This window comes from Nocardia pseudovaccinii NBRC 100343, from assembly GCF_001613225.1.
Classification (GTDB): Bacteria; Actinomycetota; Actinomycetes; order Mycobacteriales; family Mycobacteriaceae; genus Nocardia; species Nocardia pseudovaccinii.
This window is the reverse complement of sequence record NZ_BDBY01000065.1, coordinates 1-55708: the sequence shown is the minus strand read 5'-3', so window position 1 is coordinate 55708 and position 55708 is coordinate 1. Positions and strand designations below refer to the sequence as shown.

48 protein-coding genes and 1 pseudogene are annotated in these 55708 nt (G+C 65.2%); 24 read left to right on the top strand and 25 right to left on the bottom strand.

The features are described 5' to 3' along the window. Both NP3_RS07520 and NP3_RS07515 read left to right on the top strand, forming a co-directional pair. On the top strand, nt 1-394 hold a 394-nt coding region (locus tag NP3_RS07520; RefSeq protein WP_169814457.1), incomplete at its 5' end, for an ATP-binding protein. Next, the gene (locus tag NP3_RS07515) at nt 394-1299 is read left to right on the top strand and encodes a TAXI family TRAP transporter solute-binding subunit (protein WP_063039130.1); all 906 of its coding nucleotides are present in this window, start codon (nt 394-396) and stop codon (nt 1297-1299) included. The genes NP3_RS07520 and NP3_RS07515, both read left to right, overlap by 1 nt. Before the next feature lie 3 nt (nt 1300-1302). On the opposite strand, the gene NP3_RS07510 is transcribed toward NP3_RS07515, so the two are convergent. After that, entirely contained in the window at nt 1303-1656 is a 354-nt protein-coding gene (locus NP3_RS07510; RefSeq protein WP_174566180.1) for a metal-sensitive transcriptional regulator, read from the bottom strand. A gap of 373 nt (nt 1657-2029) precedes the next feature. Between NP3_RS07510 and NP3_RS07505 the strand changes: the two genes are divergently transcribed. After that, nucleotides 2030-2839, top strand: a complete 810-nt coding sequence (locus NP3_RS07505; protein WP_063039128.1) for an S-methyl-5'-thioadenosine phosphorylase — start codon at nt 2030-2032, stop codon at nt 2837-2839. Between the two features lie 52 nt (nt 2840-2891). Continuing rightward, nucleotides 2892-3860 (top strand): annotated as a pseudogene (locus NP3_RS07500) (NAD-dependent epimerase/dehydratase family protein); the annotation flags it as partial. 534 nt (nt 3861-4394) lie between these two features. Here the strand turns inward: NP3_RS07500 and NP3_RS07495 are convergent. Continuing rightward, nucleotides 4395-5231 carry an NAD(P)H-binding protein gene (locus NP3_RS07495; RefSeq protein WP_063039126.1) on the bottom strand — a complete coding sequence of 279 codons (837 nt, stop codon included), beginning with the start codon at nt 5229-5231 and terminating at the stop codon, nt 4395-4397. A 142-nt stretch (nt 5232-5373) separates the two neighbouring features. On the opposite strand from NP3_RS07495, the gene NP3_RS07490 reads away from it, so the two are divergent. Beyond that, nucleotides 5374-5934 (top strand): NADPH-dependent FMN reductase, encoded by a 561-nt coding sequence (locus NP3_RS07490; protein WP_063039124.1) that lies wholly within the window; start codon nt 5374-5376, stop codon nt 5932-5934. A 284-nt stretch (nt 5935-6218) separates the two neighbouring features. On the opposite strand, the gene eccE is transcribed toward NP3_RS07490, so the two are convergent. Then, the gene (eccE, locus tag NP3_RS07485; RefSeq protein ID WP_063039122.1) at nt 6219-7868 is read right to left on the bottom strand and encodes a type VII secretion protein EccE; all 1650 of its coding nucleotides are present in this window, start codon (nt 7866-7868) and stop codon (nt 6219-6221) included. Nucleotides 7869-7980: 112 nt separating this feature from the next. Between eccE and eccB the strand changes: the two genes are divergently transcribed. After that, complete coding sequence (gene eccB / locus NP3_RS07480) at nt 7981-9468, top strand: type VII secretion protein EccB (RefSeq protein ID WP_063039120.1); 1488 nt, start codon at nt 7981-7983, stop codon at nt 9466-9468. Nucleotide 9469: 1 nt separating this feature from the next. Here eccB and NP3_RS07475 read toward each other — a convergent pair whose 3' ends face one another. Genes NP3_RS07475 through eccD form a run of 3 tightly spaced genes read right to left on the bottom strand, consistent with a single transcriptional unit; the run spans nt 9470 to nt 13158 of the window. After that, the gene (locus NP3_RS07475; RefSeq protein WP_063039118.1) at nt 9470-10228 is read right to left on the bottom strand and encodes a potassium channel family protein; all 759 of its coding nucleotides are present in this window, start codon (nt 10226-10228) and stop codon (nt 9470-9472) included. 60 nt (nt 10229-10288) lie between these two features. Further along, nucleotides 10289-11695: a type VII secretion-associated serine protease mycosin gene (mycP, locus tag NP3_RS07470; RefSeq protein ID WP_245720849.1), complete on the bottom strand. Its 1407-nt coding sequence runs from the start codon at nt 11693-11695 to the stop codon at nt 10289-10291. Then, entirely contained in the window at nt 11692-13158 is a 1467-nt protein-coding gene (gene eccD / locus NP3_RS07465; RefSeq protein WP_063039117.1) for a type VII secretion integral membrane protein EccD, read from the bottom strand. The genes mycP and eccD overlap by 4 nt, the downstream gene beginning before the upstream one ends. Before the next feature lie 174 nt (nt 13159-13332). Between eccD and eccCa the strand changes: the two genes are divergently transcribed. After that, entirely contained in the window at nt 13333-17376 is a 4044-nt protein-coding gene (eccCa, locus tag NP3_RS07460) for a type VII secretion protein EccCa (protein WP_063039116.1), read from the top strand. Beyond that, complete coding sequence (locus NP3_RS07455; protein WP_063039115.1) at nt 17376-18824, top strand: type VII secretion-associated protein; 1449 nt, start codon at nt 17376-17378, stop codon at nt 18822-18824. The genes eccCa and NP3_RS07455 overlap by 1 nt, the downstream gene beginning before the upstream one ends. A gap of 94 nt (nt 18825-18918) precedes the next feature. Here the strand turns inward: NP3_RS07455 and NP3_RS07450 are convergent, their stop codons facing one another. From NP3_RS07450 to NP3_RS07400, 11 genes are all read right to left on the bottom strand, one after another. Further along, entirely contained in the window at nt 18919-19209 is a 291-nt protein-coding gene (locus NP3_RS07450) for a WXG100 family type VII secretion target (protein WP_063039113.1), read from the bottom strand. A 31-nt stretch (nt 19210-19240) separates the two neighbouring features. Further along, the gene (locus NP3_RS07445) at nt 19241-19576 is read right to left on the bottom strand and encodes a WXG100 family type VII secretion target (protein ID WP_063039111.1); all 336 of its coding nucleotides are present in this window, start codon (nt 19574-19576) and stop codon (nt 19241-19243) included. Between the two features lie 357 nt (nt 19577-19933). After that, nucleotides 19934-21538: a serine/threonine-protein kinase gene (locus NP3_RS07440; protein ID WP_063039110.1), complete on the bottom strand. Its 1605-nt coding sequence runs from the start codon at nt 21536-21538 to the stop codon at nt 19934-19936. Between the two features lie 126 nt (nt 21539-21664). After that, nucleotides 21665-22882: a DUF7373 family lipoprotein gene (locus NP3_RS07435; protein ID WP_063039108.1), complete on the bottom strand. Its 1218-nt coding sequence runs from the start codon at nt 22880-22882 to the stop codon at nt 21665-21667. Next, nucleotides 22879-24087: a DUF7373 family lipoprotein gene (locus NP3_RS07430; protein WP_063824710.1), complete on the bottom strand. Its 1209-nt coding sequence runs from the start codon at nt 24085-24087 to the stop codon at nt 22879-22881. The genes NP3_RS07435 and NP3_RS07430 overlap by 4 nt, the downstream gene beginning before the upstream one ends. A gap of 10 nt (nt 24088-24097) precedes the next feature. Then, the gene (locus NP3_RS07425) at nt 24098-25324 is read right to left on the bottom strand and encodes a DUF7373 family lipoprotein (RefSeq protein ID WP_063039104.1); all 1227 of its coding nucleotides are present in this window, start codon (nt 25322-25324) and stop codon (nt 24098-24100) included. A 48-nt stretch (nt 25325-25372) separates the two neighbouring features. After that, nucleotides 25373-26566 (bottom strand): DUF7373 family lipoprotein, encoded by a 1194-nt coding sequence (locus tag NP3_RS07420; protein ID WP_157124175.1) that lies wholly within the window; start codon nt 26564-26566, stop codon nt 25373-25375. Then, nucleotides 26563-27771 carry a DUF7373 family lipoprotein gene (locus NP3_RS07415; RefSeq protein WP_063039100.1) on the bottom strand — a complete coding sequence of 403 codons (1209 nt, stop codon included), beginning with the start codon at nt 27769-27771 and terminating at the stop codon, nt 26563-26565. The genes NP3_RS07420 and NP3_RS07415 overlap by 4 nt, the downstream gene beginning before the upstream one ends. A 109-nt stretch (nt 27772-27880) precedes the next feature. Next, nucleotides 27881-29068 (bottom strand): DUF7373 family lipoprotein, encoded by a 1188-nt coding sequence (locus NP3_RS07410; protein WP_063039099.1) that lies wholly within the window; start codon nt 29066-29068, stop codon nt 27881-27883. A 7-nt stretch (nt 29069-29075) separates the two neighbouring features. Then, nucleotides 29076-30236, bottom strand: coding sequence for a DUF7373 family lipoprotein (locus NP3_RS07405; RefSeq protein WP_157124173.1), 1161 nt, complete (start codon nt 30234-30236; stop codon nt 29076-29078). Nucleotides 30237-30465: 229 nt separating this feature from the next. Next, nucleotides 30466-31671, bottom strand: a complete 1206-nt coding sequence (locus NP3_RS07400) for a DUF7373 family lipoprotein (protein ID WP_063039095.1) — start codon at nt 31669-31671, stop codon at nt 30466-30468. Between the two features lie 143 nt (nt 31672-31814). Here NP3_RS07400 and NP3_RS07395 point away from each other — a divergent pair, with 143 nt between their 5' ends. Further along, nucleotides 31815-33110: an FHA domain-containing protein gene (locus tag NP3_RS07395; RefSeq protein ID WP_157124172.1), complete on the top strand. Its 1296-nt coding sequence runs from the start codon at nt 31815-31817 to the stop codon at nt 33108-33110. Between the two features lie 5 nt (nt 33111-33115). Here NP3_RS07395 and NP3_RS07390 read toward each other — a convergent pair whose 3' ends face one another. After that, complete coding sequence (locus NP3_RS07390) at nt 33116-34507, bottom strand: neutral zinc metallopeptidase (RefSeq protein ID WP_084508297.1); 1392 nt, start codon at nt 34505-34507, stop codon at nt 33116-33118. 162 nt (nt 34508-34669) lie between these two features. Between NP3_RS07390 and NP3_RS07385 the strand changes: the two genes are divergently transcribed. From NP3_RS07385 to NP3_RS07360, 6 genes are all read left to right on the top strand, one after another. After that, a complete protein-coding gene (locus NP3_RS07385; RefSeq protein ID WP_063039089.1) occupies nt 34670-37225 on the top strand; it encodes an FHA domain-containing protein in 2556 nt (851 codons plus the stop codon). Between the two features lie 64 nt (nt 37226-37289). Beyond that, the gene (locus NP3_RS50300) at nt 37290-39062 is read left to right on the top strand and encodes a hypothetical protein (RefSeq protein ID WP_063039087.1); all 1773 of its coding nucleotides are present in this window, start codon (nt 37290-37292) and stop codon (nt 39060-39062) included. Nucleotides 39063-39206: 144 nt separating this feature from the next. Next, nucleotides 39207-39650, top strand: a complete 444-nt coding sequence (gene rplM, locus NP3_RS07375) for a 50S ribosomal protein L13 (RefSeq protein ID WP_040686710.1) — start codon at nt 39207-39209, stop codon at nt 39648-39650. Continuing rightward, on the top strand, nt 39647-40147 hold the full coding sequence (rpsI, locus tag NP3_RS07370) for a 30S ribosomal protein S9 (protein WP_063039085.1): 501 nt from the start codon (nt 39647-39649) through the stop codon (nt 40145-40147). Before rplM ends, rpsI begins: the two co-directional genes overlap by 4 nt. Before the next feature lie 142 nt (nt 40148-40289). Then, nucleotides 40290-41666, top strand: a complete 1377-nt coding sequence (gene glmM / locus NP3_RS07365; protein WP_063039083.1) for a phosphoglucosamine mutase — start codon at nt 40290-40292, stop codon at nt 41664-41666. A 171-nt stretch (nt 41667-41837) separates the two neighbouring features. Then, a complete protein-coding gene (locus tag NP3_RS07360; RefSeq protein WP_063039081.1) occupies nt 41838-42491 on the top strand; it encodes a type IV toxin-antitoxin system AbiEi family antitoxin in 654 nt (217 codons plus the stop codon). A gap of 71 nt (nt 42492-42562) precedes the next feature. Here the strand turns inward: NP3_RS07360 and NP3_RS07355 are convergent, their stop codons facing one another. Further along, nucleotides 42563-44221, bottom strand: coding sequence for an ABC-F family ATP-binding cassette domain-containing protein (locus NP3_RS07355; protein ID WP_063039131.1), 1659 nt, complete (start codon nt 44219-44221; stop codon nt 42563-42565). 176 nt (nt 44222-44397) lie between these two features. Between NP3_RS07355 and NP3_RS07350 the strand changes: the two genes are divergently transcribed. The 5 genes from NP3_RS07350 to NP3_RS07330 all read left to right on the top strand — a co-directional run bounded on the left by NP3_RS07350 (nt 44398) and on the right by NP3_RS07330 (nt 47595). Further along, on the top strand, nt 44398-44595 hold the full coding sequence (locus tag NP3_RS07350; RefSeq protein ID WP_040686696.1) for a PspC domain-containing protein: 198 nt from the start codon (nt 44398-44400) through the stop codon (nt 44593-44595). 115 nt (nt 44596-44710) lie between these two features. Next, entirely contained in the window at nt 44711-45019 is a 309-nt protein-coding gene (locus NP3_RS07345) for a DUF6802 family protein (protein WP_063039079.1), read from the top strand. Nucleotides 45020-45266: 247 nt separating this feature from the next. After that, complete coding sequence (locus NP3_RS07340) at nt 45267-45578, top strand: hypothetical protein (RefSeq protein WP_063039077.1); 312 nt, start codon at nt 45267-45269, stop codon at nt 45576-45578. A gap of 38 nt (nt 45579-45616) precedes the next feature. Beyond that, entirely contained in the window at nt 45617-47179 is a 1563-nt protein-coding gene (locus NP3_RS07335; protein ID WP_063039075.1) for a hypothetical protein, read from the top strand. Between the two features lie 29 nt (nt 47180-47208). Then, a complete protein-coding gene (locus tag NP3_RS07330) occupies nt 47209-47595 on the top strand; it encodes a hypothetical protein (protein WP_063039073.1) in 387 nt (128 codons plus the stop codon). Nucleotides 47596-47608: 13 nt separating this feature from the next. Here the strand turns inward: NP3_RS07330 and NP3_RS07325 are convergent, their stop codons facing one another. From NP3_RS07325 to NP3_RS07315, 3 genes are all read right to left on the bottom strand, one after another. Further along, complete coding sequence (locus NP3_RS07325) at nt 47609-48379, bottom strand: ESX secretion-associated protein EspG (protein ID WP_063039071.1); 771 nt, start codon at nt 48377-48379, stop codon at nt 47609-47611. Between the two features lie 137 nt (nt 48380-48516). Continuing rightward, nucleotides 48517-49680, bottom strand: a complete 1164-nt coding sequence (locus tag NP3_RS07320; protein ID WP_063039069.1) for a WXG100 family type VII secretion target — start codon at nt 49678-49680, stop codon at nt 48517-48519. A 14-nt stretch (nt 49681-49694) separates the two neighbouring features. Next, nucleotides 49695-50015 (bottom strand): hypothetical protein, encoded by a 321-nt coding sequence (locus NP3_RS07315; RefSeq protein WP_063039066.1) that lies wholly within the window; start codon nt 50013-50015, stop codon nt 49695-49697. Nucleotides 50016-50288: 273 nt separating this feature from the next. Here NP3_RS07315 and NP3_RS07310 point away from each other — a divergent pair, with 273 nt between their 5' ends. After that, the gene (locus NP3_RS07310; protein ID WP_063039065.1) at nt 50289-50738 is read left to right on the top strand and encodes a DUF6640 family protein; all 450 of its coding nucleotides are present in this window, start codon (nt 50289-50291) and stop codon (nt 50736-50738) included. 26 nt (nt 50739-50764) lie between these two features. After that, entirely contained in the window at nt 50765-51325 is a 561-nt protein-coding gene (locus NP3_RS07305) for a TetR/AcrR family transcriptional regulator (protein ID WP_063039063.1), read from the top strand. Here NP3_RS07305 and NP3_RS07300 read toward each other — a convergent pair whose 3' ends face one another. Further along, nucleotides 51326-52183 (bottom strand): dienelactone hydrolase family protein, encoded by an 858-nt coding sequence (locus NP3_RS07300; RefSeq protein WP_063039061.1) that lies wholly within the window; start codon nt 52181-52183, stop codon nt 51326-51328. Between the two features lie 36 nt (nt 52184-52219). On the opposite strand from NP3_RS07300, the gene glmS reads away from it, so the two are divergent. Further along, complete coding sequence (glmS, locus tag NP3_RS07295; protein WP_063039059.1) at nt 52220-54100, top strand: glutamine--fructose-6-phosphate transaminase (isomerizing); 1881 nt, start codon at nt 52220-52222, stop codon at nt 54098-54100. Between the two features lie 174 nt (nt 54101-54274). Here glmS and NP3_RS07290 read toward each other — a convergent pair whose 3' ends face one another. Both NP3_RS07290 and NP3_RS07285 read right to left on the bottom strand, forming a co-directional pair. Next, nucleotides 54275-54613, bottom strand: a complete 339-nt coding sequence (locus NP3_RS07290; RefSeq protein WP_063039057.1) for an MFS transporter — start codon at nt 54611-54613, stop codon at nt 54275-54277. 2 nt (nt 54614-54615) lie between these two features. Further along, nucleotides 54616-55038, bottom strand: a complete 423-nt coding sequence (locus NP3_RS07285) for a cupredoxin domain-containing protein (protein WP_063039055.1) — start codon at nt 55036-55038, stop codon at nt 54616-54618. 120 nt (nt 55039-55158) lie between these two features. Here NP3_RS07285 and NP3_RS50295 point away from each other — a divergent pair. After that, a partial coding sequence (locus NP3_RS50295) for an NAD(P)H-hydrate epimerase (RefSeq protein ID WP_245720848.1) occupies nt 55159-55708 on the top strand: 550 nt, incomplete at its 3' end.

Sequence of the window (55708 nt, the reverse complement as noted above, 5' to 3'; positions counted from 1 at the left end):
GAGCGCCGGGCAGGAATTGCGAGCGGAACCGCAGGTCGCCGAGGCCGAAGCCGCGGTTTCCGCCGATGTACTCGCCCAGATTCTCGATGTGCCGCTGAGCAATTCGTGCAGCTATGCCGGGCCGGGCACGCAGACCGTCATCGTGGTCGACGTCGAGCCGGGCTGGGTGACGGTGACCGTCCGTGACAATGGCACCGGCGTCGAACCGGCCGAGATCGACAAGCTGACCACCCGGTTCTTCCGCGGCTCCGGTGCGTCGTCCGGCGGCTCCGGCCTCGGGCTCCCGATTGCGACGGCACTGGCCCAAGCGCGCGGCGGGACGTTGTCCGTGCTCCCTGTGCAGCCGCGCGGTCTCGCGATCCAGATCCGGTTGCCGCAGGCGGTGCGGTCGTGATGCGGCGGCGGAAGTTCCTGGCGCTCACCGTCTTCGGTGTCGGGGCCGGTGTTGTCGGATGTGGTCGGAGTCCGGAACTCGTGCGGCTGGCCTCGGGCGAGGTCGGCGGCTTCTATCACGCGTTCGCGGAACTGCTCGCGGCGGTTGCCCGGGAGGAGGGCACGGTACGGATCGAACCGGTGACGACGACCGGCTCGCAGGAAAATCTGGGGATGTTGGCGAACGGGCAGGTCGATGCCGCACTGGCGCTGGCGGATTCGGTGCAGAGTGAGCGGGCTCCGTTGGTGGCGCTCGGTCGGGTGTACGAGAACTATCTGCAGTTGGCCGTGCGGTCGGAAGGGCCGATTCAGCAGGTCACCGATCTGCGCGGGACCCGGGTCAACCTGGGGGCCGCCGGATCCGGTGCGGCGGTGACCGGGGAGCGGCTGCTGTGGGCCGCGGGCGTGAATCCCGTTTCGGATGTGGATATCTCGCATCGACCGCTGCGAGATGCGGTCGCGGGTGTGGAATCCGGTGAGCTGGACGCGCTGCTATGGGCGGGCGGCGTACCGACCGACGCACTCGATGTGCCGCAGCGGTTGCGGCTGGTGGAACTCGGTGAGTTGGCCGCGCCGATGCGGGAGCGCTTCGGACACCTCTACGATCTGGTCGAAATTCCCGCCGACGCCTACGACAGCGGTCGTTCGGTCCGCACGGTCGGCGTCGCGAATCTGCTGCTCGCCGCCCCGACCATGTCCGATGCCGCGGCGGGGGCGATCGTCGATCTGCTGGTTTCCCGAGCGGATCGGTTGGTGCCCGCCGAGGCCGCGGGGACCCAGTTCCTGGATACCCGCTCGCTCATCGGAACCGATGCCGTCCCATTGCATCCGGGTGCGGCCGCGGTGTACCGACGGCGACACGGTTGAGCGTCAGGAACGCACCAGGCGAGCGATGGCGTCGGTGGCCTCTTTGATCTTGGCGTCGGCCTCGGGGCCACCGGCGACCGCGGCGTCCACCACGCAGTGGCTGATGTGGTCCTCCAGCAGACCCATCGCAACGGCCTGCAGTGCCTTCGTCATCGCGGAGACCTGGGTGAGGATATCGATGCAGTATTTCTCTTCCTCGACCATGCGCTGCAGGCCGCGGGCTTGGCCCTCGATCCGGCGCAGGCGCTTGAGGTAGTCGTCCTTGGCGGTGATGTACCCATGGCCGGAATGGTCGTGGGTGCCACCCGCCGAGTCACTGCCTGGCGCGGTGTCATTGTGCGACGGGGTGGATGTCACCGACTGTCTCCTCGCTGCTCACCGGCTTGACCGGCCTGATTAATACCCCCCTAGGGTACAGTGCTGCGAGGACGTTGTCAGGTTACCGCGCTCTGCACCGCGTCTGCCACCGATGTGTGGCCCCTGATGGTCGCCGTCCGCGCACCGCCCGATCACCGCGGCGCCAGGAATTGGATCATCAGCGTCACGCCGACCTGCAGGTAGGGCTGGGGAAAGGAAGAAGCTGGCCTGCACACCGGCGACCGCGATCACGTCGAATGCGCCGACGGTGCGGGGGTGGCGCAGGCTGCCGCGCAATTGCTCGGATCGCTGGGCGTTGGCCGGATGTGGACCCGTCTGGCCGGGAACCGGGGACGAGCGAGAGAATCGGTGCATGAGTTGGGATGTTCGGCCCGCGCTCGCCGTGATCGGCGGTAGTGGCTTCTACGATTTCTTCGATAACGAGGCGACCACCGTCGAGGTCGAGACGCCCTACGGCAAGCCGAGCGCGCCGATCGCGGTCGGCGAGGTGGAGGGTCGTCCGGTGGCCTTCCTGCCCCGGCACGGCAAACAGCACGAATTCGCGCCGCATACGCTGCCTTACCAGGCCAATATGTGGGCGTTGCGTTCGATCGGGGTGCGGCGGATCTTCGCGCCGTGCGCGGTCGGCAGCCTGCGCGCGGATTGGGGGCCGGGGACCGTCGCGGTGCCGGATCAGCTGGTCGACCGGACCTCCGGCCGTCCGCAGACCTACTTCGACGGTGGTGGCGTGCACGTCTCCTTCGCCGACCCGTACTGCGACGAACTGCGCTCCGCGGCAACGAAATCCGCGACGGACGCGCTGCCGATGAAATCCTCGGGCACCATGGTCGTGGTGCAGGGCCCGCGCTTCTCCACCCGGGCCGAGAGCCGCTGGTTCGCCGCGCAGGGCTGGGAACTGGTGAATATGACCGGACATCCCGAGGCGGTGCTCGCCCGGGAACTCGAAATGTGCTATGCCGCAGTCGCTTTGGTGACCGACCTGGATGCGGGGCTGGAGGAGGGCGACGGTGTGCACGCGGTGGACGTCTTCGCCGAATTCAAGAAGAATCTCGGGCCGTTCAAGGAGTTGATCCGGCGCTCGGTTTCGGCGGTCACCGGAATCGACACCTGCGAACGTTGCCGTGTCCATGCCGGAGTGTCGCTGCCGTTCGAACTACCGTGAGTTCGAGCAGCTAGTCAGGTTGGTTCGGAACCGAACGCGGGGTGCGAATGCAATGAGAGTGCTGGTCACCGGGGCAGCCGGGTTCGTCGGGGCACGGTTGCGGCGGGCATTGGCCGCAGCCGGACACGAGGTGGTCGGGGTCGATCTACTCGGGCCGGATGGGGAAGTGCCGGATGGGGTTTCGCGGGTGGACGTGCGCGATGCCGATGCGCTCGAGCCTTTGCTGCGCGGTATCGATACCGTTTGTCACCTCGCCGCCGTCACCTCCGGGCCGGAGTCGGCGGTGTTCGCCGCGCACAATGATCTCGGGACGGCGGTCCTGCTCGATGTGATGGGTCGGGCGAAGGTGCGTCATCTGGTGCTCGCGTCATCCATCGTGGTGTACGGCGAGGGCCGCTATCGCGGGATGAACAGCGGGCCGATCTATCCCGGATTGCGGCGGCGGGCCGATCTCGATCGCGGCATGTTCGACCACCTGGCGCCGCGTACCGGGGAGTTGCTCATCTGGGAGCCGGTCACCGAGGATGCGCCGTTGCGTCCGCGCGGCTTCTACGGTGCCAGCAAGTTGGCGCAGGAAAACTACGCGCTCGCTTGGGGTTTGGCCAACGGTGCCGCCGTCACGGCATTGCGCTACCACAACGGATACGGCGAAGGCGCGCGATCCGGCTTCATCGGAAACTTCCTCGCCGCACTCGATCAGGGCCGCCCGCCATTGGTCGACGAGGACGGCGGACAGGTCAGGGATGTGGTGCACGTCGACGACATCGTGGCCGCCACCGTGGCCGCCGTCGACCGTCGCCCACCCGGCTTCGTTCCCCTCAACATCGCCTCCGGCCACCCCATCACCATGTGGGAAGTCGCGTCGATCATGGCCAAAGCCCGCGGCGGCCCGGCCCCAGTGGTAACCGGCCGTTACCTCCTCGCAGACGCCCGCCACCTCGCCGCCGACCCCGAACGAGCCAGGCGCACACTTGGTTTCACCGCCAGAATCCCACCCATACACGGTCTCGCCGAACTCGCCGCCCCCGCGGTCGAGACCACCACACCCCAACGGGAACCCGCTCCACTTCACGTGCGAGCCGCGCCGCCGCCGACCGCACCCCAGCATCAGGTGCACCCGGAGACACGGCCCGCCGCGCCGATCGCGCGGCCCGGCTCCCGCCCGGATGCTCCGGTGCCGAACGTGAATGCGCCCCGGCCGGAGCCGATGATCCATGCCGGACCAAATACGCGGACGCCTGCCCCCCAACCGGAGTCGGCGAAACCGGAGGCCGGGGCGGGCTCGCCGATCTGAAGACGGTCGCGCCCCGTCAGAGCGTTTCCCGGTGCATGGCGGCAACAGCCCGGATGCGGATAGGCGCAGCAGTCGGGCAGCCGCGTGCTCGCGGCGAAGCATGACCTTCGGCTGGGCGCGCCGCGTTCGAGTGAGCGCGCCACGTCTACTCGCGGAATGCGCTTTCTCGAGCGCGCGGCGTTCGTCCCTGCTGCCGCGAGGTCACCCAGTTGGTACGCGTCGTTCGGGCTGGCCTGTCTTCAGTGGGTCTGTCGTCACAGATCACGCCTCAGCGAAGGCGTCGGCGTGTGCGTAGGCCCACTGGTCGAAGGTGCGCGGTTCTCGGCCGGTCACTTCCTGCACGGTGGGGTAGACCTGGGATTCGTCGAGGGTGCCGTCGACGAAGAAGCTCCAGAATGCGCCGACGTAGTGCTGCGGCATGGAGGCCTCGAGTTCGGCCCGTGTCTCCGCATTCGTCAAGCCCTGGCAGACAAGTGGCCGGTTGAGCACGTCGGCCAGCACCGCGATCTGATCGGCTGGCACGAGCGCTCGCGGTCCGGTCAGCTCGAGGACTCGCCCGGCCAGTCCGCCGCCGGTCAGGGCGACCGCCGCGACGGCCGCGATATCGGCGGGATCGATTGCGGCGACCGGTACATCGGGGAACTGGGCGCGGATGACATCACCCTGTTCGAGTTGCGGCAACCAGCGCAGCGCATTCGACATGAACGAGCGCGGGCGCAGAAAGGTCCACGCGAGGCCGGATTCGCGCACGTCCCGCTCGGCCTGCGTCATATACGCGGAGACCGCGTTGTTCATATCCTCGAGCGCCGCCGAACCGCCGGAAAGCAGCACGATGTGCTGGACGCCCGCCTTCTTCGCGCGGGCGAGCAGGTCGGGGGTGTCGGCGTAGCCCGGCAGCAGGAACATTCCGGTGGCCCCGTCCAGGGCTTCGGTCAGGCTTTCCGGCTGGTTCAGATCGCCCGCCACGGCCTCGACACCGGCGGGCAGCTGTGCCCGCGCGGGATCGCGGACCAATGCGCGCACGGCAGCACCGGAATTACTCAGTGCCGCAACCAGTTCCGTGCCGATATTGCCGGTCGCGCCGGTCACCAGGATCATGTCGTCTCCTCCAGAGTCGCACCGGGTTGCCCCGTCAATCATGCGGAATCACCGAGCCGCGCGTCGAGGCGATCCCGAGAATAAATCGAGATCGCCGCACAGCTTCGACCGTACCGTCGGCACACCGAGTTAGGCTCGCGCGGTGGATACTCCGCTACGGCTAGAGGTCATCGTGGCCAGCACGCGCCCGGAGCGATTCGCTCCGGTGGTCGCCGACTGGTTCCTGCGCACGGTGCGGGCGACCCCCGAATTCGACACCGGCGTCATCGATCTCATAACCACTCCGCTGCCGACCGACCTGACCTGCACGGCCGAGGTCGAGGCCTATCGCCGACGCCTGGCCGACGCCGACGCCTTCGTCGCCATCACCTCCGAGTACAACCACGGCTACCCGGCGTCCCTGAAAACCGCCTTCGACAATGCGAAACACGAATGGCGCGCCAAACCCATCGGCTTCGTCTCCTACGGCGGCCTCTCCGGCGGCCTGCGCGCGGTCGAACAACTCCGCCAGGTAGTCGCGGAAATCCACATGGTCTCCATCCGCGAAACCGTCAGCTTCCACCAGGCCAAAAGGCGATTCGACGAATCAGGCGACACCCAGGACGGCGCCGCAATAGACGCCGCCGACCGCCTGATCCGCCAATTGGCCTGGTGGGCAAGAACTCTCCGCACCGCCCGCACCACAAACCCCTACCCAGGCTGACCACCCAGGAGCGGAACCCATCGAGGGCAGTCGAATGGTGGTTCGACGCGCCGACTATTATCACCATTTCACTACCCACGCCAAAAAGCTTGGAACGCAACCACAGCCAGATGATTGCGCTGCCTACGGGGCTGCTGTAAGTCGGGTACGGCACACGACGTACCCAGCACTGCCCGGCAAACCTACTGGCCGGAAGCCGATGCTGAGGTCACCGGAACGCTGGGCTGTGGGTGCCCGCCCACAGGACCTACCGCAGCTTCAATGCCGCGCACCGAAACGAGCGGCTACTGCGGACTTCCCGCCATGGCCCGCCGCCCGCGCGGATGCCCGATATACGTCGCCTCACGCGGAATCGACACCAACGTCAGATCGACCTGAGCGGTCCCGGTCCGCAGCACCACATGGTTTCCGATGGCCCCCGGCTGATGGATCGACAGGTCCGGCCGAGTCGCGGGCCACCCCATCGGATCTCCGGTCACATAGATCGTCGTTACACCGGCGTGCGGCGCTGGTGCCAGCACACCGTCGACCACCGTCGCGGTGAACCCGGCATCGGATTGATGCGTCTCCACCGCGATCTGCAGCCGCTCCGGATTCCCGATGGTCGTCACCAGGTTCTCCCAGGCATGCGTTCGATCGGTACGGATCAGGATGCGTTCACCGACCGCCAACGCGCGGAACACCAGCTGCTGAGCCAGATACAACTCACCGGCCACATACACCGTGGAAATACCGGTACCGACAATGCGGACCGCGACCCCCTGCCCCTCGTCATCGGAGCCGATCAGCTGACCGCAACCCGACGACGGCAGATGCAGCGCACCGATCACATCGATCGGGTACTCCGTCACCGGAACCGCGTCGTCGAGATCCGGAATGGCCAGTGGGAGATGCGCGAGCAGACCATCGCGCTGCCGCCCGTTCATCGAGATCAGACCCTTGAGCTTCGTCCGCTCCGGCAGTTCCCGCGTGGTCAGCCGCCAAGCCGCACCGATGCTCACCGATTCCGCCGAGCTACCCGGACGCAGCCGCACCGCGACGGTCGTACCGCGCGACGGCGCGACCCACAGCTGCGAGAGCAGATCCGAACCGAGCCGCTTCGGGTCGACCGCACTACCGATGTTCACACTGTTGCCGATCTCGGCATTCCGCCAGCGATGCGTCAGCGTGCGCGGATCGAAGCCCTGCGTGACCTGCAGAACCGCCTTGCGGATCTCGGGTGCGGTAAGGATGCGGGCACTGCAGTCCGCGTCTTCCAGGGTGCGCATAATGCGTTGCGTCGCAATGGTTACCGCGCGTGACGCGCCCTCGCTGCCGCCACCGCGCCGGGCCGCGGCCTCCGGGCACGCGATCGCGTCGAAGCTGATGGCGAGCCACACGTTCCGGTGTGCGGTCGCGGGCAGCGGTCCCAGTAGCGATTCGTAGATCTTGCCCGCGGGCGTACCGGAGCGACTGCGGTGACCGTGGCTGATGATGTCGATACCGCTGAGCAGAATATCGTGCTGGTTCAGGCATTTCGCCAATTCCGGCAGCGGCAGCAGATGCGAGGCGTGCACGGTGGTACGAGCGATCCGGGTCAGCCCGCCCTTGGGGGCCAGCACCTCGACGACGGTGACAACCCGGCTGCCGTCCCAGTACAGCCCGAGCGAGCGACCGTCCGAGCCGCGGTAGTCGACGGTATCGCCGAGCTCGTAATCACCGTGGGTGAGGTAGCGCCACCAGGTGGCGATCCAATCCAGGATGGTGCGTTTGGCAATCGGGATCAGCGGCAGCAGTCCGGCGACTACCGCGACGCCCAACGCGGGCCACGCGCCGAGCCCGGCCAACAGGGCGAGCAGTCCGGCGACGAGCCCGATCACCTGTGCGATCAACAGATTCCGCAGTGAGATGCGCCCGAGCAGCGGGCGTGGTCCCGCGCCGGCTTGTTCGGCCATCGTCGTCCCCCAAGTACCCGGTATCGGCCGTATCGCAGCGGCCGAGCTGAACAATAGTCCTCGGGAACTGTACTGTGTTCCGCGAACGCGAGCATTGTTCGGGGAGGGAAACATGCCTTCAAAACCCACTACACGGTGGCAGGTGAGCGGTTACCGCTTCCTGGTCCGCCGGATGGAACACGCGCTGGTGCGCCGGGATGTGCGCATGCTGCACGATCCGATGCGCTCCCAGTCCCGCGCCTACGCGGCCGGATTGATCATGGCGATCGTGGTGCTGGCCGGTTGCGGCGTGCTCGCACTGCTGCGTCCGCAGGACAAGATCGGCAGCAACAAGATCCTGATCGGCAAGGAATCCGGCGCCGTCTACGTGGTGATCAACGATGTGGTGCATCCGACGCTGAATCTCGCATCGGCCCGGTTGGCCGCGGGATCGCCGGAAAAGGCCGTCATCGTCAAGGAATCCGAGATCGGCAAGAAGGCGCGGGGCCAGCTGATCGGCATTCCGGGCGCACCCTCCTCGCTGCGCTTCGACAAGGACGGCAAGGGCCGGATCTGGACTGTCTGCGACCAGATGAAGGTGGACGGCAGCAGGGATCTCACGACCTCGGTGCTCGCTGGAAGTCTCTCGCTCGGTGAGAAGGCTTCGGTCATGGGTAGGGATCGGGCGTTGCTGGTGCAGGGCAAGGACTCGGCGTATCTGGTCTACGAGGGCAAGCGCGCCCGCGTCGACCTCAAGGACCGCGCGGTCACCGACGCATTGAAGATCACCGGCGCGACCGCACGGCCGATCGGTGAGGGCCTGCTCAATACGATTCCCGAAGTGCTGCCGATCATTCCGCCCAAGATCGATAATCCGGGCGGCCCGGTGAGCTACTCGGTCGGCAACCACCGCATCGGCGAAGTGGTGCATGTGCCCGCACAGCCCAATACGGAATACGTTGTGCTGCAAGATGGTCTGCAGCAGATCTCGTCGGTGACCGCCGAGATCATCCGCGGCCGATACCGCTCGACGTCGGGCAATGACGTCGTCGATCAAACCGACAAGACCTATGCGCCGGTGTCGAATGCACTGCTGGTCGAAGCGTATCCGCAGGTCGTACCGTCCATCGTCGACTACAAGGACCAGCCGGTCAGCTGCCTGTCCTGGAAACCGCTGGCCGCTGCCGCGGACAACAAGGACGGCGGCAATCGCGCCGAACTGACCGTGCTCACCGGTGTGGCTCTGCCGATTCCGGATAAAGCCAAAGTCGTGCCGTTGGCTCAAGCGGACGGTACCGGCCCCAACGCCGACTCGGTCTACATCCCGCCGGGCACCGGCGCCTTCGTCCAGACCACCGGTATCGAACCCGACAGCCGCCGCAAGGACAGCAAGTTCTACATCGCCGACACCGGCGTCCGCTACGGCATCAAGGACTCCGACGCGGAAAAGGCGCTCGGCATGGATTCGGATTCGGGCACCAAGGCCGAACCGGCACCGTGGCCGATCGTCGGCCTGCTCGCAGCCGGTCCAAGCCTGTCCCGCGCGGACGCCATGGTCGCCCACGACGGCGTCTCCGCAGACCCGTCACCCTCGAAATCACCTGTCGCCTCGGCGAATTGAGCTAGTTCTCGGCCATCGTGGCCGCGCGCAACTCGGCGACTTCGCTTCGTAGCGCACGGATTTCGTCGACCAGCATCGCGATCTCCACTTCGGTGCGGTCGGCGGTCACCTCGACGGACTTCAGCTGGTCCATCACCCAGCTGGTCGTGGTGCCGATGGCGAAGCTGATCAGGCCGATGCCGAGCGTCATCAGGATCAGTGCGATCATGCGGCCCTGTACGGTCACCGGATACACATCGCCGTAGCCGACCGTGGTCACCGACACCATGGACCACCACAAGGCATCGCCGAAGTTGTGGATCTTGCTGTCGGGCGCGCCGTATTCGGCATCGAAGAAGGCCAGACTGCACAGCACCAGCGTGAGTGCCGAACTCGTGCCGACGAATATGGCGAGGCGAGCGCGCGTCACCCGATTGCGGTTGAGCTGATCGAGCACCAACAATGCCGCGCGCAGTAACCGCACCGGACGAAACGGCGGCAGCAGCACGATCAACAGCTCCAGCGGATGCGTGCGCACGAATCGCCAGCGATTGGTGGACAGCCAGGTCCGGATGCCGAAGTCCGCGACGAATGCCGCCCAGATCATGATGTCGACCCGTTCGAGCCAGGCATCGAGTCGCGGTGACGCTCCGGTATCCAGCACATGCCAGGCGTAGACACCGATGAAGAGCACGGCGAGCACCAGCATCGGGATGCCGCTCGCGCGTTCCCAGGCTTGTCTACGGCTCGGTTGCCCGCCGTCGTGTTGTGCTACGTGCATGGGAACTACCTGTATCGATCGGGTGCGACACCCTATGTACCGCCGTTTGCCACGAAGACGCTACATATCGTCCGACTTGACGCCGAACCGGCGGCGGATCGGGAAGGAGGCGAGGTAGCCGAGCACCAAGGCGGTTCCGATTATCCCGGTGCCGATCAGCGCGACATCGCGGGCCCGATTGTCCGGCGGCGGAGCCGGTTTCGGCACCGCGAGCTGGGCGCTCTTGGCCGGGCTCGGCCGCTTGGGCGGCAGCGGCGTGCTGCTCACCTCATCGGTCAGCGCCGCGACCGGATCGACCGCGCCGTAGCCGATATACGGACTCCACCCCTCGGCGGGCGCGTGCGCGGTGGCCTGCATCCGCTTGACCACATCCAACGCACTCATATCTGGAAAGCGGGCCCGTACCAGCGCGACCACACCGGATACCAGTGGCGTCGCGAAGCTCGTACCGCTCATCGCCTGCTGCTGCCCTTGCTGATTCACGGTGCCGGTCGCGGTCCCGGTACCGCGCGGGTCGAGCGAAACCATATTCTCGCCCGGCGCGGCCACACTCACCCATGGCCCGGGCACCGTGAACTTCGACGGCGCGCCGTTCGAATCGATCGAGCCCACCGAGAGCACATAGTCGTCCCAGCGCGCCGGGCTCACATTGACCTTGACATTGCTCCACGGATCGGCGGACGGATTCAGCGGATCGATGATCTGCTGTTCGGTCTTGCACGAGCCGTCCTGGTTTCCGGCCGCCACGACCACGACCACGTTCTTCTCCAGCGTCGCGTATCGCACTGCCGCGCCGATGGATCCGTCGACGTCATTGGACGAGCCGCACCACACCTCGGAGATATTGATGACGCTCACGTTCGCATCGGCCGCGCGCCGGATCGCCGAGGCCATGGTGGCCAGATTGCCGTAGCCCTCGGGCAGGTCGTCGGGATTGCGCTCCCTGGACCGGCCTTCCTTTTGATACATCTTGCTGGTCTGACGGATGGTCATGATGCGTGCTTCCGGCGCGACACCGGAGAATCCTTGGCCGTCGATCTTCGAGGCGGCGATCAGGCCCGCGACAAAAGTGCCGTGCCCATCGCAGTCCTCGGTGCCGTCGCCCGAGTTCGCCACGAAGTCGCCACCGGCAATCAGTCCCGGCAACCGGGGATGCCGCGCGACGCCGGTATCGATGACCGCGACGGTCTGGCCCTCACCCTTGGAGAACCGCCACGCGCTGTCCAGATCGAGGGAGCGCTGCGCGGTGGGAATCGTCGCGCCCTCACCGCCGGACACCGTATTCGAGCAATCGGAATTCGCTGGCCGCTCGGTCTTTTCGGGTGGTGCGGCCGGATCGCCAGCGGGCAGCAGACCCGGATTCACCGCGGGCGGGTGATCCGCGGTAGCCGCACCGGCCCCCAGCCCGAGCGACGCGCTCAGGCCCAACGCCACGGCTGCCGCCGCGACGCGCAGCTGCCTGTTCACAGCCCGCGAACGAGCGAGTAGAGCGAGGCCACCCAGAACACCAGCGGCAGCACGGCGGCCACGAACGCGTACTCGAGCAATTCGACGCCACGGCGCATCGGCGGTGTCGCGGACTGGTTCGGAATGATGATGCCGAGAATCAGCGCGGCGACCAGCACCACCATCGCCGCACCGAAGACGGCCAGCGGCTGTTCCATGCCGACGGCGACGCCGACCATCATGATCAGCACGATCGACGCGCCGCCCGCGATCAGCACCACGGCCTGTTCGGCACCCGCGTAGGTCCGGCTGCGGAACATCAGCACCACGGCGGTCACCAGCGCCAGCGCGATACCCGGCCAATACGGATCCTGCGCGCCGGGGTCGGTGCCCGCCAACGCACCCGCCACAGAAAGCAGTGTGGTCGCCGAGACGAGTCCGGCCAGGTACATCCGGGCCCGTTCCGACTTCACCCGCAGCGCGTCCATGGTCGGCAGCGCGCGGTGATCGTCCGGATCGTCCTCGGTCGGGTCGATCGGGGTGCCGGGGGAGGGCACCGGCGGCAGCGGAAGGCTGGCCAGCAGCATCGAAACCCGCGGCGCGAGCGAAAGACCCGCGAGTCCGACCGCGGCGACGACGGCGCCGATGGCCTTCTCCGGCTGGTCGGTGAGCACGCCGACCAGCGCGGCGGGGACCGCGTACACCGCGAGCGTTGCCGCGCCGATGAACAGCGCGAGCCCGACGCCGGTGACGCGCCACGCGAGAACCGCTGTCGCGCCGACCAATACCGAACCGAGCAGCAGATGCGCCCAGCCGTAATCGTCGGGCACGTAAAGCATTCCGGCGGTGAACGCGGCGGGCAGCGCACAGCCGCCGAGCACCAGCGCGGTCGAGATGTCGCCGTACATCCTGCTGAGCACCATGCCCGCGACCACCAGCAGAATCGCCACGGTCAACCCGAGCGAACCGCTGATCCAGCCCGGCAGTGCGTCTTTGGACAGCAGAAGACCGAGGCAGCCGACGATCATGGTCAGCGCTGCGAGCACCGAACCGGTGATCCGCGCGACCTTCGGGGTCCAGCTGCGGTAGTGATCGGCGTCGGCGATCGCGACGTTGTACATGATGTCGTCGAACAGCGGCGTCGGCGCGGTATGCGAGGCACTCTCCAACATGAGCAACTCGCCGTCGCGCACACCGTGCTCACCAAGGCTCAGCGAATTGGAGAAGGGCGGATGGCCGATCCTGGCCAGCACCCATTCGGCGGGCTCGAAGCGCTCCCCCTCATTGTCGAAATCGTTGGTGCGGCTGTGTTGAGCGACCATATCGACGACACTCGGGATCACCAGCGCGACCGGCACATCGACCGGAATCGCCATGTCCACCTGGGTGTGCTTCGCGAGAATCGTGACCCGGGCAAGGTCGGGCGCACGGACGATGCCGCGCGAGGATTCTTCGTCGATGTGGTCAAGTCGCGCGTGCGTCAAGCTTCCCCCAACTCGGTCTCTACCTCGTATTTCCGCGTCCCGTGAGCGAGGGGGCCAAGCTTGCGAACCCACCGTTCGGGCAGCAGAATGCTGGTCGAACTGTACGACATGTCAGCTGTGGCCTCTACACTGAGGCCGAAAAAGCGCAGCTTGCGAAGAGGGGGATCTCGTCCGATGAGTACCGTCCGGTTCCAGCGGCGCGCGCGTCGCGAGATGCCGCGCTCGCCAGGTGGCGAGGTCACGCTGCAGCCGCCGCCTGAAATCCCAAGGGTGACACCGGGCAGCCTGGTATCGAAGCTGATGCCGGTCGTGATGGTCGTCGGCATGGTCGGCATGATGGCGCTGATGTTCACCCAGGGCGGCAGCAGCATCACGTCGAACCCGATGAGCATGATGTTCCCGATGATGATGGTCGTCTCCATGGTCGGCATGTTCGCCGGTCAGGGCGGCGGCAAGGGGCAGAAGGCGGCCGAGGCGAACGAGGACCGCAAGGACTATCTGCGCTACCTCGATCAGGTCCGCAAGGACGTCGACCAAACCGCCACGCAGCAGCGCGCTTCCGTCGAATGGAGCCATCCGGAGCCGGCTCTGATCTGGATGCTGGCCGGAACTTCCCGCATGTGGGAACGCCGCGCCGGGGACAAAGACTTCTGCCACGCCCGCATCGGCACCGGCGGACAGCGCCTGGCCACCCGTCTGGTCGCGCCGGAGACCGGTCCGGTCGAGGAATTGGAGCCGATCGCGGCGGTTTCGCTGCGTCGCTTCGTGCGCGCGCACTCCACCGTTCCGGATCTGCCGACCGCGATCGCGGTCAAGGGCTTCGCGACCATCGCACTGGACGGCGACCGCGCCGAGGCGCGCGATATGACCCGAGCAATGCTGTTGCAGCTGTGCATGTTCCAGGCGCCGGACCAGGTGCTCATCGCCGTCGTCTGCGGCCCGGACACCGCCCGCGAATGGGAGTGGACCAAGTGGCTACCGCACACCCAGCATCCGGACGCGCAGGACGGCATCGGCACCCAGCGCATGTTCTACGGTTCGATCCGGGAGGCCACCGCGGGCCTGCATCCGTTGCTGGCCAACCGCGTTCGCTACTCCCGTAACCAGCCGGCCAACGCCAACCTGGTGCATATCGTCATTGTCGTCGACGGCGGTCTGCTCGAGGCCGAAGAAGACCAACTTCGCGAATCCGGTTACGAGGGCGTGACCATCATCGACTTGTGCGGCTACGCGCCGCGTTTGGCGGTTTCGCGCGGCATCAAGATGGTCGTCGAGAACGGTGAATGCGTCGGTCGCGGCGCTACTGGCAACCAGGAGCGTTTCGCGCTGATCGACCGGATCAGCCCGCAGCAGGCCCAGCAGGTCGCGCGCCGACTCGCGCCGTACCGCGCCGCGACCCAGCGCAGCAGCGATGTCGAACACGATGACGCCGAAGTGATCTCGACCTGGACCCAGCTGATGAAGCTCGGCGATATCGGCACATTCAATCCCGAGCACGCCTGGCGTCCCCGATACGGCCGCGAGCGGCTGCGCGTGCCCTTCGGTGTCGGCGCGGACGGTGCGCCCATCGAACTCGATATCAAGGAAGCCGCCGAAAGCGGTATGGGCCCGCACGGATTGTGCATCGGCGCAACCGGTTCCGGTAAGTCGGAATTCCTGCGCACCCTGGTGCTCAGCTTGCTGGCGACCCATTCGCCGGACCAGCTGAACCTGGTGCTCGTCGACTTCAAGGGTGGTGCGACCTTCCTCGGCTTGGACGGCGTACCGCACGTCGCGGCCGTCATCACCAACCTCGAAGAGGAAGCCGACCTCGTCGACCGTATGCGCGACGCCCTGGCCGGTGAGATGAACCGCCGCCAGGAAGTACTGCGCCAGGCGGGCAACTTCGCCAACGTCTCCGAATACGAGAAGGCGCGCGCCGCGGGCGCCGATCTGGACCCGCTGCCCGCACTGTTCGTGGTGCTCGACGAGTTCTCCGAATTGCTCACCCAGCACCCGGATTTCGCCGAACTGTTCGTGATGATCGGCCGCCTCGGCCGCTCGCTGCACGTGCACCTGCTGCTGGCCTCGCAGCGCCTCGAAGAAGGCAAGCTGAAGGGGCTGGAGAGCCACCTCTCCTACCGCATCGGTCTGAAGACCTTCTCCGCCAACGAATCCCGACAGGTCCTCGGCGTCCCCGACGCCTACAACCTGCCCGGCGTCCCCGGCGGTGGTTACCTCAAGTCCGACTCCGGTGAGATCCAGCGCTTCCAGGCCTCCTACGTCTCCGGCCCCTACGTCGGCGGCGGCTCCCAGCGGGAGGTCACCCAGGCCGGTGTCGCGGGCGGCGAAATCGACATCAAGGCACGCCCTTTCACCGCCACCCACGTCGACTTCCGCACCATCGACCGGGTCCCGCTGCCGTCCGAGCCGTCGCACGATCCCGAACCGCAGTCCGACGACGGCGAACAAATCTCCAATCTCAATATGCTGGCCTCCCGCATCACCGGCCACGGCCGCCCGGCCCACGAGATCTGGCTCCCGCCCTTGGAAGAGGCCCCCACCCTCGACCAACTCATCCCACGCAGTGTGCTCACCGGCGAATACTCCGCCGTCGCCACCCTGCGCGCGCCCATGGGCATCGTCGACCGCCCCTACGACCAGCGCCGCGACCCCTTCGTCGTGGACCTGTCGGGTTCGCGAGGCAATGTCGCGGTCGTCGGTGGCCCGCAGTCGGGCAAGTCGACGGCTCTGCGCACCATGATCATGGCTCTGTCCCTTACCCACACCGCCGAACAGGTGCAGTTCTACTGCCTCGACTTCGGTGGCGGCACCCTGGCCAGCCTCGAAGCCCTGCCGCACGTGGGCTCGGTGGCCAGCCGTCTCGACGAGGACAAGGTCCGCCGCACCATCGCCGAGATGACCACCATCGTCCGCCAGCGCGAGGCTCGGTTCCGTCAACTCGGCATCGAGTCGATGACCGAATTCCGTCGCCTGCGCGCCATGGATCCGGCCAGCAGTCCCGGTGCAGCCGGTGCGCACGAGGACCCCTTCGGCGATGTCTTCCTGGTCATCGACGGCTTCGGCTCCATCCGCCAGGACTTCGACCCCCTCGAGCAGCCCATCATGAATCTCGCGGTGCAGGGCCTGTCCTACGGCGTCCACGTGGTCATCGCCCTCGCGCGCTGGGCCGAGGCACGCCCCGCTCTGAAAGACCAGATCGGCACCCGCATCGAGCTCCGCCTCGGTGACCCCATGGACTCCGATCTCGGCCGCAAGTTCGCTTCGCTTGTGCCGCAGGGCCGTCCGGGACGCGGTATGACGCCCGAGTGCCTGCACATGCTGACCGGTCTGCCGCGCATCGATGGAAGCGCGGATCAGGACAACCTCGGCCAGGCCGTCGCCGATGCGGTGGCGACCATCGCCCGGCTGACCCCGGGCCGCCCCGCGCCCGCGGCCAGGATGCTGCCGGAACTGCTGCCGCGCGAGCAGTTGCTGCAGCTCGCGGGCAACTGGCCGTCGCAGGTCGACCCGGACGTCAAGTGCATGCGAATTCCGCTCGGTATCAACGAGTCCGAGCTGGCCCCGGTCTATCTCGACTTCAACGAGAGCCCGCACTTCATCGTCCTCGGTGATACCGAGAGCGGTAAGACGACATTGCTCCGGACGATCATCGAGAGCATCGCGGCGTCGAATACCCCGGATCAGGCGCGTTTCATCCTCGGCGACTACCGACGGTCGATGCTGGGACTCGTGCCAGACGGATACCTCGCCGGATACGGTTCCACCGCACCGCAGTTCACCCAGAACATGGCCGATCTCGCCGCCTATGTCGCGCAGCGGACGCCGGGACCCGACGTCACGCCACAGCAGTTGCGCGACCGCTCGTGGTGGCGTGGTCCGGAGCTGTACGTCATCGTCGACGACTACGACCTGGTCGCCTCCTCCAGCGGCAATCCGGTGTCGGCACTGGTCGACCACCTGCCGCATGCGCGTGATCTCGGTTTCCATGTGATCATCGCGCGGCGCTCCGGCGGTGCCAGCCGGGCCATGTACGAGGCGACGGTGGCGCGCATGAAGGATCTCGGTTCGGCCGCTCTGGTCATGAGCTGTAATAAGGACGAGGGCGTGCTGTTCGGCACCACCCGCCCCGGTATCAAACCGCCTGGGCGTGGCACATACGTCACGCGCAATACCGAGGGCTTGATTCAGCTGGCCTGGATGCCACCGGCCGAGTGATGTCGAACGTCGATCTGGTGGTGACCGACACCCGAATATGGGCGCGCGGTCCGGCCACACATTGGGATGTGCCGCCGTCGGTGGTGCTCGGCAGCAACGGCGATCTCGTTGTCGGCGAGCCACTTACGCCGCCGACACAGGTCAGCTCAGCCGTCCAGTACATCGCGGCGGATCGGATCGCCTTGCTGCCGCGCGTGCCGAGTCTCGCCGAGGCGATGGGCTCGGTAGTCGGCACCGTAATGCGCAACCTAGGTGTCCCGGTTCCGTGTGCGCAGCTCACCGTCGTATGTCCGACCGAATGGGGTGGTCGTCGGCGAGCGGTATTCGCCGAGGCCGCCCGCCGCTTCGCCGCGGATGTGGTGTTCGAGGACATGGCGATTCGCGCGGTGATCGCCGATGTCGGCACCGCCCGCAGCCGTCGCACGGTCGTCTTGGAATGCGGCCCGCTCTCGACCACCGCGACCGCGGTGGTGCGCAGCCATCAGGGTATTCGAATCGAATCGTGTGAACACGAACCGAATCTCGCGGTCGCCGATGTCGATCCGGAGTCGAGTGGCTTCTACGATCTGTGCGAGCTCATCGATCGCGTGCTCGCGGGTCAGCCAGCCGATTTTGTTCAGGCCGTCGGAGTTTCCGATTCGGCGAAGCTGGACCTGATTCGTTCGGCGGTGCAACAGGTCTGCACACAGGCGATCGAAGTGCGTCCGATCGCGGGCGCGGATCTGATGCGCGGACCACAGCAGGAACCGGAATATCAGCCCGAAGTCGCGCCGTTGCCGACCACCGAGTGGATGCAGCCGCTGCGTCAGCGGGCCGCGGCCATGCAGCCACCCGGCCGAAATACCAAGGCCTATGCGATCGCTGGTATTGCCGGAGTGCTGGTGGTCGCCGCGGTGGCCGCCGGTGCCATATTCGCATTCGGCGGCTCGGACGATACTCCTGCGGCTTCGGCGGCGAGCACATCAGCGGCCGCAGGCACGACCGCACAGTCGCCGGTCACCCAATCGCCGACGACCTCGAAGCCGTCATCGGAAACCGTTGGACGCGTACGCTTTCAGATCCCGTCCGGGTGGCGCCTGACGCAGGCCATCGATCCAGCCAAATCGCGAGTCGACCTCGTCCCGTCGGACGGAACCCGTGCCCGCATCACCCTGATCCAGACCCCGGTCGCCCCGGGTACCGGATACGAGCAGGTCGCCGCCAATCTCGAAACTCAGATGAAGCAGCAGCCCAACGGCAAGCTGAGCGATCTGAAGCGCGACGTGGTCTTCGGCGGTAAGTCCGGGCTCGCCTACACCGAACAGCCAGGCGACGGCTCAACGGTGAGCTGGCACGTCCTGGTCGAGCACGGACTTCAGGTCAGCACCGGATGCCAGTACCTCGGTGGCACCGACTCGATCAAACAACCCTGCGAGCAGTTCGCGGCCTCGCTACAGGTCAATCCCTGAATGGTGTTGTCCCAGTATGGTTTCGCTGCACTCAGCGCATAAATAAATTCGAGCCCCCGGCAATCGCCGGGGGCTCGAATTGTCCGAGTTCGACTCAGAAGATGTTCGACAGGGCGACGTCGGTGCCCTGCAGCTCCGAGTTGCCCTTGTCGATGAGCTGGCCGGCACCCTGCAGGGTGGTGTTCAGCTGGATGGTCATCTGGTTCCAGTTGGCCTGGAACTGGCCGAATGCCTCGTTCGCGGAACCCGAGCCGTACGTGGTGATGTACTCCTCGACTTTCTTGTGGAAGGACTCGAGCTCGGTCTGAATGTCCCCGGCACGCTTGACGATCTGCCGAGCGCCTTCTGCGACGCCGTCGAAATTGGCGGAGATGGTCTGGCTCATGGAAGTCTCCTTGGGAGTAAGTCGGGAATGATTAGACGGCAGGGAGATCCAGGCTGGAAACCTGAGCATTCACCTTGCTGGAGAACTCGTCGTCCTGATCCTGGAACGAGGTGCCCATCTTGACGAGCTTCTCAGCGGTCTCCGCCAGCTTGTCGTTCATCTTGTCGGCCTGGTAGTAGTAGCGCTCCATGAACGCGTTGAACGCGTCACGGGCCGCGCCCTGCCAGTTGGCACCGTTCGTCACGTTGTCTTCGTCGGTCTTCAGCTGCCTGATGGCGGCCATCAGGCTGTCGTGCTGCTCCTGGAACTCCTTGGCCTTTTGGCGGATGAGTTCGGGACTCGCTTCGAGCTTGCCGGTGTTAGCCACTGTGGCTCCTCCTGGTTCTACTGATGGTCAAACATTGCAGGTGCCAGCTGACCTGTTCATATGGTTGGACGCTTCATAGGCTCGATCGGTTCCATTCAGTTTTCGGAAAACCTGTTGGGCTCCTGTGCGTCCCGTCGCCTGCGCGTTATCGACTGGTACACCGTGATTGGAGGCTGCATGGACTCCCCCTGAACGTCTCATATCGCGGTGCCGCAACATCGGTCGCTGCCAGCGTTCCCCTCCTTCCCCCTTCGCTCGCTTTTCCACCTGAACTGGCTAGTGGGCTGGCTGCGAACACCCTACCGAACGGCCCGGCGTCACGTCTACCGCGCGGCCGACGAACACCGAGGCAGCGTGCTACTTCGTAACGACTTTGGCGATGGTCGGGACCATCTTGTCGGCCAACAGATTCGTCGACTGGTCGGTCCATACCTGGAAGGCCTGTACGGTCGCCGGGTCGTCCACCACCACCACTTTGGCCGAACTGGTCAGGATCGCGCCCGGCAGGCCACGCAGCCCACCGTTGCCCGCCTCGCTGTCGGATCGCAGCACGATGACGATATCGGTGTCGATATCTGTCGAGTAGCTGCTGGCCGACAGCTGTCGCGGTGATTTCTCATCTCCGACGGCCTTGTACTTGCTGCTGTACCGGAAACCGATGTCCTGCAGGAATTTCGACTGTGCGCTCGGATTCAGCGCTACCGAAAGCGTGGCATTGCCGTAATTGAAGGCCGTCACGGTCTTCCCGTCGAATTGCGGATAGTCGTTACGGACCTGGGCCAATTTGTCTCGGCTGCCCGCGTCGTTTGTCCCGCCGTCGCGAGTGAAGAAGAAGGTGCCCGCCGCGACGGCCGCGGCGACCACCAAGCCGATGATGGCGGGCACAAGGAAACGGCGTGCGCCGGACCGGTTGTTTCCGTTGCCATTTCGCTGGGTCGCGATGAGGCTCTGATCGGTGTTTTCACGTCCGAGCGGCCTGTACCCGGTGTTCGTGGCGTAGGTCGGGATGCCCGAATCGGTGCCGTATCCCGGGATCGGCGTATTGGGATTCGTGCCGTACCCGGGGATCGGTGTGCGGACGTCTGTCGAGTACCCGGCTTCGGGTGCACGGAACTGATTGCCGTACAGCGCGGCCTCGGCCGCTTGGGTGAACTCGCGGCACGTCGCATAGCGCTGTGCCGGATCTTTGGCCATCACCTTCTCGATCACCGCGTCCAGCGCGGGCGGCAGGCCGGGCCGGACCGCGCTCAGCTTCGGTGGCGGCTCGTGCAGATGGCCCATCATGACCACGGCCGGCATGGTCGACGGGTAGGGGTTCTGGCCCGTCAAGAGCTTGAAGAAGGAGCAGCCGAGGCTGTAGATGTCGGCGCGGTGGTCGAGGCTGGTTCCGACCAACTGTTCGGGCGGGGCATAGGCCACAGTGGCCATGAAATTGCCTGTGGCCGTGAGGTCTTGGCCGTCCTCGGCGGATTTGGCGACACCGAAATCGGTGAGCAGCACCCGCTCCTCATCGCCCTCCTCGGCCGCGGAGAGCAGGAAGTTGGCCGGTTTCACATCGCGATGCAGCAGTCCGCGCCGGTGCGCGTAATCGAGCCCCTTACCCACCTCGGAGACGATGCGCAGCGCCCGCTGCGGCGTCATCACCGTCGGCCCCTTCCTGGCCTCGTCCGAGGCATCGACGCCATCGACGTATTGCATGGCGATCCACAACTGCCCGGCTTCTTCACCGCGGTTGTAGACGGCGACGATATTCGGATGATCGAGTCCGGCAGCGAGATTCGCCTCGCGCTCGAAGCGGGCCCGGAACTCGTCATCGGTGGACAGATCGGCGCTGAGGACCTTCAGCGCATCGCGGCGCGGCAGAATGGGATTCTGCGCCAGGTAGACGGTGCCCATGCCGCCGCTGCCGAGAACCTGCAGTACCCGGTAGCCGCCTACGATTGCGCCGGGCCGCAACGCCATTCGGTCCTCCTCAACGATGTCGAACGCCCGGACTGCGAGCCTTCGGGAAAATCTAGCAAGTCGACGGTGGGTATTCGACTCGCATCTCGTCATGTACACACTGGTGGGCACGTTATGCCCGGCCGCTCAACGCGCGCTTGACAATAGCTTGTATTGGGCCGCCGCCCTTTGATACATGTCCTGGACGTTGCTGCCGTGGATTTGGGCGACATACCGGTCGATGGGGACCAAGCACATCGGTGGGTAGGACCATGAGGCGGTGCCCGCCTTGGTATCGAAACAGTGGGCGGTCGGCAGATTGGGCGGGCTGTCGATCTTGTCGTACTTCGCGGCGACCTGGGTCTCTATCGCTGCCAGCAACCTGGTCGCGCCGGCCGCATCGCGGGTGCGATAGATGTGGGCGCCGCCCACGGCGACATAGTCGACCCCCGCGTCGTCGAATGCGGCCTTCGCCAGATTCGGATAGTTCTCCGGATGCAGGGCGGCCTGCTTCGGATAGACAGCGGACGGATTGGACCCGTCGACCGGCATATTGTCCTTTTCGAGTGGGAGTGTCCGACTGAGCAAACCATCGACATCGAGCGGCAGCGCCGCGATCTGGTCTGCTGGGGTCGGCGCATAGTTTTTCAGCATCTCGATCTGCTTGTCGAACGCTCGCCTGGTGATATCGGCGAGCGGAACAGGGTCGAAGGGAGTGCTGATCGGATCGTCGATCCGCACGTGCAGGACCAGGTCGCCCTTGGTGAGCCAGGTGTACATCGCGGGCGTGCCGAGTTCGGTCTTGGCACGGTAAGTGGTCCGTGCGGCCGGATAGCCGGGTATCTGGAGAGCTTCCCCGACCGAGCGATCCGCCAGGGTTCGAGCGGCCGCGGCGGCTTGGTCGGCGTTCGAAAACCGAAGCGTGTATATCGCCACCGAGCGACCGATATCGAACTCCTCGCGCCGCTGTCCGTATGTGTACCAGCCGACCACCAGCCCGGGCGCGACCGAGTTGAAATCTTCGCCGTTCACACCAGATCCACTGAACGACGGCGAAAACTTCGACGAAAACCAGCGGTTGAAGTACTGATGCGGTTCGAAGATGAATCGATTGTCGACATCCATGACGAGCGGCATGGCATTGCCGATCCGGATCGCCTCCCGGAGTACGGCCGCTTCGTAGTTTCTGGTCTGCTCGATATCTGCGGGTGTGGTCGGGTAGTTTCCGGTATCCAACTTGCTGATATCGATAGCGGGTGTGTTCGGTCCGGCAGTGTCGGAGTCACTGCCGCATGCGCTCGTCGCGAGCAGCAGTGCGAATGCCGTGGCAAAGGCTCGGTGGCGTAGGCGCATTGATTCGCTCACTCACTTTTCGCAAGGATCGAGTACTGCGCCGCGGCGCGTTCCTGTAGTCGCAGATCTACCCGCGTGGTCGAGGGCGTCGATGATTCGACAACCGCGACATAGCGTCCGTACACGATCGCGCAGAAGCTGTTGAACAGCCGATTCGAATCCGTGGCGTTGAGCCGGAGGCAGCGCACGTCAGGTAGACCGGGTGGTGGATCGACGATCTCGTCGTCCTTGCCGGGCTTGGTCAATGCGGTCTGCAATCTGAAAGCGCCCGCGAGATCGCGAGTTCGATAGACGGTACCCGCTCGTCTTCCGACGAGATCTACACCGCTGTCCTCCATGGCCTTTCGGACCTCGATCGGGTTCCGTTGGAAATGCAGTATTCCCGATGGCTGATAGGGGCCGAAGTCGGCGATGCCGAAGAAGGGATCGCTGAAATCCTTTGCGCGCGGCGCGGCCCGGCGCATGATGCCGTCGGGGTCGATCGGAAGATCGAGCACATCATCGAGCGGAATGGGTTGCTGCCTGTCCAATTGAGCGATCTGCAGATCGATGGCCTTCTTGACGCGGTCGGCGAGGCCGTCCCTATTCGGCTGCGGCAGTGCGGCATTGGTCAGGATGAGATAGGGGCCGTGCGACTGAAACGCGGTGACCGTCAGATCATCGGGCGACGAGGCCCGCGCATCCGGGTAGCCGGTGATCTGGATGTCGTGGCGCTCGCGCTGTTCCCTGGTGATCCGATCGAATTCGGCTGCGGCGCCTGTGCTGTCGGCGGCGGTGGGAAAGCGCAGGATGGCCATGATCAGTCGTTTCATGCTGCGCAGACTGCCATTGGTCCTGGATACATAGGCGCCCGCGATGAGGTCGTACTTATCGGTGACGGGTTTATAGAACTCGGGCAGGGCTCCGTCCGCGGTCATGCTGTAGGGATCCGCCATCAGCTTGGTGTATCCGATGTCGGTGAGATCGCTGTCCACGTCGAACGGGTGCACGAGGTAGTTCAACATGCGGCGCGCTTCGATCAACCGCACGTCCTTCTTGCCGTCGCTGAGATGCAGTTGGTAGTCGGACGGTTCGGTGGCCAGCGCTCCGGTCTTCAGATTGCGTAGCTCGACCGGTGTCAGACCCGGTTGCGGACTTCCGGTGATCGAGGTCGAACAGCCCGTCGCCACGGTGAGTGCCAAGGCCAATGCGGCGCCTGCCCACAGTCTCTTGCTCACGCGATCACCCTCACACGCTGGTCAACAAGGCGTATTGCGCCGACACCTTCTGATGGAGATCCTGCAACTGCTTTCCGAATGCCTGCACGGTGTACCGGTCGACTTGGAAGACACAGATATTCATGGAGACGGTTTGCTTATCGCCGGATCCGACCAGATCCGCATAACATTCGGTGTTCTCGCCGAGTCCGGAAGGCGCTTCGACCATCTTCTTGTTCGCCGCCAGGTTCTTGGAAGGCTGCCATTCCTGCCAGAGCGCCTCCGCGCCCTTGGCGGTCTTGCTGCGAAAGACCGCCGCATCGCCGAAGGAGACCAGATCGACCTCGCCCTTCTCCAGTGTCCCCATCGTGGTCGGCTTGGAATTCAACAGAGTCAGCATGCCGCGGCCCTCGTATAAGCCGTCCGGTTCGCCGCGCAACGGTTGCTCCGGGTTGCTCGGGATCGTCCGCCCCAGGAGTCCGGGCGGATCGAGCGGTATGTGCGAGAGCTCGTTGGCCGGTGTCGGGTGGAACTTGTCGAGCAGCGGAACTTGCATATCCAGCATCCGCTCGACCTGTGATGTCAATGCGGGGAGGTCGGGTGCGGAGGTGTCGTCCACAACCTTGATGAAGATGACGTACCGGTCGTGCACGGTCCAGGAGCCGATGGACGAGATATCCGGTCGCCAGTGCGCGGTTGTGTTGGCGTGCTTGGTAATCGGAACCGGTTGATTGTCGCGGTTATAGGTGAAGTCGTCGTGCTCGAGCATCGGGCCGACCGTCGTCGCGGTCTGCGCATCCGGGAACATCAATACCGCGACGTTCAGGGTCCGCCGTTTGTCCTCCGGCGCGCCACCGGTGGACCAGGCATTGACCCAACCCGCGGTCAGATCTTTGGCCACCTCGTCGAAAGTGTCGTTGATAACCAGGTTGCCCAGGGTTTTTCGGTTGAGCACGATGTGCGAGCGAATGCTCCATACGTCTTCGATGTACGAGGGATCGGCTTCATAGGGCAAGGCGACGTAATCGGCGAGGCGCTGTGCCTCGCGCGCGCGAGCCTGCTTGTCGCTCTTGGCATTACCGATTGTGCGCGGTTTGGTCTGGTAGTTGCCGACATCGAGCTTCGACACATCGGTTTGAACCCGCGTCGCGGTACCGGGCACCTCGGTGCCGCAACCGACAGCGCCCAGCGCCAGGACGCCGACCGCGAGCAGAGTCCAGGTCGCCCGAACCGGCGCCGATTTCACTGCGAGCTTCAACGCCCTCCCCTTCGTTCGCGTGGTTCCCGCGGGATCCTACTAGCTTGATCAGTATGTGAGCAGCTTGTACTGCGCGGCAGTCCGCTGGTACAGCTCCTGCGTATTGTGGCCGGTCACCCGTGCGACATAACGGTCATAGGCGAAGAAGCACACCGGGGGATATCGAATCGAAAACGATTTCGGATCCTTATCGTCGAAGCATTGCGCCACAGGCAAATTGGGCGGGCTGTCGATCTTGTTGTAGCCCGCGGCGTCCCCGTCGATAAAGGCCGCGATCAAGCGGGTTGTTCCTTCGGTGTCCTTCGTCCGATAGACCTGTGCGCCCGAATACGAGACGAAATCCACACCGGCATTAGCGAATGCGGCCTTTGCGACAGCCGGTAGCGGCTCGGAATGTAGTGCTGCCTGCCCCGCCAGCACCATCGATTGATCGTAGCTCTTATCGCGCTTCTCTTTATCCTCCAGCGGTAAAGTGCGGCTCAGTAGGCCGTCCACGTCGATGGGGAGCGACCCGAGTTGGTCGACCGGGGTCGGCACGTAGCTCTTCAGCATTTCGATCTGCTTGCTGAAATATTTCTGGGTGAACTCGATGAGTGATGTGGGCTCGGCCGGTTCACTGACCGGGTCTTCGGCATGTACATAGAGCAGCGTTGTTTCGTCGGCCAGCCACGCGTCGAGATATTTCTTACTCACGGACCACTTCGCTCGGGCCTGTGGAAAGCCGGTTATCTGGACCGGATCGCCGGATAGATTCGCAGCCTGCCGGTCGGCCAAGCGGCGCGCCGCGGCCTCGGCTTCGGAGGAGGTGGGGAACCGGAACAGTTCCATCTGCACCTGCTTGCCGAGCGATGGTTGACCACGACGCTCGGCGCTGGTCTCCCAGCCGGCGATGAAACCCTTTGATAGATCGGCCCATTCCGCATCGCTCAGCGAATACGAAGCCGGTGGGGATTCCGGAGTAATCCGTCGATCGACGTTCGTGCGGCGCTGGAAGGACAACCGGCCGTCTACGTCGAGAGGCAACGGGGTGGCACTGCCGATTCGGACCGACTCCAGCGCTGCTCCGGATCGGCTCGTTCGGATAGCCTCGATGTCCCGAGGTGTCGTCGGATAATTTCCGGAGTCCAGCTTGGAGATATCGATGGCGGGGGCCGTAGCCTCACCACCGCAACCGGTAGTGGCAGCGATGGTGGCGGTGAGGATCACTAACAGGCCGTGCCGCAGTCGCATGGTCGGTCTCACTTCTCGCTCTTCACCAGCACCGAGTACTGCGCGGCCGCTCGTTCATCGAGGGCGACATCGACTCGCGCGTTGGACGTCTTACTCGACTGAACAACGGCGACATACCGCCCGTAGACGACTGCGCACAGAGTGTTGAACAATCGGTAAACGTCGGAATTGTCGAGCTTCAGGCAGCGGGCGTCGGGCAGTCCCGGGGGTGGATCGAGCACTTCATCGTCTTTCCCGGGCTTGACAAGCACCGACTGCAGGCGAAACGCCGCCGAAAGATCGCGTGCTCGGTAGACGATCGAGCTACGTCGCGCGACCAGATCGACGCCGTTCTCATCGAGTGCCTTCGCGACTTCGGCCGGATTGCGCTCGAAATGCAGCTCGCCTGCCGGTTGATAGGAGCCGAAGTCCCAGTCGAGGATGAACGGATCGCTGAAGTCCGCCGCCCGAGGCAGGGTGCGTCGCATCAGACTGTCCGGGTCGAGTGGGAGATCGAGTACATCGTCCAGTGGCGTTGGCTGTGTTCGGTCGAGACGCGCTGTCTGTTTGTTTATGGTTCTACCGATGATGTCGGCAAGCCCGGTCTGATTCGGTTCCGGGATACCGGCATTCACCATGATGACGTACGGGCCGTGCGCGACGAATGCGACGCCGGTGATGTCATCAGAGGAGGACGCTCTGGCATCCGGCTGACCCTCGATCGCGATCGGGTGCCGCCCGGGATCGAGGTTCGTGATCCGGTCGAAGTCTTCGGCTGCTTTTCGGCTGGCAGCATCGGTGGGGAACCGTAGTACGGAGATGATCAGCTTCTTACGACTGCGAAGGCTCGTGTTGATCCGCGACACATAGACGCCGAGCAATAGGTTGTTGTCGGCTGCCGCGGCCCGATACTTTTCCGGGAAAGCCTCCGGCTGAACCATGGTATCGACGTCGTAGAATATTTTGACACCGCCGAGAACCGTGATGTCGCTGTCGATCTCGTAGGAGTGGACAAGATAGTTGAACAGTCTTTGCGCCTCGACGGTGCGCAGGTCGGCGACCGAGGAGATATCAGGGTCATACGCGGTTGGCTCTGCGCGGTAGGGCCCGGTCTTCAGACTCGAGATATCCACCGGCGTCAGCCCCGGTCCAGGATGCCCCGGCACGTTCGCCGCACAACTCGCGCTCGCCATGGTCGTCACGGCCAGTAACGCGATGAACGCGCCCTTCAACCTCATACTTCCCCCGTCCGGATGTCTCCCCGTTCACGTGCTCCTCGCCGGATCCTACTGCACCCTCTTCGCCAGTGCCGGAACCGTTTCCGGATCCGGCCGGTACCACCGGTCATCAGTGCGCGAGCAGCTTGTATTGCGCCGCAGTCCGCTGGTATAGCTCTTGGGGGTTGTGGCCGCTTACGCGCGCGACGTATCGGTCGTAAGCGAAGAAGCACACCGGCGGATAGCGAGTGATAGTCGACCTCGCGTTATCGGTGTCAAAACACCGTGCGGCAGGCATATTCGGCGGGCTGTCGATCTTCCGGTAGCCATCCGAGTCCCGCTCCGCAAAAGCTGCCAGCAGGCGAGTGGCGCTGTCGGTATCACGGGCGCGAAATAGCCTTGCGCCGGAAAAAGATACAAAATCTACGCCGGAATCATCGAAAGCGGCCTTGGTGAGGCCGGGGAGATTCTCGAAATGTAGCGCGGCGTGGACTGGTAGGACCATCGAGTTGTCGTAGTCCTTGTCGATCCGCTCCTTCTCTTCCAGCGGCAAGGTCCGGCTCAGGAGGCCGTCCACGTCGAGGGGGAGTGATCCGAGCTGGTCGATCGGGGTGGGCGAGTAGCTTGCCAGCATCTCGATCTGCTTTTCGAAATATTTCTGCGCGAAGTCGATGAGCGGGGCCCGTTCCGGTGGTTCGCTGAGCGGGTCCTCGATGTGCACATATAGCACCATCGCATCGTGGGTGAGCCATCCATCGAGATATTTCTTGCTGGCCGACCATTTCGCCCGTGCCTGCGGGAATTTGGGTAGTTGCACCGAATCGCCGGGTAAATTATCGGATTGTCGGTCGGCCAGACGGCGAAGTGCGGTTTCGGCCTGTGCGGTGTCCGGAAACCGGAGCAGGGAGAGGTTGACCTGCCGCCCGAGGGATGGTTTCTTGCGGCGCTCGCCGCTGCTATCCCATCCGGCGACCATCCCTCGAGTCGATTCGACTAATTCTTGGTCGCTCAATGAGAATACAGTCGGCGTGGCATTCGGAGTGATTCGACGATCAGTATTGGTGAGCCGCTGGAAGGAGTATCTTCCGTCCACGTCGAGAGGTAGTGGAGTCGAATTGCCGATGCGGATCGCCTCCAGCGCGGGCCCGGTTCGCAATACTCGGATCGCTTCGATGTCGCGGGGAACTACCGGGTAATTACCGGAATCCAGTTTCGAGATATCGATGGTCGGAGTCGTCGTGTGGTCACTACCGCCGCATCCGGCGGTAGCCGCAACCGCGAGGGCGAGCAGGAACAGCAGAATGTTTGGGAGTCGCATGACCTCGCTACTCACTCTTCGCCAAGACTGAATACTGTGCGGCCGCACGCTGATACAGGGATTGGTCCACCCGAGCGGATGAGAGCATCTTCGACATGACTACGCCGACATATCTTCCGTACACGACAGCGCACAAGCCGTCGAAGAGACGGTACGGATCGGTCTTGTCGAGCTTCACACACCGGGCGTCGGGCAGACCGGGTGGAGGATCCAGCACCTCGTCGTTCTTTCCGACCTTGGTCAGCGTGGACTGCAGACGGAAGGCACCCGACAAATCTCTGGTTCGATAAACGACCCCGCCGCGTCGTGCGACGAGATCTACACCGCTTGCGTCGAACGCCTTCGCGACCTCGGCCGGGTTGCGTTCGAAGTGCAGTTCGCCGGTAGGTTGATAAGGGCCGAAATCCCAGTCGTAGATGTAGGAGTCGCTGTAGTCGGGCGCCTTGGGCAGCGCGCGCCGCATGATGCTGTCCGGATCGAGTGGAAGGTCGAGGATATCGTCGAGCGGGGTGGGCTGAGTCTGGTCCAACCGGGCTGTCTGCTTGTCCAGGGTCTTCTGGATGACTTCGGTCAGTGCGGCCCGATTCGGTTCCGGGATGCCGACATTCGCCATGATGACGTAAGGGCCGTGAGCCAGAAAAGAAATACCGGTGACGTCATCCGGTGACGACGCCTTGGCATCCGGATGACCAGTGATCGGAACCTGGTGTCGGCCAGGATCGGAGTTCGTGGCCGAGTCGAAATCGTCGGCTGCCTTCTCCGCGGCGGTGCCGGTCGGAAACCGCAGCACCGAGATGATGAGTTTCTTTCGGCTCCGGAGATTCTCGTTGATCCGCGAGACGTAGACCCCCAGCAGCAGGTTGTTATCGACTGCGGCGGATCGGTACTTCTCCGGGAAAGTATTCGACTCGGCTAGCTGATTGCCATCGAAGAACACCTTGATGTCGCCGAGGATGTTGATGTCGCTGTCGACCTCGTAGGAGGGAGTCAGATAGTTGAGCAGCCGCTGCCCTTCGACGTTGCGCACGTCGGCCGCGCTGGTGATGTCGGGTTCGTAGGCGGTGGGTTCGGCTTGGTAGGGGCCAGTATTCAGGGTCCTTGGATCCACCGGCGTCAGCCCGGGTCCGGGATGCCCGGTCACACTCCCAGCACAGCTCGCGCTCGTCATGGCGCCCACCATGAGTAGTGCGACGAACCCGCCACGCATACTCACGTTCCCCCCTGTCCCGTCGCCCTATTCGGCTTCCCTTCTGCCGGATCCTACTCGACGCAGTACCGTCGGCATCGGGACGAAAACGAGCAGTCGATTCGGGATCCCATGGCCGGGAGATCATTTGGGCCGTGGGCAGCGCGCAGTTGGTCGAGCAGGGCAGGTCGAAGGCGCGGTCAGTGAGGTGTCAGAGGCTATTGGCCAAAAGCGCGTACTGCGCGGTCACCTTCTGCCGCACATCCGGTTCCTTATCGCTGGTGACCACACCGACATACCGCTTGTACGGGACGTAGCAGCGGTACTTGTACTGCCGCTCGGGATCGCCTTTGCTGTTGAGCTGCAAGCACTTCGCACCCGGGACGTCCTTGGGTGCGTCGATCGGGTCGAAGGTGTTGCGCACCTCGTCGATCAGTCCGTCGATGAACTTCTGGGCTGCCGGATAGTCGCGGACGCGGGTGACCGAGCCGTTGTCGACGATGGCGAACCGCTCGACCCCGACCTCGTCCACCAGCTTCTGGGTCTTGGCCTCGTCCTCGGCCGACTGCACGAAGTAACTCGGCCCGTAGACCGCGAAGTTATCGGCATTCGGGGTGTGCCCACGACGATCCGCGACCACTACGCGCCCGAGCATGCCCTCCGGGTCGACCTTCAGGCTGCTGAATTTCTCCTGCGGCGTGGCCTGGAATTTATCCAACGCGGGGACCTGGGCGTCGAGTGTCTTCTCGACCCAACTCTGCAGGTCCGAACTGTCCGCGCGGGGCCGCCCGACGAACAGCGAGATGACGAACTCCTTGTGCGCCATGAAGGTTCCGACATTGGCAACGCCGGGACGCCAGTGGATATAGGCATCCGGGTATTTGCTCGACGTCAGTTTGCGGTTGTCGGGTGAGATGTTGATGTCGGCGTCTTCGAGTTCCCTGGCGGCGATCTTCGCGGTGGCCTCGTCCGGGAACCGGAATACGACGTTGGTGATCGCGGTGGTGTCGGCCGACGGCCGGGTCTGACCGGGCGGATCGGGCTTGTCTGAACCGCTGGTCGCGTACCCGGTGAGGTACTTGCGGTTCACCAGCACCGGCTTGGACGCGGACGCGACGTGTTCGACGGCATCGTCGATGCTGCTGAGCACCTTGCCTTCGCGCCCGTAGGTGAGCGACGGGTCGATCTTCGAACTGGCGACCACGGCCTCCGACATTCGCATGCCCTCGACCAGCGCCCCGTTCGAGCCCGCATCCTGGTCGTATTTGTGCCGATCGACCGGATAGGTGCCGACCTCCAGTTTGCGCACGTCTTGCTCGGCCGCCAGCGGCGTACCCTGCACGCCGCTGCAACCGGCCAGCACGCCGGTCACCGCGATACAAGCCACGGCGAGCGCGATGCGCGAAGTCCTAACCATGACAGGGCCCCTCGTTCCTCCCGATGTCCATCTGAAGTTACCGGATGGACGCCGGGGAGGGGGACCCCTTAGGGCTTGGATTGCAATACCCTTGTCGATGTGGCGACGACCCCGCAATGCGCACCTCCGGAAGGCCGATACTGTTGAAGGATCGGCAGGTTGAGGTCGTTGTCGGAGGTCACGCCGTCGCCCGGGTCGCGGGTGCGGTGGTGGTCGTCGCACATCGTGGGCATGCGCGCCCGACTCCGGACGCACCCGCCGTTATCGCACTGGAATCGCTGGCCGAACTCGTGCGCGACGCCGCCGAACAGCACCCGGAGGGGCCGGGCGCACTGGTCGCGCGGGCGGCAACCCGCTGGCTGATGACGCATGCCGAGCGGATCAGTCCCGGTGCGCCAATCGATTTCGGGATCCTGTCCGCGGCCGAGACCGGCGGGGTGGCGATCTTCCTGCACGGTGCGGTCACCGCGGTGCTCGCCGGTGACGGAACGGTCGAGCGCTATCGGGGCAGTGATGCTGCCTTCACGGTGGACCGGGTCGCATCGGTGCCCGCGCGTGCGGTCGCGCTCTTCGTCGATGACCCCAAGGGCCGTATTCCGGATGTGCCCGCAGAGCGGGGGATCGGCTGGTTGGTCGAGGGGATCGCACAGGCGGGCGGCGCGATCGTCTGGTCGGACGCGGTGCGCGGCCGGTCCGAACCGGCGCGATCGGAGCACGCGCCTCCACCGCCGACCGCGCGCATCGACTCGGGACCGACCCAGCGTCCCGAGCCCGAACCGCAGCTCGAGGCCGAACATCTGACCGAGACCCGCGCCTCTACCGCGATGCTCGATTCGGTTCAGGGGCAGGAACCGGTCGACCCGCATCACGCGCCGACCCAAATGGGTGGCACCAATCCGGCCCCGCGCCCGGATCCGGATCTGCAGCGCAGGCTGGAGGCCACCGCGAAGGCCACCGCGCTCACCGTCAAGGTGCTGGGATTCAAGTGCGCGCGTGCGCATCCCAGCGATCCGCGCTCGGCGTTCTGCACGGTCTGCGGGATGCCGGTGGATCAGACGCAGCAGCTGATCGAGGTGGTCCGCCCGCCGCTGGGCATGCTGGTCCTGGACGACGGCATGACCTACATGCTGGCCGCGGACGCGGTCCTCGGCCGCGATCCGGAACATTCCGAACAGGCCCGCCGGGGCATGGTGCCGTTGAAGGTCGAGGATTCCTCGGGCGGCATGTCCCGCGCGCACGCCGAGGTGCTGCTGGTGAATTGGGATGTGTCCCTGGTGGATCGCGGTTCCACCAATGGCACCCGCACCCGCCTGCCCGGTTACCGCGACTGGATCCGCCTACCACCCCACCAGCCGATGGGCCTGATACCCGGCACCGAAATCATGATCGGCAACCGAGTTCTGCGATTCGAACCAGCCGCACCCCCGCCGTTCGGCTGACCTACTCAGGAATATCGCGACATGCACGTGTGTTCGCCGTTGAGCACCCCGGCGCGGAACGCGTCGACCCTGGAGAACCCACTCGGTATGGTCTTGCCCTCGATATCGCTGGCCGCTAGCCCGTCGGCCAGTAGTCCGGAGACCGCCTCGTCTAGATCGCCTGCGGCCAAGACGATATCGCCTTGGGCCTGGGTCCGTCCCGGTTGCGCGAGCTTGCCGGTGACCACGCCCGACAGGCAGGCCGCACGCAATCCGGTCTTGGCGCCGACGAGTTGCTCGCCGTTGCTCTGCTGCACGGCCAGGGTGTAGCGCGAAATGAAGACGATGTAGCCGTTGTAGTCGCCGGTCACCTTGAGCGGCAACGGATCATTGTCATCGGCATCGGAGGTGCCGCGCTGCGCAAGCGCGGGCACATCGGTCGCGATGGTGTTCTTGGCCGGACAATACGAAACCGGGGGTGTGGCAACGCCGTTCTTGCAGTCGATCTTCGCGCCGGAGTAGTCGTAGGTCGGCGCCTGCTTCAGCGGCAGGATCGCGGCGAGTGCCTTGCTGAGCTCGATCAGACTGTCCTTGTCGATCGGATTCTCACCATGGCCGGGATCGTCCTTGAAGCTCTGCGGCAAATTGCCGCGGCGGCGCTCGATCTCATGCATATCAATGGCTTTGCACGCCTTCGGGCCATCGGTGAAGCCGATCTGCACCGCCGTGACCCGCTCGAATGCCGACCCGTGCACGCTCTCGGGATCATCCGGATTGGAGTCCCGAATGGCGACGGTCGCGGCCAGCACCGAGTTCAGGCCGTCGGAGGTATTGATGGTGAAGTGCTTGGATTTGCCTTCTGCCACATGGCGAATGAACGCACCAGAGAAGCAGTCCGCCTGCTGCTCCTTGACGATCACCGGGTCCTTCGCCTGCACGATTTTCGCCAGTGTCTGGATGGCGTGTCCGTATTCATGGGCGAGCACCATGATCACGGCCATCTTGCCGAAGGTGTCCTCGATCGTCGGCAACAGCACCGAGCGGTCCCAGCCGATCGAGTTGTCCAGTCGGCAGTAGGCCGCGTTCACCAGGTGATAGGTGGATTCCCTGCAGAATTCGAGCGCCTGGGTGCGCGGCGCCTTCGCGCTCCAGGAGATCAGCTTGTCGACCGGCTTGAATTCGCCGTCGAAGTCCTTGCTGTATTCCGCACGCCAGTATGTCTGGATATCATCGATCGCGTTGAGCGCCAGGGCATCCACCTCGCCGCTGTCGCCGTTCACCGCGGTGAGCGAGCTGTCGGGGACGCCGTCGCGCGGTCCGCTCGGACCGTTCGTGGTGGGCAGTCCGGCGACCTTGAACGGATCGTCGTAGACCGAAACCGCTCGACCGTGCACCGCGCGAGTGCAGCCCGCCAACATTGCGATTACGCACAGTGCTGCGGCAATGACTGCGGTCGTTCGGAGTTTCGGCAAGGCTCCCCCTAGTCGGCCGGTCGCACGTTCATAACGGTCTCCGGATCGGGGCATAAAGGCGCATCGGGGGCACCGCCGAAGTCCGGGTGATGGAATAGTATCCGCTGCATGTCTTTACCGGGGGCGCAGACCATCACCGTGCGCCATGATGGAACCGAACGGGTCTTCGATTCGAATCAACAGGTCACGATGGGCCGCGCACCGGAAGTGACGTTGTTCGTGGACAGCCCGCTGGTCTCGCGGGTGCATGCGACGCTCGCCTGGCAGGGGAACAGCTGGGTACTCACCGACAATGGCAGCACCAACGGCGTTTTCGTGGATGCGCGGCGGTTGAGTCAGCCGGTGCCGATCAATCGGCCGACGCAGGTTCGGCTCGGTGATGCGATCAGTGGGCCGCTATTGCATCTGCTGCCCGCGACGCCGTCGGCCCGGCCGCACCGGCCGCCTGCGGCGCAACCACCGTCACAACCGCAGTCGTCTGTGCCACCGGGTTATCAGCATCCGCGACGGACACCGCAGGCGCCGCCGCCGTCCCAGCAGCGTCCGCAACAGCAACGGCCGGAGCAACCCCCTTCGCAGCCGCAGCCCCAGCAGCAACCGCCCGCCCAACCACAGCAGCCGAACGTCAATATGACCTTCAAGGCCGACACCTCGATGCTGCCGCCGGTCCGCACCCGCCCGTCCACCGCGCCGATTGCCAGGGCCGACCGCCTGCCGCCCGGCGGGCTGAATATCGGTCGTACCTCGGACAATCAGATCGTCGTCAACGATCCGCTGGCCTCGCGCAAGCACGCCCGACTGGTCGCGGACTCCGAGGGTCTGACCATCGAGGACCTCGGCTCGGCCAACGGCACCTTCGTCAACGGCCGTCGCGAACAGCGCACGGTGCTGCGCGAGCGCGACATCATCACCATCGGCAATATCGACTTCGTCGTCCAGCAGGGCACATTGGTGCATCGGCAGAAGCCGGTCGCCGAACAGGGCCTGCACGTGCACGGCGTCGGATTCACCGTCGAGGGCAACAAGCAGCTGCTCGTCGATGTGAATATGCAGGCGGGTCGGGGCACGCTCACCGCGCTCATCGGACCTTCCGGTGCGGGCAAATCGACGCTGTCGAAATTGATCGCGGGCAGCACACAGCCCTCCGGCGGTGTGGTCACCTTCGAAGGTCGCAATCTGCATGCCGAATACGAGGCGCTGCGTTCCCGCATCGGCATGGTGCCGCAGGACGATGTGCTGCACCGTCAGCTGACCGTGCGTCAAGCTCTCGGCTATGCCGCCGAACTTCGACTGCCGCCGGACAACTCGAAGGCCGACCGCCAGCAGGTGATCGACGGTGTGCTGAAAGAACTTTCGCTCACCGAACATGCCGAGACCAGGGTGGACCGGCTCTCCGGCGGTCAGCGCAAGCGCGCGTCGGTGGCGCTGGAACTGCTCACCGGTCCGTCGCTGCTGATCCTGGACGAACCGACCTCGGGTCTGGATCCGGCGCTGGACCGTCAGGTGATGACGATGCTGCGCGAGCTGGCCGATGCCGGGCGCACCGTCATCGTGGTCACCCACTCGGTGGCCTGCCTGGACATGTGTGATCAGGTGCTGTTGCTCGCACCCGGTGGCAAGACGGCCTTCTGCGGTCATCCGGCCAGCGTCGGCGCGGCCATGGGGACCAGTGACTGGGCGGAAATCTTCGGACGGGTCGCCGCGAATCCGGATCAGGCATTCGCCGCGTACCGGTCCAGGCTGGCCTTCGCGCCACCGCCGCCACCGCCCGCGCCGCCACGGCAGGGCTCGGCGGGCAGCCCGCCGCAATCCGGGCGCGCCAAGCAGTTCTCCACCTTGGCGCGACGGCAGGTGCGATTGATCTTCGCCGACCGCGGTTACCTGGCCTTCCTCGTGATCCTGCCCTTTATCCTCGGTGCGCTGTCGCTGGTGGTGCCGGGCAGCAACGGTTTCCAGAGCGGTCCGTTGGAGCAAGTGCAGAGCGGCAACGAGGTGCTCTTCGTCCCGTCCGGAGGCAGTGAGACGCAGCAACTGCTTGTCGTGTTGATCCTGGGCGCCTGCTTCATGGGGTCCACGCTGACCGTGCGTGATCTGGTCGGTGAGCGCACCATCTTCTATCGCGAGCGCGCGGTCGGGCTGCTGCCCTCGGCGTATCTGCTCGCCAAGATCGCGGTGTTCAGCATTACCGCGTTCCTGCAGGCGGCGGTGCTGGTCGGCATCACGCTGGTCGGCAAGAAGCCGCCGCTGGAGGGTTCGGTGATCCCGAACGGGCCTGCCGAGCTCTATCTCGATATCGCGTTGACCGCGGTGTGCTGCGTGGTTTTCGGCCTGCTGCTGTCCAGTCTTGCGAAGTCCAACGAGCAGGTCATGCCGATGCTCGTGGTGATGATCATGGTCCAGCTGGTCATGGCGGGCGGCCTGATTCCGGTGACCGACCGGGTGGTGCTCGAGCAGGTCTCGTGGCTGTTCCCGTCACGGTGGGGTTATGCGGCCGGGGCGTCGACGGTGGATATTCGGACACTGTTCGCCAACGCGCAACCCGACGCGCTCTGGAAGCACGAGCCGAATATCTGGTATCTCGATATCGGCCTGCTCGTCGCGATAACCGCGGTATTGGCGATCATCACCTGGCGTCGGCTGCGGTTGCGGAAGTCGAACGCGTGAGGCGCCGCTCAGGCGGGCTCTCACCGGATGTGGTGAGCATGTCGCTCGCGCAGCAGGCACACTTATGCCTGTGACGGTGCGAGTTGGGGCAGTACATCTCGGATGGGATGTGGTGTCCGTTGCCGCGGGCGGCGGTGGGACACCGATCCGGCCCGTGCAGGTAGAAGGTACATACACGCCGCCGGCATATCTGCTGGCGGATTCGTCGGGTCGGCTGCATACCGCCGGAGTGGAGCGGCAGCGGCCGGATCTGGGGATGGCGATCGCCGACGTGCGCGACATCCTCGGCCATCCGCAGATCGTGGTGGCCGGTGCGACCTGGCCCGCCGAGCTGGTCTTTCGTGCCCGCATGTACAACCCGCTCGCGGCCATCGGCAAATATCTGCGCGGCAAACCGGACCTGGTCGCGCTGCCGTTCCCGGACGGCTGGCCCGACGCGAAGGTCGATGTGTACGTCGACCTGGTCGAGCGGCTGGACGTCACGGTCGAACCGCTGCCGGAAAGTGTTGCGCTGTCCGGATATGTGCGTGCGCTCGGTCTGGTGCGGTCCCCGGACGATCGCAATCCACACGGCATCGGCGCGACCGGGGTGTACTCCGACGGGCGGACGATGCTGGTCGTCGCGGTGCACGGCGACGATGAGCAGCCGACCGAATCGGTCGACGTGCCGGTCACCGCGGAGGCCATGCGCGATGCGCGTTCGGCCGACAATGTGGTGATCGAGGTGATGGCCGCGGCCCGCTCGATCGGCGCGGACACCTCGACGGTGCTGCTGTCCGGCAATGTCTGCTTCAACGACGCGCTGCGCTTGGCGTTCCAGAACCATCTCGGGCACCGGTTGCACGTGGCCGATCACCCGATGCACGCGCTGGTGCTCGGGGCCTCGCATCTGCTGGTGACAGATAACGAGAACGGTGAGCCGGAGTCGGCGGGACGGCATGCCGAGCCCGCGCCGCCGCCGCGGGTGCGGCAGGTGGAGCCGACGCAGTATCAGGCCGAATCGGCACAGCAGCAGGCGCTTTCGGTGCAGCGGCAGGTGGAGGCCGCGCAAGCACAGGCGTTGTCGGCGCAGCGGCAGGCCGAGACGTCGCAGCCGTCTCGTTCGGAGCAGGTGGGGCAGGGGCGTCCCGAGCAAGGGCCGGTTCGGCCGGAGCAGGGGCACGGACAGCGCGAGGCCGCGCAGTCGCAGCCGCCGGTGGTTCAGTACGGGCCCGGATATCCGACCGTGCAACCGTCGACCGAGCCTACGGGGGAGGAGCCGACCACCCGGGTCAGCCGGGAGTCCTTGCCGCCGAACCTCGCCGAGCTGGGTAGCCGATTCACCCGCCCGCCCGGGCAGTATCCGGACGAACAGCGGCCCAGCGTCATCGGTCGGCCTCCCGGGCCCCAGGGACCGCCGCCGCCGGGTCCGCGCGGTCCCTACCAGCCGTCGCAGGACCAACCGCCGCAGTCGGAGTGGCATCCGCACGAATCCGACGATGACGCGGACAAACCGCGCAAGGGTAAGCGCTGGGGCAAGTTGTTCGGCGCGCCTGCGGTGGCCGGTGCCGCCGTGCTGGCCGCGATGGCCATGCCCTCCGGCGGTGACCGGGTCGAACTGGCCGCTTCGGTCGCCGGGACACCGGTCTCCTGCCCATTGACCCCATACGTCACCAATGAGCAGCGTGAAGGCATTGCCGCGGCTCGCGGATACGACCCGGGCCTGGTGTCGGAACAGGACGATTCCGGATTCGACGCCGCGGGTGCGGAGTGCGCGCAGCCGAGCATCGACGTCCCCCGGTACGTGGTCCCGGGCCCGCCCGGCGCCATCGACCACGGCCCGCCGATCGAGATCTGACCGGTTTCATACCGCTGGGACATGGCTGGTATCGTTGCCCGTTGGCGTGTGGAAGTACGTCGAGCCCTGGGTCTCCACCGGCCGCCGGGAACCGCTCGACCGCACGCCGTGGCTGGCAACACCGACTACAGACAGGGAACCACTGTGCCTACGTACAGCCCCAAGGCGGGTGACGTGACCCGTAAGTGGTACGTCATCGACGCCACTGACGTAGTGCTCGGCCGTCTCGCCGTCCAGGCAGCGAATCTGCTGCGCGGCAAGACCAAGCCGACCTACGCGCCGAACTTCGATGGTGGCGACTTCGTCATCATCATCAACGCCGACAAGGTTGCCATCTCCGGCAACAAGAAGGCGGACAAGCTGATCCACCACCACAGCGGACACCCGGGCGGCCTCAAGTCGCGCACTGTCGGTCAGGTGTTGGAGTCGCGCCCCGATCGTCTCGTGGAGAAGGCCGTCAAGGGCATGATCCCGAAGAACAAGCTCGGCAACGCCATCGCGGGCAAGCTGAAGGTCTACGCGGGCCCGACGCATCCGCACGCCGCTCAGCAGCCCATTCCGTTCGAGATCAAGCAGGTGGCCCAGTGACCGCTCCTGAGGAATTCAACGAGGACTACGCCGAGGACGCCAACGTCGAGGTCGTGGACGAGGACTACGGCTACGAGGCCGAGCCCGCCGCCTACGCCCCGGTCGTGATCGACCGCCCGGTGCAGACCGTCGGTCGTCGCAAGGAGGCCGTCGTTCGCGTGCGTCTGCTGCCGGGTACCGGCAACTTCGTGCTCAACGGCCGCACCATCGAGGACTACTTCCCGAACAAGGTGCACCAGCAGCTGGTCAAGTCGCCGCTGGTGACCGTCGAGCGGACCGAGTCCTTCGACATCCACGCGCGTCTTGTCGGCGGTGGCCCCTCGGGCCAGGCCGGTGCGCTGCGTCTGGCCATCGCCCGTGCGCTCATCGAGGTCACCCCGGACGACCGCCCCGCCTTGAAGCGGGCCGGCTTCCTGACGCGTGACCCGCGTGCTACCGAGCGTAAGAAGTACGGCCTCAAGAAGGCCCGTAAGGCGCCCCAGTACTCGAAGCGCTGATTTTGGCTACGTCGGCCACCGTCATCCGCCACCCTGGAGGTGTCGGAGGCGGTACGGTCGGCGGGGCACCTGTGCGAGAGCAGGCTCCCAGCACGGCTGGGTGCCTGCTCTCGTGCTGTATCTACGATGAGGGGCGAGGGTAGTGGGACGTTTGTTCGGCACCGACGGAGTCCGTGGGCTTGCCAATGAATCGCTGAGTCCGGAACTGGCGCTGCGGGTTTCCGGTGCCGCCGCGCAGATCCTGAGTCGCGGCAAGGAGCGCGCGCTCGCCGTGGTCGGTCGCGATCCACGCGCCAGCGGTGAGATGCTCGAGGCCGCGGTGACCGCGGGCCTGACCGCCGCGGGCGTGAATGTGCTTTCGGTAGGTGTACTTCCGACTCCGGCCGTGGCGTATCTGACCGGTCTGTACGACGCCTGTCTCGGCGTAATGATCTCGGCCTCGCACAATCCCATGCCGGACAACGGAATCAAGATCTTCGCGGCGGGTGGGCACAAGCTCGATGACGCGATCGAGGACCGGATCGAGGCGTTGATCGCCGAAGACGCGACGCTGCGGCCGATCGGTGCGGGGATCGGTCGCGTGCTGAACGCTTCCGGCGCCCGCGATCACGGGCTGGTGATCCCGAATCAATACAGCGAGGCGGGCACGCACGAGCGGTACGTCGAGCATCTGGTCGAGGCGACCGGACAGGACCTGTCCGGGCTGACCGTCGTCGTCGACTGTGCGCACGGTGCGGCCTCCGAGGTCGGACCCGCGGCCTACCGTGCGGCCGGTGGGACGGTCATCGCGATCAATGCCGAACCGGACGGCCTCAACATCAATGATGGTTGCGGTTCAACGCATCTCGAACAAATTCAGCACGCGGTACGCGAGTACGACGCCGACCTCGGCATCGCACACGACGGCGACGCCGACCGCACGTTGGCCGTCGATGCCGACGGCGCCGTCGTCGACGGTGACGCGATCCTGGCCATCCTCGCGCTTGCCATGCACGAGACCGGTTCGCTCGTCCAGAACACGCTGGTCGCCACGGTCATGAGCAATCTGGGCCTGCACATCGCGATGCGCGAAGCGGGAATCACCTTGCGCACCACCGCCGTTGGCGACCGGTACGTCCTCGAGGAGTTGCGTCGCGGCGGCTACAACCTCGGCGGTGAACAGTCCGGCCACGTGGTTTTCCCCGACTACGGCACCACCGGCGACGGCATCCTCACCGGATTGAAACTGATGGCCCGTATGGCGCAAACCGAACGCACGCTGGCCGATTTGGCTTCGGTGCTGCAGACCGTGCCGCAGGTGCTGGTGAACGTCCCGGTTACCGACAAGGCCACGGTCGCCGCCGCCCCCGAAATCCGTGAGGCGGTAGCGGAAGCCGAACGAGCCCTCGGGGACTCCGGGCGAATCCTGTTGCGCCCCAGTGGAACCGAGCAACTCGTTCGGGTGATGGTCGAGGCGACCGACCCGGTTCAAGCCCAGCAGTTGGCCGACGATCTGGCCAAGCGCGTCGCCGCGGTGTAGTTGGGGAATCGGCCGCACGCCCTGGCCGCTTCGGGTGGCCGGGGCCGGTACGAGGCCCGAAGGTTCGCTGCGGCATGGCGAGTTGTCCACAGGGAATCGGTTATCCACAGACTTTCTGTCCGCGCTGGTCGGGCACCGAGGGCGAGGTTCGGTTTCGCCGATAGTTGGCGTATGCGACCAGGCCTGGAAGAAGTACGGGACAAGCAATTCGGGGTATTCACCTCATGGCAGGTGCTATGCGAGTTCACCCGCGCGGAGATGCGAACGCTGCTCGACCGAGGCGAATGGGTCCGCGTCTTCCGCGGCGTCTTCCGCGAAGCAACGACCCCACCCTCCGCCCAACTCCGTGTCGAAGCGGCCCGACTATCCATGGGAGTGCCAACCCTGACCGCCGCCTACCACACAGCCGCGGAACTGCACGGTTTCCCGATACCGCACAGCCAACCCACCCACGTACTGGGTATTCAGGATTCACGATCCTGCCGCCTGATCGTGCATCGTGACCACGTCGACCAAGCCGAACTGGAACTGATCCACGGCGTAGTCGCCACCAACCCCACCCGAACCGCAATCGACGTAGCTCGCGCAGCGCCCCACCACGAAGCCCTGGCCACCCTGGAAGCCGCACTCCGCCTGGGCATCTCCCGCACAGCCCTCACCACCGAACTCCAACGCCACCACAGACGCCGTGGCCACGCCCAAGCCGCCGAACTGATCCCCTTGGCGGCCTCTCACCTCAAATCGCCCTTCGCCACCCACCTGCACTGCACGGGACCATCCCGCCTCGCCCTTGGGCCCACGGCATCCCCAGGTGCGCGTCGATGATGCGCGGCTCAGCAAGCGGCACCCACAGTTCGCCGGGCAGCGACCCCGACCCGATCAGCCGCGGAAATCACCTAGCTTTCGGTGAGATGGCCGTTGTTCATGTGCCAGCGGCGGGTCGCGGTGACCGAGTCGAGCATGCGGCGGTCGTGGGTAACCAGAAGCATTGTGCCTTCGAAGGATTCGATGGCCTGCTCGAGTTGTTCGATGGCGGGGAGGTCGAGGTGGTTGGTCGGTTCGTCGAGCACCAGCAGGTTGACGCCGCGGGCTTGGAGCAGGGCGAGTGCGGCGCGGGTGCGTTCGCCGGGAGAGAGCGTTTCGCAGGACCGCAGGACATGTGGGCCGCGCAGACCGAATTTGGCCAGCAGGGTGCGGACATCGGCGTCGGGCCAGTCGGGCATTTCGGCGCTGAAAGTTTCCGCGAGGGCGGCACTTCCGCTGAAGAGGCCGCGCGCCTGGTCGACCTCGCCGATTTCGACCCCGGAGCCCAGTGTGGCAGTTCCGTTGTCCGGCTGGATTTTTCCGAGCAGCAGAGCCAGGAGTGTGGACTTGCCCGAACCATTGGCGCCGGTCAGCACGATACGGTCGGCCCAGTCGACCTGAGTGGTGATCGGGCCGAGCTCGAAATCCCCTCGGGTGAGGGTGGCATTCGACAACGTGGCGACCACCGAGCCGCTGCGCGGCGCCGCCGCGATGGACATGCGCAGCTCCCACTCCTTGCGCGGCTCCTCGACCACATCCAGACGCTCGATGCGCCGTTGGGTCTGGCGGGCCTTGGCGGCCTGCTTCTCGGTGGATTCGGCGCGCATCTTGCGGCCCGCCTTGTCGGAATCGACCTTCCTGGGGTCGCGGGCCTTTCGGCGAGCATTGCGAACGCCGTGTTCGAGCCAGTTGCGTTGCATTTGGGCGCGGGCTTCGAGCCCGGCCTTGGTGTCGGCGTACTCCTCGTAGGCCTCGCGCGCGTGCTGGCGGGCGATCTCACGCTCCATCAGATACGCCTCGTAGCCGCCGTCGTAGATTCCGACTTGCTGCTGCGCGAGATCGAGCTCGACAATGCGATTCACGGTGCGCGCCAAGAACTCTCGGTCGTGACTGATCACCATCAGCGGCACCCGCACGCCGGTCACGAACTGTTCCAGCCGGGCGAGACCGTCGAGATCCAGATCGTTCGTCGGCTCGTCGAGCAGCAGAATGTCGAACCGGGACAACAGAACCGAAGCGAGTCCGGCGCGGGCCGCCTGGCCGCCGGAGAGGCCGGTCATCGCGGTGTCGAGGCCGTTCGGCAGGCTTTCCGTGAGACCGAGATCCGCCGCGACCTCCTCGGCCCGCTGGTCCAGATCGGCGCCGCCGAGCGCGAGCCAGCGCTCCAGGGCTGGCGAATATTCGTCCGCACCGCCGTCGGCCAAACGCTCTGCCGCGGCATCCATGATCCGCTGTGCTTCGGCGACACCTGTTCGGCGGACGAGGAATTCGAGCACCGTCTCCCCAGGGATCCGCTCCGGCTCCTGCGCCAAGTACCCGACGGTGGCGTCGGGCGGGGACAGCGTGATGCTGCCGGTGGGTGTCGATCGGTTCGCGAGCATGCGCAGCAGCGTCGACTTGCCCGCCCCGTTCATGCCGACCAAACCGATCACATCACCTGGCGCGAGGGTGAAATCGAGGTCGTCGAACAGGGTGCGTTCGCCGTGGCCCGCGGAGAGTCCGCGCGCGTGCAGAGTGGTGCTCACCAGCATGAGTCTGCCGTGTCCGTGCCGCACCGGCATCGCGGGGTCCTGTCGGTGCTCGGGGTTGCACCCTGAGTCCGCGGCCTGCGGAAATCAGGGTCGGGATAGGTCATGCGACCGATGTAAAGCGTTGTTTTCCCCGGCAGAGTTGATGTCGTACCGAACATCACCAGAGAGGGAACACAATGACCGCCCCCGCGCCCACCCGCCGACTCACCCGCTCCACCCACGACAAGTGGATCGCCGGCGTCTGCGGTGGCATCGCCGAATACTTCGGCTGGAACGCCAACGTCGTCCGGTTGCTGTTCGTCCTGTCCTGCTTGCTCCCGGGCCCGCAGTTCGTCGTGTATCTGGTGCTGTGGCTGATCATTCCGAAAAAGTGATTGTCCCCAATAATTAGGACGGGGAGCTGCGTTCGGGACTCGCGGATGACACTATGGACCGGTACCCACCGATCGACCGCCGTGTCACCCACGCGAGTCCCGACCAGGAGGAGTCATGATCACCTCAGGTGAATTCCCGGGCATGGATCTGCCCGGCATCGACGCATCCTCTTCCATGGACGGCCTCGGAGAAGTCGAACTGCACCACCCGACCCAGGACATCGACGGCGACGGCACCCTCGACACCTTCACCACCACCGGCCCCGAGGCCATGCAGGTGTGGACCGACTGGGACCACGACGGCATCGCCGACCAGGTCACCGTGGTCGAGAAGGACGGCGATTACTCCGCGTGGGAGTTCCATCGGCATCCGGACGGGACTTCCGAGTGGGTGCGGACCGATCAGGGGAAGATCGGGCACTAGCCTCTGGTTTGTCGGCCCGGCCCGGCCCTGTTCTCGGGGTCGGGCCTTACTCATTTCTTCTGCGACGCGTCGACGCTTGGTTGTAGCCGATAGACCCACCCAGTAGATTTCTGCGCATGCGACCTGGGCCGATCGATCCGATGGAACCGGATCCCGCCTGTACGCGTCGAAGGAAGTAGAGCAAGTACTCGGCGCGAGCTGGATCGCCGCCGCACGATCGGACGACAGGACTGGAGGGGCCTTACCGATGACCGATTCGAGCCAGATGTTGGGCGTCAAGACCGGGGAACTCGGTCAGTTCGGCAGCGACCTGCAGCTGTCGGCGGCTGTGGTGACGAACAGCGCCAAGCGGATATCCGACAATATGTTCGGCGACGGGGATGCCGGGCGTAACTACGCGACCCAGGGGAAAGCAATCCACAGCGGGTTGGAAAATGTCGTGAAATGGCTGAAAGCTTGGGGATCGGCCGGTGCGGCCATCGGTGATACGGCGGGTGCGGCCAGCATCGTGTATTCCGATACCGACAAAGAGAATGCGGACAAGACCAAAAATGCTTAGTCATATTCCGAAGCTGGCGGGTTCGAAGGAGTCATAGCATGGCGGATACCACGTCACCCGACATCAGCGGTAAGAATGCCGATGCAATTCTCGATGCGGGGTCGTCAGGACTGCAGTTCTTTGCTCAGTTGATCGAGCGTTATAAGAAAGCGTTCGGGCATGATCCGAGTCTGACCTTGAATCAAATCTACGCCAGGTATGACGAACAGCGAGGCATGAACCTGGAAAAGCTGGCCAATACGGCTACCGCTCTCCGTTCATCGCTCAACGAGGTTGATACCCAGTGGGATACGCAGTATGCACTGTCGCAGAAGTTGGACACGATATGGCAGGGGCAGGCGGCTGGAGCCGCGAAGTATATGTTCGGGCAGCAGCTTGCGATGGCCAAGGAGGACCGACTTAAGGCTAGGGCCGCGCTCGATGCGATTACAACCGTAGTGCCGAAGCTTCGGTCGGCGGTTCAATCGAAGGCGGATCACGTCCACGAACTGGCAAGCAGTTCTGGCGAAGTAAAGGTCGACGGCAAGTCGCCCTCGGATATCGACGAGATAATCAAAGGCGCCAATACCGGCTGGTCGGATTTTTCGTGGAAGGATTGGGGTATCGTTGCCGCGGTTGGTGTCGTTACCGCCGGTGCCGGCACTTCGACCGCGGCCGAAGTGTTGGGTTTCGATAAGGAATCGACAAAGAAGGTCAGCCGTAAGTGGCTCGATGATGTTTTCAAGAAGAAATTCGAGGACACGCTGACCAACTTCGTGGACAAGTGTAATTCGACCGATACGGCGATCAAAGAGGCGTATCCGTTGCTGGTCAAGGCCATGGAGGATTTGGACAGCAACCCTTATCCACGCCCGCAAGGGACCACCACGGACAAGACGAACAACAATCCCACCAACAACAACTCCACCACGACTTCGTCGACCCCGGGTCCCGGGACGACGACCCCGAGCACGACTACCTCGACGCCGACGACTACAACCACGGCAACGACGCCCACCACCACGGCGAGCAATCTCCTGTCCGGGCTGTCCTCCCTTACCTCTGCGGCATCGCAATTGACTTCACTCGGTCAGACCGTCGGTCAAGGACTCACCTCTCTGGGCACTTCGATCAAGGACGGGATCGATAATGCGGTGCAGGAGATCGAAAAGATTCTCAACCCGACGAGTACTGAAGACAAGGATGGCGACGGCAAGCCGGATGACAACAGTAAATCGGGTGCCGAGTTCGATTTGGCCGGAAAGCATTTGAAGTTCGAGATGGGCCAGGACGGACAGTTGAAACTCGTCTCGACCGATGCCGACGGAAAGTCGCACGAGTACAGCATGAAGCTGGACGAGAACGGTGCACCGGTTATCTCGGACACCGAGGTCGAGAAGGAAGGCGAAGATCCGGGGGGCGCTTCTTCCTCTGACAACTCGCAGCAGGAGGAGGACACAGGAAGTCCGGGCACAACCTCCGGCGTGCCTACCGGAACGGGCACCAAGCGGGAAGAGGACGGCGAGCACACGCCGGACCCGGCGCTTACCGGCACCGAGGAAGAGAAACCCGAGCAACCTATCGATAGTGGGGCGCAACTCGCCGAGGCCGGCCCGCTCTAGCAAGTGGATGCGATCAGTGGAGGTGCACGATGACGAACTACTCGGAAGAGATCGAGCGGATATTCGAAGAGCACGACCGCCGGTCTCGGATGCTGCGCGAGGAACTCGTAGAGATCGAGCAGCGAAGTGCAGAGCGGGGACGCGACTTCGTTGAACAAATGAACGAAGAAATGCGCACGTTCTGGGAAGAACGCGCTGAGGAGTTGGAGAAGGCACAGGCGGAGGCGGACGAGCGAGAACGTCGCGAGACCGAGGCTCGTGCCGAGCAGGAACGCCTCGCCGCCGAGGCACGGGAGCAGCGCGAGGCGATCGCACGGTCGATCGCAGCCCGCAAAGCTCACGATGTCGTCACACCGATCGACGAGGATGACGACCCTGAGTCCGAGTACTACCGCCGCAAGAGCTGGTTGATCTGAGGATTGCCGGGGTCTACCAGCGGTCTTCTTCGGCCTGTCGGAGGCGTTGGGTTGTTTGGTCGATCCAGGTGGTGAAGTGGGTGGTAAGGGCGGTGGGGGTGGTGGGGCGGACGGTTATGTGCTGGGAGCGGTGTTCGGTGTAGCGGCCGTCGTTGGTGATGTCGTGCCATTGGATGGTGGTCAGGGGGGTGGTGAGTTTGTTGGCGGGGCCGGTGTGGAGCAGGGCGGAGCCGCCGCCGTCGGCGGGGCGGTTGAGGAGGCGTTGGTAGCGCTCGCGAGGAGAGTTGCGGGTGACGCTCTCGAGGTGGCTGTTGGGGCGGCCGTAGATGTCGTCGGGGTGGAAGGTGGCTGGTGGGTTGGTGCCCGGGGCACAGGGAGGAAGGGAGCTGGTGAGTTGGGCGGGGAGGTGGTCCACGGGGAACAGGCGGCAGCGGATGGGGCCATTGGTGTCGCCGAAGGTGGCTTGGGCCAGTGACATGGCGTGGGGGCCGGTGCGGGCGCCGACGATTCGGTAGACGCGGACGCCGCCTGCCGGGTTCTTGTGTTGGGTTGTGCCGCCGAAGATCTGGATGCGAATAGTCGAGGCGGTAAGGGTGTGCAGGGCGAGTTGGATCTCCTCGAGTTCGTCGGCGGAGTAGCGCTCGCGCATGGTGACCCGGTGCGTGTCGAAGTTGTCACGGTAGGCGAAGCGGCTGGTGAAGCGGAGTGGATTGGGGAAGCGGTCGTTCGCGGGGCTGAACCACAGTGCGGCGAAATCGTCCGGCTCCCAAGTCCATTCAGCCATCTGGAGATTCCAATCGATCGTGCGGGTGGTTCGTGACGGGTGCGTGCGTCCGTTTGCGTTTCTGACCAACAGCCGCGCTGGCCCGCATGGACGATCCCGGCCTGCGTCGAGCGCGGCCGGAGGGTGTTGTGCGGCGGTCAGGTGCGGGCCGACGGGGGCGGGGATTCCGGATCTTCGCCGATTACGCCGCCGGGGAGGGTGCGCGCGATCTCACCGAGTAGTTCTTCGGTATTGGCGGCGTTGATGAGGTAGTCCGGTATCTGGTGGGTGCTGTCCTCATCGGACTTGCCGCGGCCCGCGCCGGCGCCCATACCGCCCATGCCCATTCCACTGCGCCCGGTCGAGGTGGATGTAGTGGCCGCTGCCGCAGCGGGATTGGTCGAAGTTGTGGTGGGCGTCCCGACTACGGTGCGGCCGGGACTCGGCGACGTCGAGGTGGAACTGCCTGCCGAGCCCGGCGAACCCGTGCCGATGGGGGTGGAACTCGGGGTTGTCGCGGTGCTCGACGTTGTCGCGGTTGTGTTGCTCGGTGTCGTCGTGGTCGGTGTCGTCGACGCCGTGCTGCTCGGGTTCGTCGAGCTCGAGGTGGTATCTGTCGGATTGGTGTCCGTGGACGTGGTCTCCTCGGGAGACTTGCCCTCGGATTCGGTCCCATCCTTGGTCTCACCGCCAGTCGAGGTGCCGCCCGTCGGGCCCCCGGAGGTCCCGCCGGGACCGGACGATCCCGGTTCGTTGCCGCCGGATTTGATCGGCCCGGAGATGTCCAGTGGATTGGTCGGGTCGAGTGCGGTGGGCAGCACGGGAACTCGTCCGTCGAACTCGGCGAATTTGTTCACGTAGTTGGTGAGCATGGCGTTGCGGGCTCCGGCGGTCGCCTCGTTCTTGGTGTTTTCTTCTTCGTGGGCGCGAGGCGGCCAGACGTTCGCGGTCCAGGAGTGGTGGTTGGCTTCCGGAATTCCGTTGGCGACGTTGCGGACTCCGTCGGCGGCGGCTTCCATGTCGTTCGACATCTGGGTGATCAATGGCGTCAGCTCGTGAGCGCTGGTGACGTAGCGGTTGATCGCGTCTTTGGCTTTATCTGCGGCCGAGCCTTCCCATGCTTCGGCGATCGAGCCCTGGACGGATCGAGCGAAAGTCTCCAGACCCTGGTCCCATTGGGTGGCCACGTTGGAGTAGGTCATGGCCGCGCCGTGGGCATTCTTCGGATCCAGCGGTTTGAAGGCTTCCTCGATTTCGGTACGTTCCCAATGGAATACGTTCTCCCCGTGCGGGGGGATTCTCGTGGGCTCATTGCCTGACATTGAATCGCCCTTCCTTACAGACCCGGCCAGGAGAAGATCTTCGGCGTCGCCGGGGCCTGCTGCGGCAGGTTGTCCTTCAAGTCCTTGTGCTGTGCTGCCTGGTCGGTATCGACACCGGTAATGCGTTCGCGGACAGCGCGGAACAGGGTCTGGAAGTCTTCGACGACCTCGTAACGCGACTCCATCACCGCATAGACGCTGTTGTCCGAGCCTTGGGCCTTCGTCCGCCAGCAGGCGACCATTGTCTCTGCCGAGACCAGATCCCGGTCACCCTGCTCGGTGAAATGCTCACTGACGAAAACGGACCCAACCACGAGCTTCCCCCTGCCGACCATGTGGTCCTCCCCGGTCGCCGGATGTCGATGACATCGAACAGGGCCGGACCGGCTCCCCGCCCCCTATTCAGCTGGGTCGACCGTACCGAGCGGTCGACCACCGTGCAAGCGCCGCACAACCGAGTTCCACTGGTCCTCCACGGCCCGTAGTCCAGTCGAACCACCCGGAATGCCAACGGCCCGTTGACAGTCCGCAGTGCGCAGCCCTACGGTTGAATCGGAATCGGAATCGGAATCGGATTCCGGTTCCGTCAACTGACCGATAGGACCCTCATGACCACCCACTGGACCCTCCCGCGAATCCTCGTCGGCGCCGTCCTCCTCAACACCCTCATCGGCCCCCTCCTTGCCGACCTGGTCATCCCCGACATAGCCGACCTGCACCTGCACAACCCGGCCTGGCCCCCACATGCCAAATTCCACGACGCCCAATACATCGGCATGGGCACACTCATCGGCGCGATCGGGCTGGTGGTCCTATGGCAGCGAACGGGGAACCTGCGCGCCCGGTTCTATCTGGCTGCCGCACTCGGATCGGTCACCTGGCTGGCCATGTTCGGCGCGCTGCTCTTCCCCGGCACCGCAGCCCAGGATCCGGAGCACGCCGCCGAAGCGGCCAGGGTCATCGGCATGGACCCGCAACTGTTCATCGCGTTGGTGATGCTGATCGCCTTGGCGGTGGCGATCGTCGTCGAGCGCACCCGCGCACCGATCCGGGTCTAACCTACGACCGGCAGACAGGGAGATAGATGACCGACCCGAACACCCGCAAACTCCGCACCGACGCCGCCCGCAATCGCGACCAGGTCCTCGCAACCGCGACGGCACTGTTCGCCGAACGCGGTGACGAAGTGCAGATGGCCGATGTGGCCCGCGCGGCCGGGGTCGGGGTCGGCACCATCTATCGCCATTTCCCGACTCGCCGCGCCCTGATCGAGGCGGCTGCCGAGCAGCGTTTCGCCGGGATTCTCGAGCATGTGCGCCGCACCTGCCTGCCGAATCCGGATACGCGGCAGGCACTGGCCGGTTTCCTCAGCCACGTCGCCGAAGTGCACGAGCAGGGGCGTGCACTGTCCGGCACCATCGAGTCGATGCTCGGCGACACCGAACCGCGCGGTACGGTACGCGACGACCTGGCCGAACTCGGCGCGGAACTGCTGGCCAGGGGGCGAGGCGACGGCAGTATTCGCGCGGATGCGACCGTCGCCGACCTCTATATGATCGTCGGCGCGGTCGCCACGATCAGCCGCGACGGATTCGGCGATTGGCGGCGGTTCATTGAACTCGCGCTCGACGGTCTCCGGCCATGATCACTTGCGCAACAACTGCGCGAGTTGCATGACCGAGAGCTTCGGCTTCTCCTCTTCGCGCGGCGCTTCCGGATCGACGACCGTGGCGTGCGGGATTACCGCTTCCGGATCGGAAAACGCCGCGTATGTCTTATCGCGCAACAGTTTGTGCAGCAGAAAACCGGTGAGCAGCGCCCGCGTCGTCCGCGCGGTCTTGGCTTCGTGTTTGCCTACCCCCAACGCCGCCAGCGCGCGACGCCCTTCGACAATGCCGTTGTGCGACGCCCCGTCGACCGCCCGCAGCACCACCGGCCCGGCCCACGCGGCGGTCAGCGGGATCGCATTCGAGCTGACCGATTCGATATCGGTCGCCCCCGCCAACACCAACGCGGGTGTGTCGATATCCGGTGCGATGGTCTCGGCGGACGGCGCGGTCGGCGCTGGATAGAGGGCGGCAACCGCGGCGACGCGACGCTGTCCGGCGGCGATCACCGCGGCGCCCGCGCCCATGCCGTGCCCGGCCAGTGCCATCCGGTCCGGATGCACGCTGATCGCACCGTCACCGAGCCGGACGCTGGTGCAGATATCGAGCGTGGTGAGCAGATCGGTGGCCAATCCGAGGTGTGACGGAATCGGCCCGCGCTCGGTATCCGGGGCCGCGGCCACAAAACCCCAGGACGCCAGGTGTTCGAGCGTGGCGCGATAGTTGGCGGCGCCGGTCAGCCAGCCGTGGCCGAATGCGACCGCGGGTAGATTCAGTCCGGACTCCGGGGTGAACACCACGCCGGGCTGACCGGCGATGGCGAGATTGCCACGCAGTACGCGGTGGGGTCCCCGGCTGGTCAGGGTGCTCAGGAGTGATTTCACAGACGCCGACACGACGTGAACGTTATCCGATAAGTACTCTGGTGAGCCATGTGCGGAATCGTGGGGTACGTCGGGTACCGGGACGCTCTCGGCGTTGTCGTTGACGCGTTGCGCCGCATGGAATATCGAGGATACGACTCCGCGGGCGTCGCGATCCTGGATGGCACGGGCGTGTTGGCGGTGGAACGCAAGGCGGGCAAACTGGCCAATCTCGAGGCCGAACTCGCCGAAGTGGGGGCCGACCAGTTCGCGGGCACCACCGGCATGGGACACACTCGCTGGGCCACCCACGGCGCGCCGACCGACCGCAACGCCCATCCGCACCGCGACATCACCAACAAGGTGGCCGTGGTGCACAACGGCATCATCGAGAACTTCGCCCCGCTGCGCCGGGAGCTAGAAGACGTCGGCGTCGAGCTGAGCAGTGACACCGACACCGAGGTCGCCGTGCACCTGGTGGCGCGCGCGTACGCCGAAGGCCCCACCGCGGGTGATTTCGCGGCAAGCGCGCTGGCCGTGCTGCGCCGGTTGGAGGGTGCGTTCACGCTGGTCTTCACCCATGCCGACCATCCGGACGTCATTGTCGCCGCGCGCCGCTCGACGCCGCTGGTCGTCGGTGTCGGCAAGGGCGAGATGTTCATCGCCTCCGATGTCACCGCATTCATCGAGCACACCCGCGAGGCCGTCGAACTCGGCCAGGACCAGGCCGTCGTGATCACCGCCGACACCTACACGGTTACCGACTTCGCGGGCAATGACGGATCGGCGCGTACTCGCCCGTTCACCATCGACTGGGATCTGGCCGCCGCCGAGAAGGGCGGGCACGACTTCTTCATGCTGAAGGAGATCGAGGAACAGCCCGCCGGTGTCGCCGACACGCTGATCGGCCACTTCACTCACGACGAGGCCGGTGGCCGGATCGTGCTGGACGAGCAGCGCCTCGCCGATCAGGAACTGCGCGACTTCGACAAGGTATTCGTCGTCGCCTGCGGCAGTTCCTATCACGCCGGACTGTTGGCCAAGTACGCGATCGAGCACTGGACCCGGCTGCCCGTCGAGGTCGAGCTGGCCAGCGAATTCCGTTATCGCGACCCGGTTTTGGACCGGTCCACGCTGGTGGTGGCGATCTCGCAGTCGGGTGAGACCGCCGACACGCTCGAGGCGGTGCGGCACGCGAAGGAGCAGAAGGCGCGCGTGCTCGCCATCTGCAATACCAATGGCGCACAGATTCCGCGCGAGTCCGATGCGGTGCTCTACACCAGGACCGGACCGGAGATCGGTGTCGCGTCCACCAAGGCGTTCCTGGCGCAGGTGGCCGCGAACTATCTGGTCGGGCTGGCCCTGGCGCAGGCGCGCGGCACCAAGTATCCGGATGAGGTGGCCCGCGAGTTCGCCGAACTCGAGGCCATGCCGCACCTGGTGCAGCAGGTACTGGAGACCGCGCCGCAGGTGCGCGCGATCGCCAGGGAACTGGCGCACGTGCCGACCGTGCTGTTCCTCGGCCGCCACGTCGGCTATCCGGTGGCGCTGGAGGGTGCGCTCAAGCTCAAGGAACTCGCGTACATGCACGCCGAGGGATTCGCGGCGGGTGAGCTCAAGCACGGCCCGATCGCGCTGATCGAGGAGGGGCTGCCGGTGATCGTCGTCATGCCCTCACCCAAGGGACGCGCGGTACTGCACTCGAAGCTGCTGAGCAATATCCGTGAGATCCAGGCCCGCGGCGCCCGCACCATCGTGATCGCCGAGGAGGGCGACGACACGGTGCGCCCGTTCGCCGACGATCTCATCGAGATCCCTTCGGCGCCAACGCTTTTCCAGCCCTTGCTGTCGACCGTTCCGCTGCAGATCTTCGCCGCCGAGGTGGCTCAGGCGCGCGGCTACGACATCGACAAGCCCCGCAACCTGGCCAAGTCCGTCACCGTCGAATAGCGCCTGGTCGATCTATCCCTCCGCCCGACCGGCCCAGCTCTCGCGCGAGCTTGCGTGCAGACTTCACTGGTGCCGGAGCCTAGGTGGCGCTCGGTGGAGAGAGCTCGCGTGGCTTGTTCGGCAGGGCAGCTTGGTAGATCTATCGCGCGGCGACGCCGACGAGACCGGCCAGCCCTACCGAGGCGACGAGCAGGAAGGTGAGCCGCCAACCGAACTGCTGGCCGAGCAGAGTGCCAGCGGCACGCCGACGATGGTCGCGACGGTCAGTCCGGTGAACATCATGGCGATCGCTCCGGCCTTGCGATCCGGGCCGACCAGATTTCCGGCGACCACCGATCCGATGCCGAAGAAGGCGCCGTGCGCGAGCGGGGCGACGATACGTCCGGGCAGCATGAAGCCGAAAGTCGGTGTGAGCGCAGACAATACGTTGCCAGCGACCAGCAGCAACAGGCTGATGAGCAGCATGCGCTTGCGGGATACCCGGGTCTGGTGGATCGGCGAATGCCGTCGCACCGCTATTCGACGGTGACGGTGCCGCGCATCTGGGGGTGCAGGGAGCACAGGTAGCGGTAGGTGCCGGGGGCGAAGAAGGTGTAGCTCCATTCGCCTTTGTCGAAGATCGGGCTGTTGATGCCCATGGCCTTATCGCCGATGCCCTGGACGGTGTGCGGAACGGAGTCCTTGAATTTCCAGGTCACGGTCTCGCCGACCTTGACGGTGACCTCGGCGGGCGAGAACTTCATATCCGTGACTTCGACGGTGACGGCGGCGGGTTTCGAATCGCCGGACTTGGTGGTCGTCGGCTGGCCTGCCTTCGCGGTGGTCGACGCGGCGGTCGAGCTCGTATCGCTGGAACCGCAGCCCGCCAGCAGTAGTGTCGCGGCCAGGACGAATCCGGTTGCGATCCGGGTGGACATCGCGCGGCGCACCATCGGCATGACGGCCAAGCGTAGTCTGCTGACGGTGCGGGCCCGCGCGGCACCATGGTGTTGCCGCTCCGGCGTATCCCGGACGAGCGGAACCGCAGTGCCCGATCGACACAGTGGAGGCGAGCGTCCATGTCCAGCCAGCGAGGCTATTTCACCGCTGATGAAGTGCGCGCGGCCGAGGCCGAGCTGTTCACCCGTGTCCCCGAGGGCATGCCCATGCATCGGGCGGCCTACGGATTGGCGACGGTGGTCGCGAGCGAGTTGCGTGCGCGGACCGGCGGCATCGCGGGCAGGTCGGTGCTGCTGCTCGTTGGCTCCGGCGATAACGGCGGCGACGTGCTCTGGGCCGGATCAATGCTGCGTCGCCGCGGCGTCGCCGTGTCCGCTCTGCTGCTGAATCCGGAACGCGCCCACGCGAAAGGCCTTTCCGCCCTGCGAAAGGCTGGTGGCCGGATCCGAACTGCGTCGGATGTATTGCGTGCCGATGGTGCGAGCTCGGCCACGTCAGGCGACGCCGGATCGATTCCCGCCGGGGCGGTTAGCGCGCCGGGGGGGAATTCTGTTGAGCTAGGTGGCGCAACGGGCTCGAGCTTCGATGGGGCGGGTGAAGCGACGAGGGCAAGTTTCCTTGGACGGGGCGCGGTCGGGTCGAGTCCCATCGGATCGGCTGGCTTCGCCG

Bases quoted from the DNA above. Each gene is read 5' to 3' on its own strand.
- NP3_RS07405 (WP_157124173.1), bottom strand. From the start codon at position 30,236: ATGACGAGCGCGAGCTGTGCTGGGAGTGTGACCGGGCATCCCGGACCC.
- NP3_RS07410 (WP_063039099.1), bottom strand. From the start codon at position 29,068: ATGCGACTCCCAAACATTCTGCTGTTCCTGCTCGCCCTCGCGGTTGCG.
- NP3_RS07335 (WP_063039075.1), top strand. From the start codon at position 45,617: ATGGCGGATACCACGTCACCCGACATCAGCGGTAAGAATGCCGATGCA.
- NP3_RS07285 (WP_063039055.1), bottom strand. From the start codon at position 55,038: ATGCCGATGGTGCGCCGCGCGATGTCCACCCGGATCGCAACCGGATTC.
- NP3_RS07440 (WP_063039110.1), bottom strand. From the start codon at position 21,538: ATGGCGTTGCGGCCCGGCGCAATCGTAGGCGGCTACCGGGTACTGCAG.
- NP3_RS07360 (WP_063039081.1), top strand. From the start codon at position 41,838: ATGCGACCAGGCCTGGAAGAAGTACGGGACAAGCAATTCGGGGTATTC.
- NP3_RS07340 (WP_063039077.1), top strand. From the start codon at position 45,267: ATGACCGATTCGAGCCAGATGTTGGGCGTCAAGACCGGGGAACTCGGT.
- NP3_RS07305 (WP_063039063.1), top strand. From the start codon at position 50,765: ATGACCGACCCGAACACCCGCAAACTCCGCACCGACGCCGCCCGCAAT.
- NP3_RS07505 (WP_063039128.1), top strand. From the start codon at position 2,030: ATGAGTTGGGATGTTCGGCCCGCGCTCGCCGTGATCGGCGGTAGTGGC.
- NP3_RS07495 (WP_063039126.1), bottom strand. From the start codon at position 5,231: ATGATCCTGGTGACCGGCGCGACCGGCAATATCGGCACGGAACTGGTT.
- eccE (WP_063039122.1), bottom strand. From the start codon at position 7,868: ATGGCCGAACAAGCCGGCGCGGGACCACGCCCGCTGCTCGGGCGCATC.
- NP3_RS07350 (WP_040686696.1), top strand. From the start codon at position 44,398: ATGACCGCCCCCGCGCCCACCCGCCGACTCACCCGCTCCACCCACGAC.
- NP3_RS07325 (WP_063039071.1), bottom strand. From the start codon at position 48,379: ATGGCTGAATGGACTTGGGAGCCGGACGATTTCGCCGCACTGTGGTTC.
- NP3_RS07415 (WP_063039100.1), bottom strand. From the start codon at position 27,771: ATGAGGTTGAAGGGCGCGTTCATCGCGTTACTGGCCGTGACGACCATG.
- NP3_RS07450 (WP_063039113.1), bottom strand. From the start codon at position 19,209: ATGAGCCAGACCATCTCCGCCAATTTCGACGGCGTCGCAGAAGGCGCT.
- NP3_RS07330 (WP_063039073.1), top strand. From the start codon at position 47,209: ATGACGAACTACTCGGAAGAGATCGAGCGGATATTCGAAGAGCACGAC.
- NP3_RS07400 (WP_063039095.1), bottom strand. From the start codon at position 31,671: ATGGTTAGGACTTCGCGCATCGCGCTCGCCGTGGCTTGTATCGCGGTG.
- NP3_RS07345 (WP_063039079.1), top strand. From the start codon at position 44,711: ATGATCACCTCAGGTGAATTCCCGGGCATGGATCTGCCCGGCATCGAC.
- glmS (WP_063039059.1), top strand. From the start codon at position 52,220: ATGTGCGGAATCGTGGGGTACGTCGGGTACCGGGACGCTCTCGGCGTT.
- NP3_RS07455 (WP_063039115.1), top strand. From the start codon at position 17,376: ATGTCGAACGTCGATCTGGTGGTGACCGACACCCGAATATGGGCGCGC.
- NP3_RS07390 (WP_084508297.1), bottom strand. From the start codon at position 34,507: ATGTTGGCGGGCTGCACTCGCGCGGTGCACGGTCGAGCGGTTTCGGTC.
- NP3_RS07475 (WP_063039118.1), bottom strand. From the start codon at position 10,228: ATGCACGTAGCACAACACGACGGCGGGCAACCGAGCCGTAGACAAGCC.
- NP3_RS07315 (WP_063039066.1), bottom strand. From the start codon at position 50,015: ATGGTCGGCAGGGGGAAGCTCGTGGTTGGGTCCGTTTTCGTCAGTGAG.
- NP3_RS07515 (WP_063039130.1), top strand. From the start codon at position 394: ATGCGGCGGCGGAAGTTCCTGGCGCTCACCGTCTTCGGTGTCGGGGCC.
- NP3_RS50300 (WP_063039087.1), top strand. From the start codon at position 37,290: ATGCCTGTGACGGTGCGAGTTGGGGCAGTACATCTCGGATGGGATGTG.
- eccCa (WP_063039116.1), top strand. From the start codon at position 13,333: ATGAGTACCGTCCGGTTCCAGCGGCGCGCGCGTCGCGAGATGCCGCGC.
- NP3_RS07355 (WP_063039131.1), bottom strand. From the start codon at position 44,221: ATGCTGGTGAGCACCACTCTGCACGCGCGCGGACTCTCCGCGGGCCAC.
- eccB (WP_063039120.1), top strand. From the start codon at position 7,981: ATGCCTTCAAAACCCACTACACGGTGGCAGGTGAGCGGTTACCGCTTC.
- NP3_RS07320 (WP_063039069.1), bottom strand. From the start codon at position 49,680: ATGTCAGGCAATGAGCCCACGAGAATCCCCCCGCACGGGGAGAACGTA.
- NP3_RS07310 (WP_063039065.1), top strand. From the start codon at position 50,289: ATGACCACCCACTGGACCCTCCCGCGAATCCTCGTCGGCGCCGTCCTC.
- NP3_RS07385 (WP_063039089.1), top strand. From the start codon at position 34,670: ATGTCTTTACCGGGGGCGCAGACCATCACCGTGCGCCATGATGGAACC.